Source organism: Pyxidicoccus caerfyrddinensis (genome assembly GCF_010894405.1).
GTDB lineage: Bacteria > Myxococcota > Myxococcia > Myxococcales > Myxococcaceae > Myxococcus > Myxococcus caerfyrddinensis.
Map to the genome: position 1 here is coordinate 193,899 of NZ_JAAIYA010000018.1, position 57,671 is coordinate 251,569.

Consider the following 57,671-nt stretch of genomic DNA (forward strand, 5'->3'; position numbering starts at 1 on the left):
AGCCTCCCACCCGGGCCGTGCCCGCCGACGGCGGCAGGAAGCCGGTGAGAATCTTCATGGTGGTGGACTTGCCGGCGCCATTGGGGCCGAGGAAGCCGAGAATCTCACCCTCTTCGACACTGAAGGTGAGGTCCTCCACGGCCACCCTGTCGCGGTAGCGCTTGGTGAGGTGCTGCACCTCGATCATCGGCATGGGAAGGCTCACGTGAAGAGGCGAGCCACCCAGGGCCGCCGGCCGTTGAGCGTGCTCGCCTGACGGTCTCGGAAAAAGGCGCGCGGATATAAAAGCGACTTTCGCCCGTCAAGGCGAGTTCCCGTACTCCGGGAGCGGGCTTGCCTGCTGGCCGGACTCCTGCAACAGGGGTCTCCGGTGCGGTTCTCCGGACACGCCGAACAGGGGTAGTGAGGCGTCTATGCCAATCGTGGTGCAGAAGTACGGCGGCTCCTCGGTCGCCGACGTGGAGAAGATTCGCAAGGTGGCCGGGCGCGTGAAGGACAAGCGCGACTCGGGCTACCAGGTGGTGGTGGTGGTGAGCGCCATGGGCGACACCACGGACGAGCTGCTGGCCCTGGCCAAGGGCGTGTCCGTGGACCCGCCCCGGCGCGAATTGGACATGCTGCTGACGTGTGGCGAGCGCATCTCCATGGCGCTGTTGTCCATGGCCCTCCAGGAGATGGGGGTGCCGGCCATCAGCTTCACCGGCAGTCAGAGCGGCATCATCACCAACGACGCGCACGCGCAGGCCCGCATCGTCGAGGTGCGGCCGTACCGCATCCACGACGAGCTGGCGCGCGGCAAGGTGGTCATCGTCGCGGGCTACCAGGGCGTGTCCTTCAAGAAGGAAGTGACGACGCTGGGGCGCGGCGGCTCGGACACGACGGCGGTAGCACTGGCGGCCGCGCTGGACGCGGAGGCGTGTGAAATCCTCTCCGACGTGGACGGCGTCTTCAGCGCGGACCCTCGCGTGGTTCCGGACGCGCGCAAGCTGGAGTCGCTGAGCTACGACGAGATGCAGGAGCTGGCGAGCGCGGGCGCCAAGGTGCTCAACGCGCAGGCGGTGGAGTGGGCCAAGGCCAGCGGCATCGCCATCCTCGCGCGCACCGCGCACGGGCAGGGGACGGGCACGGTGGTGCAGGAGCTGTCCGTCCCCACCGACAACCGGGTGAAGGGCGTCACCGCCGAGCCGGAGATGGCGGTGCTGTCCGCCAGCGAACAGGTGCGGCTGGAGGCGCTGCTGGAGTTCCTGGATGCCAGAGGGGTGCGCGGCCGGACGCTCGGCTTCGACGGGCCCGCGGACGGTGCGAGGCACACCGCCATCGCCGTGCCGCTGGCGGACATCCACGGGACGGACGCGCTGCGAAAGGACCTGGCCACGCGCTTCGGCGAGGCGGTGTCGTGGCGCGAGGACCTGGGCACCGTCACCTGTGTCGGGGTGGGGCTGAACGCGGACTGGGTGCCGCTGCGGCGCGCGCTGGCGGCGGCGGAGGAATTGGGAGCGCGGGTGTACGCCGTCCACACCTCGCCGCTGCAGCTGACGTTGCTGGTGGACAAGACGCACCTGAAGGAGCTGACGGCCCGGGTGCACCGGGAGCTCCTCGGCGGGTAGGCCTCTTCCCACATGCGGACACGCCGGGGGTGGATTGTTGATCCATGCGGCTCCGGCGTGGCACCCCGCTTCCCTCCGGTGGGTTCGTGCCTACCCTCGCGTCCTGAACACCGTGAGGTGGAGGACGGGATGGCACGGGGAAGCCGGTGGTGGATGGTGGCGGGCGGACTGACCCTCCTGTTCGCGTGGGGCGGCTGCCAGGAGCAGCCCACGCCCGAGCGGCCGGACCTGGGGGACCGCCATGACGAGCCCCCCCTGGAGGACGGCCACGACGGGGGCGACGGCGGCTTCCACCCCGGCATCATCGACGCAGGCAGCGACGGCGGCGAGGCCGGGCCCGACGGCGGCGTGGAGGAGCCGGACGCCGGCCCCCTCCCGGAGCCTCCGCCGCGCGACGCGGACGCGGTGCGCAAGGAGAACCAGCGCCCCGGGACGACGGCGTGGCGCATCAACCGCGACGCGGGCGACCGGGTGGCCAACTCCCGCGAGATTGAGGGCTACGCGCTCGAGACCACGCTGAAGCAGGGCGACACGCTGCGCGTGGCGGTGTCCCTCTCCTCGGCGAAGAGCTACCGCTGGGTGGTGTACCGGCTGGGCCACTACGGCGGGGCGGGAGGCCGCGAGGTGGCGCGCGGCGGCCCGCTGCAGGGCGTGAAGCAGGCCGAGTGCCCGACCGACCTGGACACCGGGATGACTGCGTGCACCTGGGCGCCGTCCCTGGAGATTCCCATTGGCGGTGACTGGGTGCGCGGCGCGTACGTGGTGAAGCTGATTCGCGACGACCGCTACCAGCGCTACGTGCCCTTCTTCGTGCGCGACGCGAACCCGCGCGCGGAGGTGGCGGTGCTGATTCCCACCGCGACGTGGGCCGCCTACAACACGTGGGGCGGCACCAGCCTCTACGACGACAAGTTCCAGGTGATGAAGCCGCACGGCGTCAGCCGCGCCTTCCGCTCGTCCTACGACAGGCCCTACCACCGGGGGCAGGGCACCGGGCACCTGCTGACGGACGACATCAGCCTCGTGCAGTGGCTGGAGGCGCAGGGGCTGGACGTGGGCTACTTCACCGACGAGGACCTGGACGCCAGCTACGACTTCGTGGCGGGAGCGAAGGCGCTCATCCTCTCCGGGCACGACGAGTACTGGTCCTCGCGGGACAGGGACCATGCGGACCGGGCGCTGGCGGAAGGGCGCTCGCTGCTCAACCTGGGCGCTAACAACGCGTACTGGCAGGTGCGGCTGGAGCCGGCGGCGGACGGGCGGTCGCGCCGCATCGTCACCTGCTACAAGGGCCACGAGGATGACCCGTTCAAGGACTCGCGCCGCACGGCGAAGTTCAGGGATTTGCCGCAGAAGCGTCCGGAGAACGCGCTGCTCGGCGTGCAGTTCGCCGCCCGCTGGCACCAGTTCGGCTTCCCCGCCGTCATCACCGCGCCTGGCCACTGGGCGCTGGCGGGCACGGGGCTGAAGGCCGGTGACACGCTGTGGATGGCCAACGGCTACGAGCTGGACCAGCTCGTGGACAACGGCGTCACGCCGCACGGCGTGGAAGTGCTGGCGGAGTCCCCGGCGCTGTCGCTCCAGGGGGCCTTCGGGTTCGGCCACATGGTGGTGCGCAAGCAGGGGAGCGCGTACGTCTTCTCCGCGGGTGGCATCGACTTCGTGCGCACGCTGGCCACGGAGGACATGGCGGACCCGCGCGCCGCGCGCATCGTCGCCAACGTCCTCTACAAGGCGCTGGGCCGGCCGGTGCCGGACGCGCTGGTGGAGTTCCAGCGCAAGAATGACACCTCGGCCGAGGGGCCCTTCTCTCCGTCCGTCCAGACGGTGGCGGGGCAGCCCGGGAAGCGTCCCCGCGCGGGGGCGTCGGTGGCCTCGGACGCGCTCGGCGCGCCGGTGGCGGTGACGGTGCTGCCGGACGGCGGGTGGGCGGTGGCCGACGCGGTGGCCAACGCGGTGAAGCGCGTGTCGGCGGACGGCACGGTGCGCACGGTGCTCACGGGATTGAACGGGCCCATGGGCATCGCCGCGGACGCCACGGGCAACATCTACGTCGCGGACTCGGATGCGCACGTCATCCGCCGCATCCCCGCGGACGGAGGGAAGGCGGAGGTGTTCGCCGGGACGACGCCGGGCATGCAGGACGGGCCCGCGAGGGGCGCGGCCTTCAACCAGCCCGCGGGGCTGGCGCTCACGCCGGACGGCACCGCGCTGCTGGTGGCGGACCTGAACAACGGCGTGATTCGCCGCATCGACCTGGTGGCGCTCGGCAACCCGGTGACGACGCTGCAGGGCGAGTGGATGTACCGGCCGTCCGCGGTGGCGGTGTCGGCGGACGGCAACACCCTGTACGTGGTGGAGACGGGCATGGCGCGCGTGCTGCGCATCCGCGGAGGCGTCACGTCCGTGGTGGCGGGCACCACGCCGGGCTTCAAGGACGGGAAGCCGGAGACGGCGCAGTTCCTGCCGTACCTGGGCGTGGCGGTGCTGCCGGACGGCTCGCTGGCGGTGTCGGACCCGGGCAACTACCGCGTGCGGCGCATCCTCTTCGCCGAGGACGGCTCGCCGCGCGAGGTGACGACGATGGCGGGCAGCGGACGCTACGGGAATGCCGACGGCCCAGGGGAGCACGCGAGCTTCGTGCTCCCGGCGGGCCTGGCGGTGGGGCCGGATGGGCGCCTCTACGTGGCGGACTCCGGCAACGGGCTGGTGCGCGCCATTGCGCAGTGCGCGCGGTAGCCCACGGACGCGGCGGTGAAGGCCCGGGGGCTCCAGCCTCCGGGTCCGTTTTGACTGCGGGCGGTCTGGATTCCAGGCCTCTCCGGGCCCTTCAGGGTGCCTGTATTGTTTTAAAGTCATCATTGGTGGTCTGCTGAGAGGGCGTACGACGGCCCTCGGCGCGGCGCTGACCCCGTGAGGGGTTGGCGGAGACTGCCCATGATGATGCGAGCAAAGTTCCTGCTGTTTGCTACAGCCGCGGTCGGGCTCGTGGTGTTGATGGGAGGCGCGCTCGTCCTGGGCTCGTTCCAGGGGCGGCGCTCGCAGGAACGGGCCCTCGCCGCCGATGAGCAGGGGATGATGCTCGGCGACCTGCGCCTGGAGTCCATCCGCTACGTGCAAGCGGTGCGAGACGCCATCGAGACCCGGCAGGCCATGGACGGCGCCCGGGACGAGGCCTTGCGGCGAGTGGACGCCTCCTTCGAACGCATGCGGCGGCTGGCGGACCAGGAGGAGGCGGCGGGAGGCGTGTCTTCCGACGCCGAGAACGCGCGGCTGGAGCGCCTGCATGAGGTCCTGCGCCGCTGGCTGGTGGACACGATGGAGCGTGCGCGCGAGGTGCAGCCCGAGGCGGAGGTGCGATTCCTCAACGAGGCCCGCGGTGCGTACCTTCGCGACGTGGAGCCGCTGCTGTCGCAGGCGCTGCAGGGCGAAGCGGCCGAGAGGGCCGACATCCTGCGCGAGACGGGACAGACGTTCCGGGCCGCGGAGGTGCTGGGCGTGGGACTTCCCCTCGTCGCGCTGCTCGTCATGGGCGGGTTGGCGTGGACGATGCTCGTGCCGCTCCAGCGCACCCTGCGGGACTTCCTCGCGAGCGCGGAGCGCGTGGGCCGGGGCGACTTCGAGCAGCTGCTGCCCGAGGAACGGAAGGATGAGTATGGCCTGCTCGCGCGGGCCTTCAACCGCATGGCGCGTCAGCTGCGCGAGCTCATCGAGGAGCGGCAGCGCCGGGCGCGCGAGGACGCGGAGGCCTCCGAGCGGGAGACGCGCCGCAACAACACGCTGCTGGAGGCGACGGTCCGTGAGCGGACGGCGGAGCTGGAGCATGCGAACACGCGGCTGACGGAGAGCCTGCGGCAGCTCCAGGCCACGCAGGCGCAGCTGTTGTTGGCGGACCGGCTGGCCTCGGTGGGGCAGCTCGCGGCCGGCATCGGGCACGAAATCAACAACCCCCTGGCCTTCATCATCAGCAACCTGGAGTACGTGCAGGAGGAGCTGCGCCTGCAGGACGGAGGCGTGGAGCGCTCGCGCACGGAGGTGCGGCTGGCCTTGTCGGAGGCGAGGGAAGGGGCGGAGCGGGTGCGCCTCATCGTCCGCGAGCTGAGGAACCTGGCGCGTCCGGACAGCCTGGAGTCCGGGCCGGTGGACCTGAAGGCGGTGGTGCGCAGCGCGGAGAAGATGGCCATCCACCTCATCCGCCCGCGCGCGAGGCTCGTGCTGGACGTGGACGACGCGCCGCTCGTGCATGGAAACGGGGCGCGGCTGTGCCAGGTGGTGCTCAACCTGCTGCTCAACGCGGCGCATGCCATCGAGCCGGGCGGAGGGCAGCGCCACACCATTCGCGTGAGCGCGCGGGCGCAGGAAGCGCAGACGGTGCTGGTGGAGGTGGAGGACACCGGCTGCGGGATTCCGCCGGAGGACCTCGGCCGCATCTTCGACCCGTTCTTCTCCACGCGGCCGGTGGGGACGGGGACGGGGCTCGGGCTGGCGGTGTGCCACGGCATCGTCGCGTCCCATGGCGGCGAAATCTCCGTGGTGAGCGAGGTGGGGAAGGGCACCACGGTCCGCGTGAAGCTGCCGGTGTCCGCCGAGGGCGCGCGCGCGGCGCCTCTGGAACGGGAGTCGCAGGCCCCCGCGCTGCTCGAGCGGCAGGCGTCCTAGGGCATCGCGAGGCGCCCCCGTCAGTCGCCGTCCGGTCCGCCGAGCGTCGTCAGGATGCGTCGCCGCACGTCCACGGCCCGCTTCGAGCCCGGTGCCGCGCGCGCCAGCAGGCCGACGAGGTTGAAGAGGTCGAACACCTCTGCCTGTCGCCTCCAGTCCTCGGGCAGGTGTCCCCCGTGCGCCCGGTAGCTGGTGGCGAAGGCCTCCACGAAGGGCTCGGGCGGCGCCCAGCGCAGCAGTTGGCCCACGTCCAGGAGCGCGGGCCCGGCGTAGGCGAACTCCCAGTCGAGGATCAGGGGAAGGCCCGCCTCCGTGTCATGGAGGTTGCAGGCCTTGAAGTCGCCATGCAGCAACACGGCGCCACCGGCCCACGCACGCAGCGACTCCGCATGCCGCTCGATGAAGCCGGAGAGCGGCGTGTACAGCTCCGAGCGGAGCGTGGGCTCCAGCGCGTCGAGCTGCGAGCGCAGGTGGTCATGGAACGCGGCGAACACGTCATGGAACGGCGTCACCACGTCCAGCGTGGGCCCCAGGAGTCCGGCCTCGGAGAACCTGCGTGCATGCACTTCCGCGAGCGCGAACCCCAGCGCCTCGCCATGCGCGGTAGAGCCCTGCAAGGGGGCATGGGGGACATACTCCAGCAGGAGGAAGTCCTCGCCCGAGGCGAGCACCGCCGGTACGCGGAAGGACTTCCACCCCAGGCCCAGCAGCGCCTGCTCCTTGCGGAGCGTCCCCGTGTCCCGCCGGTAGACGCGCAGCACGCGCCCGGTGCCGATGCGCATGTTGACGTTGGCGTGGCCGCCGCTCAGCAGCTCGCACGGCTCGTCGGTGGGACCGATGCGCTGGAGAATCTCCTCGTGGCCGAGCGCGCGAAGCTCCGCCTTCCGCTCCCAGTCACGCTCGGGATTGGGCAACGGCTCCGGCGCACTCACGGAGAGAAGCGGGCGTTGTCACGCACCCACGCCAGGTAGGGGCCGTGGCCGTCGGTGATGTCGAGGCGGAGCACCTCGGGTACTTCATAGGGATGCAGTGCGACGACGCGGGCGCGGAGCGCCTCGAAGAGGACGTCCTTCGTCTTGAGGATGAGCAGCACCTCCTGCTCGTCGTGGACCTTGCCCTCCCACCGGTAGATGGAGCGCAGGCCGGGGACGATGTTGCCGCACGCGGCGAGCTGCTCCTCCACCAGCGTGCGCGCCAGCTCGGCGGCCTTGTCGGTGGAGGGCGCGGTGACGAGGACGAGGATGACGTCGGTCATGAGCGCCCGGGCCTCAACGCCCCGCGCTGCGCATCCCGCCCGGCGTGTGGTGCAGGGGCGAGTCCATCTCCTGGCGCGTGCGGCGCCGGTCCGGCGTGTCGCGGGGCAGCTCCACGAAGGTGCACATCTCGCAGAGGCGGCTGTAGATGCGCTCACCCACGCGCTCGCGCAAGAGCTCCGCCTCACGTGCGGCGTTGCGCGAGTCCTCCGTCGTCCGGTAGCCCGTGGGCGCCGGGGCGCGCACGGCCTTCTTCTCCGGCTCCAGCGAGTAGTTCGTCGCGAACAGCGTGGTGCGGCCCGCGTTGTAGCGGCGGGCAATCAGCTCATCGAGCGTCTCCATCTCGAACGGGCTGCCGCGTCCCTTGCCCAGCTCGTCGATGGCCAGCACCTCCACGTCCGACAGCGGGCCGATGATTTCGCCGCCGCTCTTGCCGTCCTGGAAGCCCCGCCGGATGGTGGCGTACAGCAGGGAAATCTCCACGTAGCGGGCCCGGACGCCGACCTCCAGCACCAGGTGCGCGAGCGTGGCCGCCATCAGGTGCGTCTTCCCCGTGCCCACCGGGCCGCTGAGGATGAAGCCCTTCGCCGGGCCGCCCTTCGCATCCGTGCCGCCCTTCACGTAGTTGTGGCCGAAGTGCATGGCCACGCCGCGGCCCCGGTCCTGTGCCTCGTTGAAGGCCCGGTAGTTGTCGAAGCTCGCATGCGACACGACGCCGGGCAGCCCCACGTCGTTGAAGAGGGACACGCGCCGCCGCCGCCGCGTGCACACGCACGGCTCCATCACCTCGTAGAGCCGGGGGCCCATCTTCTGGCTGAACACGCCCTCGCGCTCCACCAGCACATGCCCGCGCCCGCCGCACACGGAGCAGCTCTCCGAGCACGCGCACACCCGCGCCATGGCCACATCCCCACGCCGCTCGAGCACGTAGGTCCGCCCACCGCACACCCCACACGCCTCGCCCGTCGCCTTCGCACCCATGTCGCGCATTGCCATAACAGAGCCTCCCCGCGCCCGTCAGCCAACTGAACAGGCGTCCAGTCGGGCATTCCCCTCACACTTCCTTCACGCCCAACCGCCGCCGCACCGCCACCAGCACCCGGAAGCGCCGTGACACCCGCCGCGCCCGCGCCGACATCACCTGCTGCTCCGCTCCCGCCTCCGTGACTTCGCGCCACAGCGCGCGCCGCTCGGAGAAGGGCAGGGCCCTGAGCAGCACGAGGAAGGCCAGCGTCTCCTGCGCATCCATGGCCGCGGGCTCCGTGGGCACGTGCGACAGCACCGTCACCATCACCCGCCGCACGCGGGGCGCCAGCGCCTCTTCCCGCCCCGCCAGGTCGTCCAGCGCCGCGCACAGGCGCGCGTGTCGGGTCTCCTCCCACGTGCGGGCCTTCTTGCGCCGCGCCTGGGGCTCCTCCGCGCCCGCGCCCGCCGCCAGCGCGCGGTACTTTTTGATCTCCGCGTCCACCTGCCGCCGGCATGAGCGCAGCGAGCGCAGCACCGGCTCTCCGGGCCGCGCGTCCCACAGCGCCTTCTCCGCCGAGCGGGCAATGCCTCGCGCCACCACTTCGAAGGGAACGCCTTCCCGGGCCCAGGTCGTCAAAAGCTCCGTGTCCAGCGCGGACAGCATCAACCCCGCGCCGCGCACCGCGAGGAAGTAGTCCTGCACCAGCTCCTCGAAGCTGGCGCTCTCGGGGAGCAGACTCATGATCCGACACGTACTCCAGGACAGGGCAGCCGAGCAGCCGGCCGACTGCTCCCCCATACCCGCTGGGTCCGACAAGGCAACTCCCGCGTCGCCTTTTTCACAGCGCTTCTGGAAGATTTCCGGCGTGCTTTCCACACGGCAAGCAGCCGGCCAGTCAGGGTTGACCCGCTGCGGCCAAACCGCGCATAGTGAGCCTCCCCGAATGGAAATTCCCGAAGATTCCCGGATACTTGCCGAGCAGGCAAGCTACCGGGGACGCCGGTCCCCCTCCCCTAGGAAGACCATGCGCCGTTCGCTACTCGTCTGCCTCGTGCTCCTGGCCACGGCATCCGCCGCCCAGGAAAAGAAAGCCACGCGCGATGCCGATCTCGGCCGGAAGTCCGCCACCGCGGTGGACAAGTCCCTGGCCGGTGACATCACCCGTGAAAAGAAGAAGGAAGAGGTCGCACCCGCGCTCCAGTACGACCAGTTCCGGCTGGGCGTGGAGCTGCAGGTGGCCTCCAAGCGCCGCGAGCAGATCCAGTCGCTGAAGAAGATCATCTCCCTGTCGCCCGACCAGAAGGAGGTCCCCAGCCTCCTGTTCCGCCTGGGCGAGTTCTACTGGGAGGAGTCGAAGTTCTACTTCTTCGAGGCCAACCGGAAGGACGACGAGCTCATCAAGGCGATGAACCGCAACGACGCCATGGGCCAGCAGCGCGCCAAGGCGGAGAAGGCGGAGCTCACCGCGAAGCAGAAGGAGTACGGCAAGCTCGCCGTCGAGCAGTACACGAAGATCGTCCAGGAGCACCCGAAGTTCGAGCGCACCGACGAGGTGCTCTTCTTCCTCGGCCAGTACCTCATGGAGGAAGGGCAGGAGCGCAAGGCGCTCGTGGCCTTCAAGCGGCTGGTGGAGAAGTACCCCCAGTCCAAGTACATCCCCGACGCGTACCTGGCGTTCGGCGAGTACTACTTCAACAACTCCAAGGGAAAGCGCCCGGAGCTGGAGAAGGCGCTCGTGGCCTACAAGAAGGCCGCCGAGTTCCCCGAGAGCCAGGTGTACGCCTTCGCCCTCTACAAGCAGGGCTGGTGTCACTACAACATGGGCGACTACGAGGGCGCCAAGGACAAGTTCAAGACGGTGGTGCTCTACGGCGAGCTGGCCGGCGCCAGCGCGGTGGAGAAGGACGGCGGCAAGAGCGGCAAGAGCTCGCTGGTGCGGGAGGCGCGCACCGACTACGTGCGCGCGTACGCGAACCAGGGTGACGTGGCCCAGGCCCGCGCGGAATTCGGCAAGGTGGCCACCAATCCGGAAGACCGCTTCACGATGCTGAAGCAGCTCGCCAACCTCTATTACGGCGACGGCAAGGACCGCGAGGCGGCGATCACCTTCAACGGCCTCATCAAGGAGAAGCCGCTGTCGCCCGAGGCGCCCGGCTTCCAGGGGAAGATCGTCGACTGCGTCCTTCGCATGGGCAACAAGGAGCGCACCGTGGCCCAGGTGCGCCGGCTCGTGAAGATCATGAAGGAGGTCGAGTCCTCCGGCGTCATCAAGGACGACAAGGACAAGAAGCTGCTGGCGGAGGCGAAGGAGCTGTCCGAGCGCACGCTGTCCAACCTCGCCGTCACCTGGCACAACGAGGGCAAGAAGACGCGCAACGAGGAGACGTTCAAGTACGCGGACGCCGTGTACAGCGACTACCTCACGCTCTTCCCGGAGAACCCCAAGGCGTATGACCTGCGCTTCTTCTGGGCGGAGCTCCTCAACGACAACCTGCAGAACTACGACAAGGCCGCCGCCAACTACACGCTCGTCGTCCTCCAGGACGCGAAGGTGCTGGAGGCCAAGGACGACAAGGGCAAGGCGAAGCCGGGCAAGCCGGGCAAGTGGCTGCAGAACGCCGCCTACAACGCGGTGCTCGCCTACGACGAGGTCGTGAAGGCCGGCGAGGCGCGCGGCGAGGACAAGAGCGTGGCGGGCTCGGACATCACCAAGAAGGCCACCATCCCCCCGCTGAAGAAGGCGCTGCTCGACGCGTGCGAGCGCTACCTCAAGTACGTGCCCAAGGGCGACAAGCGGGTGGAGATCGCCTTCAAGGCGGCCAACCTCTACTACCGCCACAACCACTTCGACGAGGCGGTGCTGCGCTTCAGCGAGATTGCCCTCGGCTACCCCGAGTACAAGTTCGAGAACGGCGAGCGCGCGGCGGAGATTGCCGCCAACCTCATCCTGGACTCGTACAACCTGCTGCAGGACTTCTCGAAGGTGAACGAGTGGGCGCGGCGCTTCTACGCCAACGACAAGCTGGCGGTGGGCAAGTTCCGCGACGACCTGGCCAAGCTCATCGAGCAGTCGTCCTTCAAGCTCGTCAGCCAGCTGGAGGAGAAGAAGGAGTTCCAGAAGGCGGCCGAGGCGTACCTCGCCTTCGTGAAGGACTTCCCGCAGACGGAGATCGCCGACCTGGCGCTCTACAACGCGTCTGTCGACTACTACAAGGCCAAGCAGCTGGATAAGACCATCGAGGTCCGCAAGGCCCTGTTCTCGAAGTACCCGCGGTCCAAGTACGTGCCGGACTCCATCTACGCCAACGCGGAGGCGATGGAGGCCATCGGCGACTTCGAGGACGCGGCGGCCACCTACGAGGCCTACGTGCGCGGCTACGAGCGCAGCGTGGCGGAGAAGGGCGCCGGCAAGTCCCGTGGCAAGAAGGGCGGGGACGACAAGCCCGCCGTCCCGCAGAAGTGGGAGGAGTCCAAGGCGCAGGTGGCGCTCTACAACGCGTCCACCTACCGCGCCGGGCTGGGCCAGACGAAGGCGGCGCTGAAGAACCGCGAGCACTACCTGGAGCTGTGGCCCAAGGCGAAGGACGCGGATGAAATCCGCCTGTCCATCATCGAGCTGACGGGCAAGGCCGGCGGTGGCATGCGCGCCATCAAGATGTTGGAGGAGTACGAGCGCGACAACATGCGCTCGGCCAGCAAGTTCCTCACGGCCGAGGGGCGCATCATCGACCTCTACAGGAAGATGGGGAAGTCGCGGGACGTGTCGCGCATGTACAAGCGCGTCTTCGACCACTTCGACCAGCTGCCCCGCCGCGTGCAGACGACGCTGGAGAAGCCGGCGCTGGCCACCTCCGCGCAGGCGCAGTTCCTCTCGGTGGACCTGGACTGGCAGGAGTACAAGCGGCTGAAGCTGTACTGGGGCGCGCCGCCGTCGCCGGACCGCTTCCGGGCCAGCATCCAGGACAAGAGCAAGGCGCTGCAGGTGGTGGAGAAGAAGTACGTGCAGACGGTGGCCCTGGGCGCGCCCGAGTCCGCCATCTGCGCGCTCAACCGCATCGGCCTCGCGTATGACCACTTCGCCGACCGCGTCATCAACGCGCCCATGCCGCGCGGGCTGGACGAGGAGGCGCAGCAGGCCTTGCGCGACGAGTTCGCCAACCAGGCCCAGCCGCTGAAGGACAAGGCCACCGAGGCCTTCGCCGCCACGGTGAGCAAGAGCCGCGAGCTGGACGTGTACAACGACTGCGCCGCGGAGAGCCTGAAGATGCTGCGCACCACCTACGCGCCGGACCGCTTCCCGGACATGCCGGAGGAGAAGGTTGCGCTCAAGGGCCGCGAGCAGATCATCGGCGGCGACCTCTTGGCCGCCATCCAGGACGTGCCCCCGCCGGCCCCCAAGGCCACCGCGGAGGCTCAGAAGGCGAAGGCGGCGGAGCTGAACGAGGACCTCACGGACCTCACCCAGCAGCTGCGTTCGCAGACCGAGACCCAGGTGGACTCCAAGCCCGCCGCCTCCAAGGACGGGGCCGCGCCCACGAAGCAGGGCACGGCTGACGAGGAGCCGGAGGACTTCCTCTAATGAACCGGACGATGACTCACACCATGCGCCTGTTCCCCCTTCTGGTCGCCACGTCGCTCGTGGCCGCCGGCTGCACGGCCTCCAAGGCCACCGGCCCCACCACGCCGGTGAAGTCCCCCACCACGGCGCAGACGCCCGGCAAGGAGCCGGCGCCCCCGCCCATCTCCAACACGGCCAAGGCCCGCTTCGAGGACGCGGTGAAGGCGTTCGACGCGCAGAAGAAGGCGAAGGCCTTCGACTACCCGACGCTGGAGCGCAAGTTCAAGCTGGCGCTGGAGTCCGACGCGAACTTCGCCGAGGCCCACTACAACCTCGGCGTCATCGCCGAGCGTCAGGGCAAGAATGACGAGGCCCGCGCGCAGTACAAGCAGGCCCTCGCCAAGAAGCCCTCGCTGCGCCAGGCCGCGGAGAACCTGGCCATCATGGAGCAGAACGGCGGCAACGTGGCCGGCGCGGTGGCCCTCTACCAGGAGGTGCTGCAGCGCTACCCGGATGACGCCCAGTCCCGCGCCCGCCTGGCGGAGATCTACCGGCAGCAGGGAGACCACGACAAGGCGATGGAGCTGTCCCGCGGCGCACTGATGCGTGATCCGCAGTCCACCACCGCGCTGAAGGTGATGATCCGCAGCTACCTGGACCGCAAGCAGCTGGCCATGGCGAAGCTGGTGGCGCTGCGCGGCGTGAAGCTGGACGCGGCGGACCCGGAGCTGCACCACGCCGTGGGCCTCATCCTCCTCAAGGAGGGGGACAAGGACGAGGCGCGGCTGTCCTTCAAGAAGGCGCTGGAGGTGCGTGACGACTACGTGCCCTCGCACGTGGCCATGGCGCAGCTGTCCCTGGAGTCGGAGGACTACACCGGCGCCGAGGAGCACCTGCGCCGCATCCTCCAGGCGGACGGGAAGAACGCCACCGCGCACCTCAACCTGGGCGTCGCCTACAAGGGCCAGGGCCAGTTCGACAAGGCCATGCAGGAGTACGACGAGGCGGAGAAGCTGGACCCCGAGCTCGCCGCCGTGAGCCTCAACCGCGCCGTCATCCTCCACAAGGTGAAGGATGCGCCCGAGCGCGCCGTGGAGCTGTACAAGAAGTACATCGCCATGGCCGGCGGCGACGTGGCCCTGTCCGCCGAGTCGCCCGTCTTCGGGCTGCTGCGCGAGGCGGAGGCCATCGTCAACGCCAAGCGCGAGGCGAAGCACGCCGAGGACCAGGCGAAGCAGATGGAGGAGCTGCAGAAGAAGCAGCAGGCCCAGATGCAGGCCGCGGACAAGCAGGCCGCCCCGGTCCCGCAGCCCGCGGGCACCGTGACGCCCGCCTCCGCCACCGGCACCGCCCCCCAGGCCACGCCCGCCGGCGGCGCCGTCACCCCGGCCCCCGCGCCCGCTCCCGAGGCGGCCCCGGCGGGTGGGGCGACTGAAAAGAAGAATGCAGGCACGGCGGATCCTTCGGAGCCCGAAGACGACCTGCTGTGAAACGTGCGACGTCCCCGGGTGCCTTCGCTGTGGCGGGGCCTCGGGGGAAGATGCGAACCTTGGGCGTCCCCTTTAAAGGGGGACGCGCGGTAGGACGGGCCCGGCAACGGCCCTCGTGGGAGGCAGTGATGCGGAAGGCTCTGATGCTGTGCGCGGTCCTCGCTGTGGCTCCGGCCTTTGCCCAGGACGAGGGCAACAAGTCCCAGGGCGGTGGGAGCGGAGAGGGCAATGTGCGCTACTCCAAGACCACCAACATCGACTTCGAGGACGACACCATCGAAGGCGACCTCACGAAGCCCGATGGCGAGTACATCGAGGCGCGCGACAAGGTGAAGCACTCGAACCTCATCCGCATCCGCGAGGACTTCGAGGACAAGGTGATGCAGTCCGTGGGGGAGCTGTAGGCGGCGTCAGCGCTCCGGCGGGAACCCGGCGGAGCGAGCGTTGTCTGTAGCCATTACCCACCCTACGTAGGAGCCCTCATGGCCGTTCCTCTGACACTCAAGGTCTTCAAGGGCGACTCGCTGGTCGCCTCCAAGGACTACGAGCGCGACATCATCAAGATTGGCCGTCTCTCTTCCGCGCACCTGTGCCTGGAGGACGAGAAGGTCAGCCGAATCCACTCCGTCATCGAGGTCGCCACCGACGGCGCCATGTCCATCATCGACATGGGCAGCGTCGAGGGCACGTACGTCAACGGGAAGCGCGTCAACAAGGGGCAGCTGACCTTCGGCGACGAGATCCGCGTGGGTGGCACCACCATCCGCCTGGAGAACCCGGCCGCGGTGGCCGCCGTCAACCTGGCCGTGGCCGTCGCCGGCACGGACGAGACGACCGAGAAGAACCCCGTGCTGGGCGCCCAGACGCCGGCCGCGGGCCTGGCGCAGGCCGCGGGGGCCGTGGCTCCCGCCGCTGCCGCCACGGGCGCGCTGGACGCGTCGTTCGCCGCCACGCAGCAGAACGCGGTGGTGGCCGCCGCCGCTGAGCCGGCGCCCGTCGCCGCTCCTGCTGCTCCGGCAGTCGAGGCGGCGCCGCGCGTGCGCACCGTGCGCAAGTCGAAGTCCAACGGCCCCATGGGCGTGGGACTGCGCTTCGCGTGGGGTGACCAGCGCGTGGGCGAGTTCTTCATCCCTCCGGGGGCGAAGCGCGCGTTCACCGTGGGCAGCGCCGCGGACGTGGACTTCATCATGGGCGACGCGAAGCTGGGCGCCCCCAAGTTCGAGGTGCTGCGCGCCGACGGGCAGTCCTTCTCCGTGCGCTTCACGGGCAAGATGAAGGGCGAGCTGACCCGCAAGGGCGACACGAAGGACCTCAAGGAGGTCATCGAGTCCGGCAAGGCCTCGCACGAGGGTGACGCGTACACGGTGACGCTGGACGCGGAGGACTTCCTCTGGGTGGACCTGGGCGGTGTCACGCTCGAGGCCGCCTTCCAGCCGGTGCCCCGGCGCGTGGTGGCGCCGATCGGCGAGTCGCTGGACTACACGGCGCTCAACATCTTCCTGGTGATGTTCTTCGCGGCGACCGCGTTCGTCATCACCGCCATGAACCGCCCCGGCGACGACGACATGTACGCGGACGAGCTGTCCGCGGACAACGCCCGCATCGCCAAGCTCATCATCAAGCCCCCCGAGGCCCAGAAGAACAAGTTCCTCGAGCGCCTCAACCAGCAGAAGGAGGCGAAGAAGAGCGGCGAGATGGCCGCCAAGAGCCGCGGCGACGAAGGACAGATGGGCAAGAAGGACGCGGCCAAGACGAACAACCGCACCGCGCCCAAGGGCGACCCGAGCAAGAAGGACGAGGCGCGCGCGCTGACGGCCAAGATCTTCGGCTCCGGCAAGGGCGGCATCTCCACCGTGTTCGGGAAGAACGGCCTGGGCGGCGACCTGAAGAGCGCCATGGGCAACATGTTCGGCAACAAGACGGGTGACTCGGGCGGCTTCGGCGGCCTGGGCCTGCGCGGCTCCGGCGGTGGCGGCGGCGGCACGGGTGACTCCATCGGCATCGGTGGTATCGGCACCAAGGGCCGCGGCGGCGGCACCGGCACCTACGGCAACGGCGTGGGCGTGCTGGGCGGCAAGCAGAGCGTGGACGTGGGCATCACCTCGTCCGAGCCGGAGGTCATGGGCTCGCTGGACAAGGAGCTCATCCGCAAGGTCATCCAGATGAACCGCGGGCAGATCCGCTACTGCTACGAGAGCCTGCTCAACCGCTTCCCGAAGCTGGGCGGCAAGGTGTCCGTGAAGTTCGTCATCACCGCCACGGGCTCGGTGGCGTCGTCCTCGGTGGCTCAGTCCACAGCGGGCAACGCGGAGCTGGAGACGTGCGTGGCGGGCCGCGTGCGCACCTGGAAGTTCCCCGAGCCGAAGGGTGGCGGCGTGGTGGTCGTCACCTATCCGTTCATCTTCAAGCAGGCCGGCGAGTAACGCCGGGCTGTTTCCCTGCTGCGCGGGCGGACCTGGAGTCGGGCCGCCCGCGCTGTTTCCAAAGACTCCCGTCCCCCACGGGAGCCGCGCTAACGTCAGGACCGCATGAAAGCCCTCGCCCCCCTTGCCCTGTGCGCCTCGTTCGTCCTTCCCCTGGCCGCGAGCGCCCAGCAACCCACCCCCGCCAACGGGGACCGTCCCGCCGTCACCTTCGATGAAATCGAGCGGGGCCTGTACTTCGCGGTGATGGGGGGCCCGCTGTTCCTCACCAACCCGCCGGCCCCCGAGGGCACGCCGCGGCCGTTCTCCGCCGGCCCCATGGCGCAGGTGGAAGTCGGCGTGGACCTGGGCGAGCGGCTGTCCCTGGGTGTGTTCATCATGGGCTCCAGCATCCGGACGAGCGCCGAGTACGTCGGCAACTCGGGCGGCGCGGTGTCCGGCGACTTCTCGTCGATGGTTCCCGGCGTGGCCCTGCGCGCGCGCCTGGTAGGCCTGGCGGACAGCCAGGAAACGAAGCGCACGTGGTTCTACCTCCGCGCCGGCGGAGGCCTCGCGATGTTCTCGCCCAAGCGTCTCCTCCCTGATTCCGACATTCTTGTGTTTGCCGGGCCCGGAGTGGAGTACTACACAAGGCTGCGCCACTTTTCCGTGGGGCTCGAGGTAACGGGGAACTATCTCGTTAACGGAGGCTCCTTCGGGTTCGCGGTGGCGCCGAACATTCGCTACGCGTTCTAGCGGGAGAAAGACGTGCCTCAGGAGAATGGAAGCGGTGGGCCGCGCCCCGGTGGGCGTGGTCGTGACGGGGGTGCGCCGGGCCAGGGTCCGCGCCGTGATGGCCCGGGAGGCGGTGGTTTTGGCGGCGGCGGCTTTGGCGGCGGCCGTGGTGGCCCCGGCGGTCCTGGCGGTAGGGACGGAGGCCGCGGGCGCGGTGATGGCCGTGGTCGCAGAGACCGCGACGAGGGCCCTGTCGGTCCCGGCCAGCGCGTCATCGCCGAGCTGAGCACCCTGGAGAAGGCGCTCTCGAAGACGGACTTCACGGCGGAGAAGGGGCCGCTGCAGGCCATCGTCCGCTCGCTGCGGCCCATGCGCCTGAAGTCCCTGGATGACCTGGACCTCAACACGCGTGGCCGGCTCATCACCACGCTGCTGCGCGTGCAGCGCCAGCCGAAGCCGCCCGCGCCCGAGGCGGCGGCTGCTCCGGCGGAAGGTGCCGCACCGGCGGAGGCTCCGGCCGAAGCCGCGGCGCCCGTCGAGGCTGCTGCTCCCGCCGAGGGAGAGGCCGCTGCTCCGGCCGAGGGTGAAGGTGCCGCTCCCGTCGAGGGCGCGGCTCCCGCCGAGGCCGCCGCACCCGCGGCGCCCGCGGTGGACCCGGCGAAGGAGAAGTTCGACGCCTGGACGGACGTCATGTTCCTGGTGGGCCAGGCCTGGCGCGCTGCGGGTGACCGCGAGCGCGCCGAGACGGCCTTCACCGCCAGCGGCCGCCAGCCGGGCCCGGAGACCGAGGAGCCCGCTGCGGCGCCCCGGTCCGAGGAGCGTCCTCCCCGCGGCGACCGTCCCGAGCGGGGCGAGCGTCGTGATCGCGGCGAGCGCGGGGCCCGTCCCGAGCGGGGCGAGCGTCCCGAGCGCGGTGCGCGTCCGGAGCGTCCGCCCCGTGGCGAGCGTCCCGAGCGCGGCCCCCGTCCGGAGCGCCCGGAGCGTCCCGAGCGCGGCGAGCGTCCGCTGCCCGAGCTGACGGGCGACTGGCAGGAGCAGGTGAAGCAGCTGGAGGCCATGGGTCGCACGCGCGACGCGGGCCGCCTGCACGAGCGCAACAACTCGTTCGCCGAGGCCGCGCGCCTGTTCGAGCAGGGCGGGGACCTCAAGAGCGCCCTGCGCAACGCCCTCGCCGGTGGCAACAACGACATCGCGCGCAGGCTGGTGGGCACGCTGCCCCCGGACCAGCTCGCTCCCACGCTGGAGAAGGCCGGTGCCTACGAGCTCCTCATGGAGCACTACGTGGGCAAGGGCGACTTCGAGAACGTGGCCCGGCTGTACGAGCGCGCGCGCCAGTTCGACCAGGCGGCGCTCGCCTACGAGCGTGCCGGCAAGCTCACCCTGGCGCGCAAGTCGTACGAGCGCTCCCGGGACATGGCCAGCGCCAACCGCATCCGCGGGCTCGAGGTGAAGAGCCTGGTGGAGCGCGGTGACAGGCTCGGTGCCGCCACGCTGCTCGCGGCCGTCGGTCAGCGCCGCGAGGCCGTGGAGGTGCTCAGCCCGCTGCCTCCGCCCAAGGCCTTCCACTTCATGCAGCGCCTGAAGCTGGACGACGAGGCGAAGGAGCTGGCCCAGAAGGAGCTGGCCCGCGCCGAAGCAGAGCAGAAGCCCGCCGGCCGCGCCCGGTGGCTGGAGCTGCTCGGCGACACCGCCGCCGCCGCCGAGGCCTGGGAGGGCGCCGGCCGCAAGGACAAGGCGCTTCCGCTGCACGAGAAGCTCGGCAACCTCACGCGCGCCGCCGCGCTCGCGGAGGAGCTGCAGCAGCGCGACAAGGCCATCGCCCTCTACACGCAGATGGGCGACACCGCCGGTGTGGAGCGGGCCAAGGCCCTTCCGGAAGCGCCGGCCGTGGCTCCGACTCCCGCCTCTGACGCGGCGGACGGCGGAGAGGGCGGCGAGGGGGGCGAGACTCCTCCGGACGCTCCCTCGGCTGAGTAGCAAGAAAGCCAATAAATCCCGCCGTTTGGCGGGTTTTGCATGATTGCTCGGGGGCGCTTGTGACCGGTAGAGTTCCGGTCGCTGGCGCCCCCGCTGCGTTCCATTTCCATTCCCAAGGCCCGCCTCCCCATGCAACAGCCCACGCCCTCGCGTCCCACGCTGCGTGTGTCCGATGACCGGACCTTCGTCGAAGCCGAAGCCTCTCTCGAGAAGGCCGGCCGTGTGGAAGAGCTGATCCGCCTCTACGAGGGGCGCTCGCGGGACGTCCCCGCCGACGAGGCCGTGCGCCTGCTGTGCCGCGCGGCGGAGCTGGCACACGAGCGGCAGCGCAACGCGCCTCGCGCGGAGGAGCTGCTCAAGCGCGCGCTGCTGGTCGCGAAGGACCCACTGCCGGCGCTGCGCGGGCTGAAGCGGCTGCACGAGTCGCGGCAGGACGCGGCGGCGCTGGCGGACGTGCTGGAGCGGCTGGGCGCCGCCACGCAGGGCGAGGAGGGCGCGGGCCACTACCTCAAGGCGGCGGACCTCTACGAGCAGAAGCTCTTCCGCCGCGACCGGGCGGTGCTGTGCCTGCAGCGGGCGGCGCGGGCGAAGCCGGACCGGGCCGTCTTCCGGCGCGTGCGCCAGCTGCTGCTGTCCGAGCAGCTCTTCCAGCCGGCCTTCGAGGCGCTCGAGCGCGAGCGCGAGGCGCTGGGCGACGCGGGCATGGCCGAGGAGTACGCGGCGCTCGCGGAGCGGCTGGTGGATGACCCCACCGAGCACGCGCTGGCGCAGCGGGTGGTGGACGTGGCGCGGGCGCTGGAGCCGCAGAACGCGCGCGTGGAGAAGGCGACTCGCTCGCTGCAGCGCTTCGAGCAGACGTGGCGCGACCGCGTGCGGATGCTGCGCAGCATGTCGCTGGAGGAGCGCGACAGGAAGAGCGCGGCCCGGCTGTCGCTGCTCGTGGCGAAGCTGTTCGCCTGGTACGACCCGGGCGCAGCCGGCAAGGTGAAGGAGGCGCTGGACCGCTGCTTCCTGCTGTGGCCGGGCATGCCGGAAGGGCTCGCGCTGATCGAGAAGCTGGCCGAGCGCGCCGGCGGCGATTTCGCTTCGGCGATTGCGCAGATTGAAGCGATGGCGGGCGAGGTGAAGGACCGCGCCGCGCAGGTGGACCTGTGGCTGCGCGTGGGCACGCTGCGCCTGGGCAAGCTGAACGACGGGGACGGAGCGCTCGGCGCCTTCGAGAAGGCCGTGGCGGCGGACCCGTCCCGCGCGGACGCGGCGAGCCTCACCGCCGAGCTGCTGCTGGAGAAGGGGCGCGCCACGGACGCGGTGGCGGTGATGGAGCGCTACCTCGTCACGGTGAAGGACAAGACGGCGCAGGCCGCCATGCGGCTGCGCCTGGCGGAGCTGTGCCTGACGCAGCTGAAGGACGCGACGGCGGCGCGCGCACACCTGGAGGCGGCGCTGAAGCTGGACGCCACGCAGGCGCTGGCGGCCTTCCAGCTGGCGCGACTGCTGGCCGAGGACGAGGAGCTGGAGGCGGTGGTGCCGCTGCTGGACCTGGCGCTGCTGGCGCCGCGTCCGCGCTCGGAGCGGGTGGCCTTCTGCGAGGCGCTCGCGCTGATGTTCGAGGAGAAGGACGACGCGCGCGGTGCCTTCGAGGTGCTTGCGCGTGCGCTGGAGCTGGACCCGGGGCGGCCGCTGCTGCTCGGCTCGGTGGTGGAGCACGCGGAGAAGGCCCAGGCGCAGCCCGCGCTGGCCCTGGCACTGCAGCGCGCGGCGCAGGCGGCCCCGGTGGCCGAGGTGGCGGCGCAGCTGTGGCGCCAGCTGGCGCAGCTGCTCCAAGGCCCGCTGGCGGACCCGTCGCGCGCGGAGGCCGCGTGGCGCGAGGTGCTGGCGCGCGTGCCCGGTGACTCGGCGGCGGCGGAGGCGGTGAAGTCGCTGCAGTCTGCGGCGGCGCTCGCGGACGACCCGACGGCCCGCCTGGAGGCGGAGGTGTCGCGCCGCGAGGCGGCCGGCGCCGCGCCCGAGGAGATGGAGCCGCTGGTGCGGCAGTTGGTGCAGCTCGCCCCGGAGGACCCGGCGGCGGCGCAGCGGCTGCAGGCCCTGTGCGTGGCGCTGTCCAAGTTCGACGAGGCGGCGGCGCTGGCCGGCCGGCTGGCGGGGCTCGCGGAGACGCAGCTCGAGCGCAACGAGTGGATGGCCCGGCAGGCCAAGCTGTACGCGGAGCGGCTGGGCCGGCAGGAGGACGCGTCGGACCTCTTCCTGGGCCTGCTGGCGGAGAACGTCTCCACCGGCGTGGTGGTGGGCGGCCTGGAGCGGCTGGCGGCGGCGGGCGTGCGCACGGTGGAAATCGCCGAGGCGCTGGCGGCGCACTATGGCCGCGGTGGCGACCACCAGCGGCAGGTGGCCGCGCTCCAGCAGCAGCTGGAGGCCACGACGGAGGCAGCCTCGCGCAAGCGCCTCTTCGCGCTGCTGGCCAGCATCCACGAGAAGCAGCTCGCCGACAGCCGCGCCGCCTTCGACGTGCGGGTGCGCGCGCTGCGCGAGGACCCGAAGGACGAGAGCGGCCGCGCGGAAGGACTGCGCCTGGCGCGCGACTTGTCGGCCCACGCAGAGCTGGGCCGGGTGCTGCGCACGCTGGCCTCCGAGTCGGATGACCTGACGCTGGCGGTGTCGCTGCTCACCGAGGCCGCGACGCTGACGGAGGAGGGTGGGCTGGCGGCGGAGGCGATTGCCGCGCTGGAGGCGGCGGTGGGCCGCGCGCCGGAGTCGAACGCGGTGCTGCAGCGGCTCGTGAAGCTGTACGGGCGCGCGGGCAGGTCCGCGGACGCGGAAGGCCTGCTGCGCAAGCGCATCCAGGGCGCGCGCGGGGCGGAAAATCTGCAACTGCTGCTGCAGCTCGTGGACCTCAACGTGGAGCTGGGCCGTCCGGCGCAGGCCGCCGAGGCGCTCCAGGGCGCGCTGTCCCATGGCGCGGAAGAAGGGCGGCACCTGCCGCGCCTCGCCGAGCTGTACGAGAAGGCCGGCCGCACGCGCGAGCTGGGCGACACGCTGGCGCGGATGATTGCCCTGGCGGAGTCGGCTGGTGAGGCGGACAAGGTGGCGCGGCTGAAGCTGCGCCGCGCGCAGCTGCTGCAGGGCTCGCAGGACGGCAGCGCGGAGGCGGTGCACAGCTACGCGGACATCCTCACACAGCGCCCCACGGACCCGGATGCGCTGGCCGCGCTGGAGGCCATGCTCGCCTCCGGCCCGGCGCGCGAGGCGGCGGCGCGCGTGCTGGTGCCCGCCTTCGAGCGCACCAAGGAGCACCGCAAGTTGGTGGCCACGCTCGACGTGCTGGCCGAGGTGGCGAAGGACGACTCCGCGCGGGTGCAGGCGCTGCGGCACGCGGCCCAGGTGCACCTGGCGCACCTGCGGCAGCCGGAATTGGCCTTCGCGGCCCTGGCGCGCGCGCTGCGTCTGGCCCCCGGTGACGCGGGCCTGCGCTCCACGGCGCGGCAGGCGGCTGAGGACGCGGACTCGCTGGACAGCTACGCGGAGATTCTCGGCGAGCTGGCGGAGGAGGGCGACGTTGGCCCGGCACGGCTGGCGCTGCTGCGCGAGCTGGCCGAGGTGCAGGAGAAGAAGCTGGACGACAAGGCCGGCGCGGTGAAGGCGCTGCGCGCGCTGCTGGCCCTGGAGCCCGGCAACCTGGACAGCCTCCGCGCCCTGCAGCGGCTGCACCGCGCGGGCGAGGAGTGGGCGGCGCTGGCCGAGGTGCTGGAGAAGCTGGCCGCCGTCACGGTGGAGCCGGCCGAGCAGATGGTGTTTCTGCGCGAGGCCGCGCTGCTGCACGAGACGAAGCTCACCGACAAGGAGAGCGCCGCCGCCGCGTGGCGTGCCATCGCCGAGAGAGACCCCGCGAACCGCGAGGCCGCGGCCACGCTGGACCGGCTCTATACCGAGGGCGAGAGGAGCGAGGACCTGGCCTGGGTGCTGGAGCTGCGCCGCAACCAGGAGGGCCAGAGCCCGCAGGGGCGCGAGGTGTCCTTCCGCCTGGCCGAGCTGAAGCGCACGGTGCTGGACGACGCCAACGCGGCGCTGGGCCTCTACAAGCGCATCCTCGCGGAAGACCCGGGCCACCCGGGCGCGCGCGCCGCGCTCGAGGCGTGGGTGAAGGCGGCCGTGCCCGCGAGCGGCGCGGCGCTCGAAGTGCTGGACCCCGTGCTGTCGCAGGTGGGCGACCACGCCCGCCGCGTGGCGCTGCGCGAGGCGCGGATGGAGTCCGCCCTCACGGTGGAGAAGATCCTCCTCGCTGGAGAGGTGCGCCGCATCTACGAGCGCGACATGCACCAGCCCTCGCTGGCCTTCATGTCCGCGGTGAAGTCCTTCGCGCAGGGGCTGGACCGGGACGGCGTGCGGCCGGACCTGGAGCGGCTCGCCCGCGAGACGGGCTCGCACGAGGTGCTGGCGGAAATCTACGAGACGGCGGCGGTGGAGCTGACCTCCGGAGACCCGGCGGCGATTGAGATGCTGCGGCGGGCCGCGGAGCTGCGCGAGTCGCTGGACCAGCCGGAGGAGGCCGCGCGCCTGTGGAAGAACCTGCTGGCGGATGCGCCGCAAGACCGGCAGGCGCTGGAGGCCCTCTCGCGCCTGTACGAGAAGGGGCAGAACGCCAAGAGCCTCTCCGAGGTGTACGCGCGCCAGGCGCAGCTCTCCACGGTCCCCGAGGAGCGCGTGGGCCTGCTGCTCAAGGCTGGCGAGGCGTACGCCAACGCGGGCGACGACGCGAAGGCGATTGAAACGTACCGGTCGGCCCTGGCGCTGCGGAAGGTGCCCGAGGGGCTGCTCGCGCTGGAGAAGCTGTACGCGAAGGCGCGGCGCTTCGCGGAGCAGGCGGACGTGCTGGACCAGCTCGCGGACGGCGCGGCGGACGACAACGCGCGCCGGGGCTGGCTGCTGAAGCGCGCGCAGCTGCTCGAGAAGGAAGTGGGCCCCGCCGAGTCGCTGCCGGTGTACCGCCGGCTGCTGGAGCTGGCGCCCGGGGACGGCCAGGTGGTGGCTGGCCTGGAGCGGCTGATGGCGCACGACGGCCCGCGCGTGGAAGCGGCGCGCCTGCTGGAGCCCGTCTACCGCAGCCTCAACGACACGCGGAAGCTGGTGGAGGTGCTGGAGGTGCTGCTGCCCGGCGTGGCGCCGGAGCGGCGGCTGGAGCACCTCCAGGAGATTGCCACCCTGCGCGAGGCGCTGGGGCAGACGTCGCTCGCCTTCATCTCGCGCCTGCGGGCCTTCAACGAGTTCCCCCAGGAAGCTGCCGTCCGGGACGAGCTGGAGCGGCTCGCCGCCGACTCCGGCTCCTTCGAGGAAGTGGCCGGGGCGTACGAGGACCAGCTGGAGCGTGACACGCAGGAGCCGCTGGCCGGCGACTTGTGGCGGCGCCTGGCCGGCATCTACGACAACCGCCTCAAGCGCTATGACCTCGCGGTCCGCGCGCTGGAGGAGGTGAGCCGGAGGGACCCGAAGAACAAGTCCGTGCTGGAGTCCATCGCCCGCGTGCACCGCCGCACCGGCGCGCACCGCGAGCTGGCGCTGGTCATGCGCCGGCAGGTGGCGGCGGAGACCAACGCGTCCACGCAGGTGAACCTGCTCTTCGAGCTGGCCCACCTGGCGGAGGAGACCCTCGCGGACAAGTCGCTGGCGGCGCAGGCGTACCGGGAAGTCCTCGTGCTGCGGCCGGAGAACGGCAACGCGCTGAAGCTGCTGGGCCGCGTGCTGGCGGAGATGGAGCGCTGGCCGGAGCTGGCGCAGCACATCGAGCGCGAAATCCAGCTCGCGGACGCGCGCGGCGCCCTGGAAGAGGCGTCGGATTTGCGCGTGCGCCTGGGCCGCCTCAAGGTGTCGCGCCTGGACGACCCGCGCGGCGCGCTGGAGCTGTACCAGTCCGTGCTGGCACACCGTGCCGGGCACGCGGGGGCGGTGGGCGCGCTGGAGGAGATGGCGCGCTCGGACAGCCCGCTGCGTGGCGCCGCGGCCAGCGCCCTGGAGCCCATCTTCGCCTCGGTGGGCAACCACCTGAAGCAGGTGGAGATGCTGGAGTCGCGTGCCTCGGCGGAGGCCGTGCCGCAGGAGCGCGCCGCGCTGCTGCGCCGCATCGCCGAAATCTATGCGGGCCCGCTGGAGAACCCGGAGATGGGCTTCGTGTCCGCGACCCGCGCGTTGCGCGAGCTGCCGGATGACCTGCGCTCGCTCGAGCTGTGCGTGTCGCTGGTGGACAAGGCCGAGGCCCCCGAGGAGCTGTGCGCGGTCCTCTCCGAGGTGGCGACGAAGGCGGGAGACGCGTCCCGCGCCGAGCTGCACCGCGCGCTGGCCCGCCTCCAGACGGACCTGGGCGAGCAGGCCGAGGCGCTGACGGCCTGGAAGCGCGTGCTGGAGCTGCGCCCCACGGACACCGAGGCGCTGGATGCGACGGTGCGCCTGGTGGCCTCGCAGGGCAAGCCGACGGAGTTGCTGGAGGTGCTGCGCCGGCAGCTCGCCGTGGCGGAGGAGCCGGCGCGCCGCGCCGCGGTGCTCTTCCAGATTGGCACGCTGCAGGAGGAGCAGCTCAAGGACTCGCTGGGCGCGCTGGCCACGTTCCGCCGCCTGCTGGAGCTCAAGCCGGACGACGTGCCGACGCTGGAGCGCATGGAAGCGCTCTGCCAGAAGCAGGAGCGCTGGCCCGAGCTGGCCGACGCGCTGGCGAAGCGGATTGCCCTGCTTCCGCCCGAGTCCGGACTGGAGCTGAAGTTCCGCCTGGCCACCGTGCGCGAGACGCGGCTGATGGACAAGACGGGCGCGCTGGCGCTGTACGGCGAGGTGCTCGCGGTGCAGGCCAACCACCCGGGCGCCGTGGGGCGCATGGAGGCCATCGTCACCCGCGAGCCGCAGAACCTGCTCGCGGTGGAGACGCTGCTGCGCGCGCTCCGCGCCAGCGGCGACGTGCCGCGCCTGGCGCAGGTGATTGAGTCGCGCGTGGGCGTGTCCACCGACGCCTCCGAGCGCAAGACGCTGCTGGGCGAGCTGGCCACGCTGCGCGAAACGCAGGGCGAGTCCGAGCTGGCCTTCCTGGCCCTCTTCCGCGCGTTCAAGGAGGACCCCAACGACGGTCAGGTGCGCCTCCGGCTGGAGAACGCCACGGACGCCTCCGACAGCTACGACGAGCTGGTGGCGGCCTACGAGGAAGCCCTGCCGCGCGTGGCCGAGGCCGCGGACGCCGCGCAGGTGTGCCTCAAGCTGGGGCAGTTGCTGGAGACGAAGCTGCGCGACTCGGACCGCGCCGTTTCCTACTACGAGCGCGCGCGCACGCTGCACCCCGCGGTGCAGGAGAAGGCGCTGGTGGCGTTGGACCGGCTCTACCTCCACCTGGAGGCCTGGCCGGAGCTGGCCGGCATCCTGGAGGCGCTGGTGACGGGGGCCACCGAGCCCGCGGACCGCGTGGGCTACCTCTTCCGCCTGGGGCAGCTCTACCAGGAGCGGCTGGACAGCCCGGACCGCGCGGCCGGCGCGTACGAGGCCATCCTCATGCTGGAGCCGGCACACCTGGCGACGGCGCGGCTCCTGGAGGGCATCTACGAGGGCGCCGGTGCGTCCGAGAAGCTCTACGCCATCCTCAAGCTGCAGGCCGACAAGGTGACGGGCGCCGAGCGCGACCGCGTGCTGGGCAAGATGGCGCAGGTGTCCGCCGAAGGGCTGTCGGACCTGGGCCGCTCCATCGACCTGTACCGCGAGCTGCTGGCGAAGAACTCGCGCAACGAGCAGGCCTTCGCCGCGCTCGAGTCCCTGTACGAGCGCGCGGACCGGCCGCAGGACCTGCGCGAGTTGTTGGAGGGCCGGCTCGCCGTGACGTTGGATCCGCGCGAGGTGGTGCGCCTCAACGAGCGACTGGGCCGGGTGGTGTACCGCCTGCTGAAGAAGCCGGAAGAGGCGGTGCCGTACTTCAAGGCCGCGCTCGACAGGGACGCGCGCCACCGCGGAGTGCTGGACACGCTGCGCGAGCTGTATGACGAGACGGGCCAGAGCGAGGAGCTGGTGGGCGTGCTGCGCCGGCTCGTGCCCCTGCAGGAGAACAGCGAGGGCGTGAAGGCGCTGCGCTTGCGGCTGGCGGAAGTGCTGGCAGGCATGGGCCGCCGCGAGGAGGCGCTGGACGCCGCCCGCCGCGCGCTGGAGGTGGAGCCGCACCACGTGTCGGACCTGGAGCGCGTGTACACGCTCTTCGTGTCCCTGCGCGCGTGGAACGACGCCGTGCGCGCGCTGGAGCTGAAGGTGCAGGTGCACCTGGCGGCCGAGGAGCGCGAGCAGGCCGTGGCCGCGTACGTCGCGGTGGCGGACCTGTGGGAAGGGCAGGGCGGCAAGCCGGAGCAGGCCGCGGGCGCGCTGGAGAAGGTGCTCGAGCTGGACCCGGCCAACCGCACCTCCTACGAGCGCGTGCGCGGGCTGTACCGGACGTACAACGACTGGCGCGCGTACGCCACGGTGATGGACCGCTACATGCCCCACCTCGTCACCGACGAGGAGAAGCTGGCCGCGCTGCGCGAGCTGGCGAAGGTGCAGGAGGAGCGGCTGGGGCAGAAGGACGTGGCCTTCCTCGCGCTGTGCCGCGCGCTACAGCTGGACGCGTCGGACGACACGCTGCGCGAGGAAGTCGAGCGCCTGGCGGACGAGACGGGCAGCCACGAGGAGCTGGCGGCCGTCTACGAGGAGGTGGCCGACGAGCTGCCCCGTGGTGCGCTGGCCGAGCGCCTCTACGCCACGCTCGCGCGCGTCCACGACACGCGGCTGGATGACCCGCAGGCCGCGGAGGGCGCGTTCCGGAAGATTCTCGAGTTCGACCCGACCAACGCCACCGCGCTGGACGGGCTGGCCGCCGTGTTCCAGCGGCGCGGGCGCGACAAGGAGTACGTCGTCGCGCTGGAGCAGAAGCTGGAGGCCGCGGGCTCGATTGAGCAGCGCAAGGGCATCCTCAAAGAGATTGCCCGCGTCTGGGACGAGAAGCTGGAGGACCCGACCGAGTCCGCGAGCGCGCTCCTGCGCGCGCTGGAGCTGGAGCCGGACTCGGAGACGCTGGGCGTGCTCACCGCGCTGTACCGGCGGGGCCGCGCGTGGCCGGACGTGGCGTCCTCGCTGCTGCGTGCGAGGGACCTGGCCGACACCGCCGAGGAGCGCGCGCGCATCCAGGTGGAGGTGGCCGGCGTCTACGAGCGCGACATCGGCGACGACGAGTCCGCGGTGTCCGCCTACCGGCAGGCGCTGGAGCTGGACCCCGTCAACCGCACGGCGCTGGAGGCGCTGGAGCGGCTGCACACGAAGCTGGACCAGCCGGCGGACCTGCTCGCCATCTACGAGCGGATGCTGGAGCTGAGCGAGGACTGGCGCGAGAAGGTCCGCGTCCTCTTCCGCAGCGCCACCATCTGGGAGGACAAGTACCAGAACCCGGCCAACGCGGACGTGTGCGTGGAGGGCGTGCTCTCCATCGACCCGCAGAACGTCCAGGCCATCAAGTCGCTCATCCGCCTGCGCCGCACGCAGGGCCGCTGGGAGGACCTCATCTCCGCGTACGAGCGGCAGCTCTCGCTGGCCACCAGCGTGCAGGAGCAGGCCGAGCTCTACGTGGACATCGGCAACGTCCAGTACCAGCAGCTCAAGGCGCTGGACCGCGCGGTGAACAACTATCACTCGGCGCTCGCTGCGGACCCCGAGTGCCGCCCGGCGCTGCACGCCCTGGGCAACCTGTACGAGCGCAGCGGCAACTGGCCCTTCGCGCTGGAGATGCTGTCGAAGGAAGCGGAGCTCGCCGGTCAGACGTCGAACGCGGTGGAGCTGTACTACCGCCTCGGGAAGATCAACGAGGACATGCTGATGGACTCCGGCAGCGCGCGGAACGCCTACCAGCACGCCCTCGCGATTGACGCGGGCCACCTGCCCAGCATCCGCGCCCTCAAGGGCATCCAGGAGCAGGAGAAGGACTGGAGCGGCTACGAGCAGACGCTGCGCCAGGAGGCGGAGCAGACCGAGGACCCGGCCGCCAAGGGCCGCGCGCTGCTGGACGTGGCGCGCTACCACGCGGAGACGCGCGAGGACCGCGAGACGGCCACCGGCTACTGGCAGGAGACCCTCAAGCACATCCCCGACAGCCTGGAGGCCGCGCGCCCCCTGTCGGACGTCTACATCGCCCGCGAGGACTGGGCGTCCGCCGAGCGGATGCTGGACATCGTCACGCGGAAGATGGCGGAGAAGGCGATGGTGGAGAAGGACTCCGTCAGCGCCGCGGACCTCTGCCGCCAGCTCTACCGCCTGGGCTACGTGGCGGAGAAGCTGGGCCGTCGCGACAAGGCCCTGAGCTGCTACGAGAAGGCCTACGAGCTGGACGCCACCTACCTGCCCGCGCTGGAGGGCTACGGCAACCTGCTCGTCCAGACGCGCCGCTACGAGGGAGCGCTCAAGGTCTTCCAGACCATCCTCATCCACCACCGCGAGGAGCTGACGGACCTGGAGGTGGTGGAGGTCTACTGGCAGATTGGCGACATCCACGCCGCGCTCGGCCAGGCGGACCGCGCGCAGAACCACTTCGAGAAGGCGCTGGCCATCGACCCGGGCCACGAGCCGACGCTGCGCGCGCTCGTGACGCTGATGGACAAGGCGGGCCAGTACGAGAAGTCCGCCGAGCTGCGCCAGCAATTGGTGGGCGTGCTGGAGGGCGAGGCCAAGGCGAAGGTGGCGCTGGAGCTGGGCCGCATCGCCCGGGACGAGCTGCACGACCCGTACATGGCCATCGACGCCTTCACCACGTCGCTCAAGGCGGAGCCGGACGTGCCGGAGGTGATGGACCAGCTCTACGTGCTGCTGCGCGAGACGCGTCAGGGCCAGAAGGCCGCGGACGTGCTGGCGCGGATGCTGTCGCTGAGCTCGCTGGCCATGGAGCCGCACAAGGCCAAGCGCGTCTGGTTCGCGCTGGGCGAGCTGCGCCGCGATGACCTGAAGGACGTGGAAGGCGCCACCCAGGCCTTCAACGCGGCCCTCGACCTGGACCCGCGCTTCGTGGAGGCCTTCAGCGCGCTGGAGGCGATGCTCGGCGCGGCGCGCCAGTGGAAGCCGCTGGAGGAGAACTACACGAAGATGCTGGGCCGGCTGCCCAAGACGCCGGAGACGCACGTGGCGCGCATGGCGCTGTGGCGCGCGCTCGGTGACTTGTACCTCCAGGTGCTCAAGCACCCGGAGGGCGCGGTGGCCGCCTACGGCGTGGCCGCCAAGGGCCTGCCGGACGACGCGACGGTGCAGGAGACCTTCGCGGACATCGCCGGGCAGCTGCCGGGCCGCGAGGACGAGGCCATTGCCGCGCTCCGCCGCGCGCTGCCGAACACGACGGACCCGCGCAAGGTGTGCGGCCAACTGGTGCGCCTGTGCGCGATGCGCAAGGACTACGACGGCGCGTGGTTGGCGGCCCAGGCCGTCGCGGGCCTCCTGGGCGAGGCGGGGGAGGACGAGCAGGAAATCCTCACCAAGCTGGGGCCCTACGCGAAGAAGAAGGAGTCGCAGGAGCCCAGGCCGCTGAACGACCAGCTCTGGCACAACCACCTCTTCCACCCGAAGGCGCGCGGTCCGCTGGCCGAGCTGATGGGCCTGCTCTTCGCGAAGACGGGCCACCTGTACGCGGTGCCCTTCCCGCAGTACCAACTGGTGCCCAAGAAGCACCGCATCGACGTGGCCAGCGCGCAGGAGTACCACGTGCACCACTACCGGTACGTGGCGCGCATGCTGGGCATGGACGCGGTGGAGCTGTACTCGCCCTTCCTCGTGGCCACGCGCGAGCGCATGGCCAAGCGCTCCAACGAGCCGGCCCCCGAGCCGCTCATCAACACGGAGCTGTTGCAGACGCACCCGGCCAGCGTGCGCGTGGGCGGCAAGTACTTCGCGGAGCAGGGCCAGAAGGAGGTGTACTACCTCCTGGGCCGCACCCTGGCGCTGGCGCGTCCGGAGCTGGCCTTCAGCCAGCGCGTGGCGGTGGAGCGACTGGAGGCCATCCTCCAGGCGGCCCTGAGCCTCGTGGTGGGCAACGTGCGCATCGCCGAGGCCCAGCACCTGGTGGACCCGGAGCGGCGGTTCCTGGAGAAGAGCCTCAGCGAGCCGGACCGCGCGGCGCTGGCCAAGGCGGCGCGCGCCTGGCTGCCCACGGCCACCCCGCAGGCGGTGCGCCAGTACCTGGAGGGCGCGGAGCTGACGGCCGCGCGCGCTGGTCTCTTCGCCGCTGGGGAGATGGAGCCGGTCCGCCGCATGGTCCAGGGCGAGACGGGGTCCGCCTTCCGCGTCCCCGTGCGCACCAAGCTGCGGGAGTTGCTCGTGTTCGCGACCTCGGAGGACCTGCACGAGCTGCGCGTCGCCGTGGGCACCCACGTGGAGGTGCAGGTGCGCAAGTAGCGACAGAACCCGGAGAAGGGTTCACGCGTTGATTAGCAGCCGGGCGGGCTTGGTACCCTTCCTTGACCCCTCCGGTGTGCACTTCTACGATTCATGCGGGATTTCTCCCGTCATTTCCGAGGCTTACGGAAAAGATGCGTTTCGTCTGCGACAGCTGCCGCGCGCAGTACATGATTAGCGACGACAAGGTTGGCCCCAAGGGGGTCAAGGTTCGTTGCAAGAAGTGCGGCCACAACATCACCGTGCGCCCCGCGGGCGCACCGGCCGCGAAGGACTCCGCGCCGGAGTCCGCGACTTCTTCACCTCCCGCCACGAGTGGCGCTGGCAAGGAGGCGGAGTCGTCCGCCGCCAACATGCCCGCGTCGCTCGGCACACCGCCCGAGGGCGGCCTCTTCACGGACTGGGAAGAGGACGAGATTGGCGCCGTCTTCGACCAGGTGCTCAGCTCCGGCACGCACAAGATTCCGGCGGGCGAGTCGGCCGGCGAGGCCGCGGCGCGTGACGCCACCACGGAGAGCGTGCGCAAGCTGGCCGAGGCCGAGGCCGAGCCCGCGAAGGAGGACGCGAAGTCCAACGCCGCCTCGCACGAGTGGTACGTGGCCATCGACGAGAAGCAGGTCGGCCCGTTCACCGTCGAGAAGGTGAAGGACCTCTGGGACCGCGGCGAGGTGGGCCCGGACAGCCTCTGCTGGCGCTCGGGCTTCAGCGACTGGATTCCCCTGTCGGAGACGGCGGAGCTGGCCTCGGTGCTGGCGCCGCGCCCGTCCAAGCCCGTCATCGTCGCGCCCGAGCCGGTGTCCGGCACGTCGCCCACGGTGTCCTCGGGCCCGGTGCAGTCCGCCTTCAGCGCGGGCAAGGCGTCGCGCGCCGACGGTGTGCTGGCCGCCAATTCGGAAGAGCCGGTGGGCTGGAAGCCGTCGGCGGCCAGCGTGCTGGCCTCGCTGGTGAAGGAGGAGAACGACGCGCTCGGCAAGCCGCCGCCGACGCCCGCGCCGGCGCTGGGCCGGGAGCCCGTGTCGCAGTCGCGGCTGCTCGACGTGCCCATGCCTCCGCCGGAGCCGGTGTCCTCGCCGTCCCTGCGTGGCGCCGATGCCCACATGGGCCAGCAGATGGCGCCCATGGCCGCGCCCATGCCCTATGGGCAGCCGCAGCCCGCGCCGTACCCGCAGCAGCCCATGCAGCCGCACTACGCGCAGCCCGCGCCGTACGCGCAGCAGCCCATGGCCGCCCCGTACCCGCAGCAGCCGGGCTATGCGCCCGCGTACCCGCCTCATGGCGGTGCGCAGGGCGGGGGCAAGAGCAAGATGGGCATCCTGGTGGGTGCCGCCGCGGGCCTGCTCATCGTCGCCGGTGGCGGGGTGGTCATGCTCATGAACAACGGCAACCGCGGCGAGACGCCCGCGGCCGGGCAGCCCCCGGTGGCACAGGCGGCCCCTGCCGCGCAGCCGAACACCGGCCTGCCGCCCATGCCTCCGCCTCCGGCCGGCATGGCGCAGCAGCCCGCGACGGCGGCTCCGGCTGTCCCCACGCCGACTCCGGCGCCCGGTGGCGCGGTGGCGGCGGCGCCCGCGACGGCGACTCCGGCTCCCACGGGGGGCGCGCCCGCGACGGCCGCTCCCGCGGTGGCCGCGGCGCCTCCGGCGGCGACTCCCGCGCCCACGCCGGCTCCGGTGGCGGAGGCTCCGAAGCCACCGACGGAGACGGTGGTGGCGAAGGTGGAGCGCGGCACGACGCCTCGCAAGCCGTCCACCTCGTCGGCGTCCGCGCGCCGCGAGGAGCCCGAGGAGCGGCAGCCCGCGCGCGTCGAGCGTGCGTCCTCGTCCTCGAGCGAGGGTGACAGCGACGACTTCGACGAGCTGTTCGGCACGAAGAAGACGAAGCCGGAGCCGAAGCAGCCCGAGGCGCGGCCCACCGCGTACGTGCCGCCCGAGCCCGGCGGCGCCACCCCCGAGCGCCTGCAGCAGTCGGACATCATGGCGGTGGTGCTGGCCAACAAGCCGGCCATCATCAAGTGCGTGAACGAGCAGAAGAAGAAGGACCCGGCGCTGAGCGGCAAGCTGGTGATGCGGTGGACCATCCAGACGAGCGGGAAGACCACGGCCGTCTCGTGCCGCACGGATGAGTTCCGCTCGACCTACATGGCGAGCTGCATCTCCGGCCTCATCAAGAGCTGGGCCTTCCCGCGCCACAAGAAGCAGGGCGAGCCCATCGACTTCCCGTTCACCTTCTGAGGCGACGGGAATCGATGTGTGTGACGGGCGTGACGTGTGCGTCACGCCCGTCTTCGTTTGGATTGTCCGCTTTTGTGAGCGCTGAATTTCCCCTGAGGGTGCTCGTCGAGACGCCCGTCGACACTCGTTGACACGTCCGGACAGGCAGGACTAAAGCCCTGCCCGCTTCCAATGGACGTTGGGGTCTGATGTCAGTGGCCGGAGACCCCGAGCGACGTTCCCACTCAGGAGGAAGGCTCAACATGCAGCTTCGCAAGATGATGCTGGTGCTCACGGCGCTCGGCGCGATGAGCGGTTTCATGGTTGGTTGCGGTGACGAGGAAGGTACCTCCAACACCTGCTCCACCAACGACGATTGCGCTGGCACCGAGATCTGCCATCCGACCGCGGGCGTCTGTGTGACGACGTGCGAGAGCGGCTCGGACTGTCCGGATACCGCGAAGACCTGCGCCCCCCTGGGTGGCACGGGCACGGACGCCGCCACCAAGATCTGCCAGTGCTCCACGGACGTGCTCTGCAACGGCGGCACGGACTCCGACAGCACCGACCTGGTGTGCTCCACCCTGGACAACGTGTGCGTGACGAAGTGCACCGCTGACTCCGACTGCTCCGGCGACCGTACGTGCAACACGGGCTCCGGCCAGTGCGAGGAGGGCGACACCACGGGCGACACCTGCTCGGGTGAGGGCCTCTCCACCTGCACCTACGGCGAGATCTGCACCGCCAGCGTCTGCGCCGCGCCGCCCACCCCGACGTGCCAGAACTACACGTCCTTCCCGAACAAGGCCGACCTGGGCACCACGGGCCCCATCATCTTCAAGACCGAGCTCGTGTCCGCCCAGACCGACAGCTTCTGCGCCTCCAGCGCTCCCAAGCGCCTGCGCATCCGGGTCTCCGCGTACTCCAACACGGCGTTCCCCCAGACCTCCGCGGAGCTGAGCAAGTTCTTCTACGTCCAGACGGACGGTGGCCGTCAGAACGCGCCCATCAGCAGCTCGTCGGGCAACTACACCGTGACGGGCACCAACCGTGACCGCGCGGACATCATCGTCAGCCTGTGCGTCGGCGCGACCAGCACCACCAACTCCGCCGGCTTCTACTTCTCGGGCGGCAACTTCGCCTGCCACACCTCCAACTACCAGTAGGCGACCAGGGTAGCTGAGGAACCGAGCCCCGCCCTGACAGTAGGGGCGGGGCTCACGTGTTTGTGGAGTACCCGCGCGGGCCCGTGAATTTCATCAACGCCCCAGCGTCTTCAGGGTGCGCGCGGGGAACCCGGCGTCTGGAAAAGGAGAGTCCATGCTGTCTACCAAGCTGATTCGAGTGCTGACCCTGGGGCTGGCCTTTGCTGCTCCCGCGGCGATGGCCGGCGACACCGCCGCGAAGCTGAACTGCCCCGCAGGCACGGCCCAGGCGGGCACCAAGGCCGAGGGCTTCACCTGCGTCAAGGCGAACGCCAAGGCGGGAACCCAGCTCGCGCACGGCGCGTACGTCGAGTACCACCCCAACGGCAAGGTCGCGGCCCAGGGCCAGTTCGTGGACGGCCTGAAGGTCGGTACCTGGACGTTCTTCGATGAGTCCGGCAACAAGCGCAGCACCGCGGAGTTCAAGGACGGCGGCTGGGACGGCCAGCGGGTGATGTACTTCCCCAACGGCAAGCCCCGCCTCGTCGAGCAGTACCAGAACGGCAAGAAGAACGGCGTGGCGAAGGAGATGGCCGAGGACGGCCGCGTCATCAGCCAGGTCCGGTACGAGAACAACCGCGCGGTTGCCAACGAGTAACCGACCGGTCGCTCGGTGGTCTTGAGGGCCCTTTCCCCATGGGAAAGGGCCTTCGTGCTTTCCAGGGGCTTTTCCCGTCGGGGCGGCTCGGATAGGAAGCCCGATGTGAAGCCCCCCTCGCTCGCCCCCGTCCTCCCCGACATCCCCATCCGCACGGTGAAGGAGATGGGCCTGCGCGAGCTGGAGCGTATCCGCCTCATCCTCCGCGGTGGCTCGGTCATCGACTGGAGGCGGATGCACTTCCAGACGCGGAACGAGGTGGACGGCTTCCTGCGCCTCTGCCAGCTCGACGTCTCCCGGCCCTACGACGAGGCCTGGGCCCGGAGCGTGCTCGCGGAGGCGGTGGAGTACCTGCGCAAGACGTTCAACTACCGCGTCGCGGACGGCGTGGCGCAGCCGGCGGAGATTCACGACCTGTTCCTCTTCGCGTCCGGCGCGAAGGGCTCCCCCCGCCACCGCCGCATCGCCTGCGTGGTGCTGAAGGTGATGCACGTCATCCAGCACATCGAGGGGCGGGACCTGCTCTTCCGCCTGGCGGTGTCCGAGGCGGAGCTGGCGGAGCTGGTGACGGAGAAGGTGCTGAGCGTCGCCCGGGAGATGAACGACAAGGGCCTGCCGGTGGTGGAGTTCGCGCACTCCATCAAGACGCGGGACTCGCTCGTCACCAAGCTGCTGGCGAAGAAGGAGACGGTGGCCGCGCAGGTCTACGACAGGACGCGCTTCCGCGTGGTGACGCGCAAGCGGGAGGACCTGCTGCCGGTGCTCTACCACCTCACGCAGCGGCTCTTTCCCTTCCACCTCGTGGTGCCGGGCCAGACGGAGAACACGCTGCTGCCGTTCAAGTCGGTGCTCGCGGAGAACCCCCACTTCGAGGCGCACATCCCGCAGCTCCACCTGGACCGCAACTACGAGGACCGGGAGGACCGCAACGGCAACACCTTCTCGGGCAACACGTACCGGGCGCTCAACTTCGTGGTCGACATCCCGGTGCGCATGGACGCGTACCTGCCGCCGCCGGAAGAGGACGCGCGCCAGCGCAAGGGCCGCATCGTCATCTCCCTGGTGGAGTTCCAGATTGTCGACGAGGAGACCGCGCGCCTCAACGAGCTGGGGGAGAACGCCCACGAGGCCTACAAGCGCCGCCAGAAGCAGCGTGTGCTCAAGCGGCTCAGCCAGGGCCTCGTGGTGCCCAAGAAGCAGGGCTGAGGCAAAGCAGAACGCCCGCGGCCCCGGGAGTCACACCGGGACGGCGGGCGTCGGAGCCGCAACGGCCGTGAGGCCGGCTACCGCTTCTTGCGGTTCTTCTTCTTGTTGTCCTTCTCGCGCTTGCGGCGCTCCTTGATGGCGTCGCGGTCCTCGGGCTTCCCGCTGGCGGAGGGCGGGGCGTAGCCCATGAGGCGGGCCTTGGCCATGGCGGCCTGGCCCATGGGGGGCGTGTAGCCGGGGGCCACCTGCGGCATCTGCATGGGCATGCCCATGCCGGGCATCCCGCCGCCCATCATCTTCTCCATCATCTTCGCGTCGCCGCCGAACATGCTGGAGAGGTCCATGTTCTTCATCTGCGACAGCTGCCCCAGCTGCTTGAAGCCGGGGATGCGGCCCAGCAGGCCCGGGTTCTGGCCGATGGTGCCCATCACCTGCTGCATCATCCCGAACTTCTGGAGCAGCTCGCGGACCTCTTCCACCTTGCGACCGCTGCCCTTGGCGATGCGGCCGATGCGGCTGGTGTTGATGATGTCCGGCCGCAGGCGCTCCTTCGCCGTCATCGAGTCGTACATCGCCTCGATTTTGGTGAGCTCCTTCTCGTCCGGGTTGAGGTGCTCGGTGAGGTCGCCGAAGAGGGGGAACTTCTCCAGCAGGTCCTTGAGCGGGCCCATCTTCCGGACCATGCGGATCTGCTCGACGAAGTCCTTCATCGAGAACTGGCCGGACAGGAGCTTCTTCGCATCCTCCTCGGCCTTCTTCTCGTCGACGACCTTCTCGAAGTCCTTCATCAGGCCGACGATGTCGCCGAACCCGAGGATGCGGCCCGCGAGGCCGTCCGGGCGGAACTCCTCCAGCTTGTCCATCGACTCGCCCATGCCGAGGAACTTGATGGGCTTGCCGGTGACTTCCTTGATGGAGAGCGCCGCGCCGCCACGGGCGTCACCGTCCAGCTTGGTGAGGATGAAGCCGTCCAGCGTCAGCCGCCGGTCGAACTCGGCCGCGGTGCGCACGGCGTCCTGGCCAATCATCGCGTCGCACACCAGGAGGATGGTGTCCGGGTGGACGTTGGACTTGATGGACTCCAGCTCCGTCATCAGCGCTTCGTCGATGGCGAGGCGGCCGGCGGTGTCGATGAGCACCACGTCGCACTTCTGCTCGCGGGCGGCGGCGTAGCCGCGCTTCGCCAGCTCGGGCGGCTGGAGGCCGGGCTCGTGGTAGACGGGGACCTTGAGGCGCTCGCCGAGCACCTTGAGCTGGTCCACGGCGGCGGGGCGGTAGATGTCCGCGGCGACGAGCAGGGGCTTGCGTCCCTCGGCGAGGAGCCGGTGGGCGAGCTTGCCGGTGGTCGTGGTCTTACCGGAGCCCTGGAGGCCCACCATCATGATGCCGGACAGCTGGCCCTTGGGCTTGAGCTGGAGGCTGGTGTCCACCGGCCCCATGAGGGCCTCCAGCTCGTCGTGGCAGATCTTGATGAAGTGGTCCATCGGGCTGACCTTGCGCTTCTGGCCAGCCTTGTCGGTGATGGTCGTCTGCACCAGCTCACCCACGGCCTTCTCGCGGACGCGGGCGACGAACTTCTTCACCACGTCGAAGGCCACGTCGGCCTCGAGGAGGGACACGCGGATGTCGCGGAGCGACTCGTCGACCAGCTCCGGAGTCAGCTCGCTCTTGCCGGCGAGGCGGTTCTTGGCGGCGCGGAAGCCCTTGGTGACGGTCTCGAGCATGGGGGGCGCTTTATAACAGGGGCGGACGGGATGCGACGGTGGAGCGCATCCGGGCCGTCGAACAGTGGAGAGAAGGGCCCCGGAACCCCGCCGCGAGGGGCGGAACGGGCCTGGGGGCCTGAAATCTTCAACGCCTTTCGGGGGTTGGCGCATCCCTCCGGAGAGAGGGGCCAGGCCTTCCCGTACGGCGTGCGTCCCGCTCCAGGCCCCTCGGGGGCCACCGGGCCCGGCCGCCCGCCCTCCGGGCACGGGGGAGGGCGGGCCCATGCTGGGGCCCCCTTCCAGGCGCGGAGTCAGCCTGGCAGGAGCTCCCGGGCTGGGGCTGGGGGAAGGCTCAGGCGGCGTCAACGAGTGCGGCGAGCTGGCTGTAGAAGTCCTCGGCCAACGCGCGGATGGTCTCCTCGCGGTGGATGGCACCGCTGTACACCCAGGTGACCTGCAGCGCCGGGCCGGCGCCGTCGCACTCGATCATCAAGTCGTAGGAGACGGTGTACTCGCGGCCCTCGAGGTTGGGGAAGGCGAGGGACTCGACGCCACCGGGCATGGCGGACTTCGGTGGCTGGGAGCTCAACGTCGCTCCGCGGTTGTTGAAGAAGACTTGCGGCGCTCCCAGTGCGGCCAGCCGCTGCCGCACGGTTTCGTCAGGGCCGTAGCGGAGCAGGCCGTAGTCCAGCGCATGCGCCACGGTGTCGCGCACGGTGCGCTTGAGCGAGGCGAAGGAGGACCGGGCCTCCTCCGAGGCCTTCGCCTCCAGGAGCATCGGGAACTTGAGCGTGGTGGCCCCGAGGGTGCGCGCCAGGTCCACCCCCGGCACCACCCCCGCCCGGCCGTTGTGCTCCACGTCCAGCCGCAGCGCACCGTCTCCCGTCCAGCGGGCCCAGGCCCGCGCCAGGCCGAAGAGCAGCAGGTCATTGAGGGACACGTCCTTGTGTCCATGGACGGTGTCGGCCAGGCGGCTCACGAGCTCCGGCGGGCAGGTCATGGAGAGGCGCCGCGAGTTGCGGTCCGTGTGCCTGCCGCCCGCCAGGTCCACCGGCAGCCTCGCGCCCGGCTGCAGGCGGTGCGCGTCGAGCCAGAAGGCGCGGGCCTCCTTCATCAGGTCCTCGGAGCGGCCATGGGCCGCTACGGTCCGCATGTAGTGACGGTAGGAGCTGCCCGCAGCCAGGGGCGACGGCGGCTGCCCGGTGGCGAGTCGCAGGTATGTGGACTGCAGGTCCTCCATCAACAGGGGCAGCGAATACCCGTCGTAGAGGGTGTGGTGGATGCTGAGGATGAGCTTGTCGGGCCCGGCACCGCCGAAGCGGCACAGCGCCAGCGCCAGCGCCGGCCCGCGGGAGATGCTCAAGCGGTCCTGGAGCTGGCGGCCCGTTGTCAGCAGGGCCTCGCGCTGGGCCTCGGGAGGGCGCCCGGTGAAGTCATGCTCATCGACGAGGGGCTCGCCCGCCGAGGCCAGCATCCACGCCGTCCATCCCTCGGGCGTGCGCCGCAGGCGCATGCGGATGACGTCATGCTGTTCGGCGAGCATCGCCAGGCTGGCCCGGAGAAGCTCCACGCGGGTCTCCCCGGGCACATCCCAGACCATGGTGCTGGCCCAGGGCTCGGTCTCCAGGTCGAACGTCTCCACGAGCCACTGATGGTGCGGCAGCAGTGGGAGCGTCTCGTCGATGCGGGGCGCATCTGTCGAGTTGTCCGGAGCCAGCACCGGAGCGGCGGTGCTCACCACGGGAGCCAGGTCCGCCACCGTCTGGTGCTGGAACATCTGCTGCACCTGGAACGTGAGGCCCGCGCGGGCGGCCATGGCCACCAGTCGCACGCACATCAGCGAGTCACCGCCCAGCTCGAAGAAGTTGTCGTGGATGCCCACCTGCTCCAGGCCCAGGACCTGCGCCCAGAGCTGGGTGAGCAGCGTTTCGGTAGGCGTGCTCGGCGGGGTGTAGCGCTTCTTCCCGCGGCGCTCTTCGAGCGTGGGTGCCGGCAGGGCCACCCGGTCCACCTTGCCACTGGAGGTGAGGGGGAGCGCCGGGAGGACGACGAAGGCCGAGGGCACCATGTACTCGGGAAGCTTTTCTCCGGCGAACGTCCGCAGGGCGCCCGTGTCGGCCGTGTCTCCCTCGGAGGGAACCACGTAGGCCACCAGCTTGCCGCCACTTCCATCATCACGGAGCACCACCACGGCCTCGCGCATGGAGGGGTGGGAGGCGAGCACGGACTCGATTTCACCCAGCTCGATGCGGAAGCCGCGCAGCTTCACCTGGAAGTCGATGCGGCCGAGGTACTCGAGGGCGCCGTCGGGCAGCCAGCGGACCTTGTCGCCGGTGCGGTAGAGGCGCTCGCCGGGAGTGGAGGAGAAGGGGTGGGGGATGAAGCGCTCTGCGGTGAGCTCCGGGCGGCCGAGGTAGCCGCGAGCCAGGCCCGCACCGCCGATGAAGAGCTCTCCCGGCACGCCCACGGGCACCGGCCGCAATGAAGCGTCCAGCACGTACGCGCGCACGTTGTCGAAAGGCCGGCCGATGGTGATGCGCCCTGCGTCCACCTCGGCGTCGAGGGTGGCGCAGATGGTGGTCTCGGTGGGGCCGTAGGCGTTGATGAAGCGCCGACCGGGCTGCCAGCGGGCGACGAGCTCCGGAGTGCACGCCTCACCGGCGGAGGTGAGCGTCTGAAGGGCTTCGAGGCCCAGGGGCTCGAGCTGGGCGAGAACGGAGGGGGTGAGAGTGGCGGCGGTGATGGCGCGCTGGCGGAGGAGTTGGTGCAGCGGAGCGCCGGGCATCAGCTCGTCACGAGAGGCCAGGTGCAGCTCTGCGCCGGCCATCAGGGTGGGGAGCGTTTCCCAGACGGAGGCGTCGAAGCCGATGGAGGCGAACTGGAGGACGCGGCCGCCGGGCCGCAAGTGCATGGAGTGGATGGTGCTGCGAGCGGTGTTGCACAGGCCGCGGTGGCGCAGGAGGGTGCCCTTGGGGCGGCCGGTGGAGCCGGAGGTGTAGATGACGTAGGCGAGGTTGTCGGGCAGCACGCGCACATCGGGGGCATGCGTGGGCTGGCGGGAGATGAGCGAATCCCACTCGGAGTCGAGCTGGACGAGCAACTCGCTCTGCACGGGCAGCTCGTCGGCGAGCTTCTCCTGGGTGAGGAGGACGGGAGGACGGGCATCGCGCAACATGAAGGCGAGCCGCTCGGTGGGGTAGGAAGGGTCGAGCGGGAGCCAGGCACCGCCGGCCTTGAGGACGGCGAGAATGGAGACGACGAGCTCCAGCGAGCGCTCCAGGCACAGGCCGACGAGGACTTCGGGGCCAACACCCAGCGAGCGCAGGTGCCAGGCCAGTTGGTTGGCGCGCTCATCGAGCTGACGGTACGTCAGGGACTGCTCCCCCATGCGCACGGCCGGGGCGTCCGGCGTGCTGCGCGCCTGCGCCTCGATGAGGGCGTGAGCGCTCGTGTCCTGGACCTCCGCGTCCGTGTCGTTCCAGTCCAACAACACACGGCGCCGCTCAGCCTCGGTAAGCAGGGGCAGGGAGGACAGGTGCGTGTCGGGGTGGGCGACAGCCGCCTCCAGCAGCACCTGCAGGTGCTCCAGCATCCGGGCCATGGTGTCGGCCTGGAAGAGGTCGGTGCTGTAGTTGGCCATGCAGGCCAGGCCCTCAGGGCCTTCCTGGATGGAGAGGGTGAGGTCGAACTTGGAGGAGCCGGTGTCGTTCTCCGCGCCGCGGAAGGTGAGCCCGGGCACGCGCAGCTCCGCGGCGGGTGCATTCTGCAGGACGAGCTTCACCTGGAAGATGGGCGCGTGGGCGAGGTTTCGCTCGGGGTTGAGCACGCGCACGAGCTCCTCGAAGGGCACGTCCTGGTGGGCGTAGGCGCCCAGCGTCGCCTGGCGCGTGCGGCCCAGCAGCTCGCGGAAGGAGGGGTCTCCAGAGAGGTCGCCGCGCATGACGAGCTGGTTGACGAAGAAGCCGATGAGGCCCTCGGTGTCCGCATGCGTACGGCCAGCGATGTCGGTGCCGACGACGACGTCCGTCTGGCCGGAGTAGCGCGAGAGCAGGGACTGGAAGCCTGCCAGCAGGGCCATGAAGGAGGTGACGCCTTCACGCTGGCAGAGCGCACCGAGTGCCTGGGCCAGAGAAGCGGGCATGAGATACGCGGCATTGGCGCCACGATAGGACTGCGTGGCGGGACGGGGCCTGTCGGTGGGCAGCTCCAATACCTGGGGCGCACCGGCGAGGTGTTGGCGCCAGTACGAGAGCTGGGCCTCCAGTGCCTCGCCCTGGAGCCACTGGCGCTGCCAGGCGGCGAAGTCGGCGTACTGCACGGGCAGCTCGGGCAGGGGCGAGGGCTGGCCCTGCGAGAAGGCCTCGTAGAGCACCGCCACTTCACGCGCGAGCACGCTCATGGACCAGCCATCCGAGGCGATGTGGTGCATGTTGAGCAGCAGCACATGCTGCTGCCCATCGAGCTTCAGCAGCAGGGCACGCAGCATGGGGCCGCGGGCGAGCGAGAAGGGCTTGCGGCACTCGGCTTCGATGAGCCGGCGTGCCTCGGCCTCGCGCGCGTCGGTGGGCAGGGCGCTCAGGTCCACGCGCTCCAGCGGCAGCGGCGCGGGCGGGGCGATGACCTGAAGCGGCTGGCCGGCTTCGGCGGGGAAGGAGGTGCGCAGCACTTCGTGGCGACGCACCAACTCCGACAGGCTGCGCTCCAGGGCAGCGGTGTCCAGCGTGCCTTCCAGGCGCAGCGGCGCGGGCATGTTGTACAGCGCGCTGTCGGGCACGAGCTGATCGAGGAACCACAGGCGCTGCTGCGCGAAGGACAGCGGCAGCGCGCCTGCCCTTTCAACGGTCCGCAGCGGCGGCAGTGCAAGCCCATGTGCCGAGCGGGCGGCGGTCTCCACGGCCCTGGCGAGGGCTTCGAGGGTGGGGGCCTCGAAGAGCGTGCGCAGGGGCAGCTCCACGCCGAAGACAGCGCGGAGGCGAGAGACGATTCGCGTGGCCAGCAGCGAGTGGCCGCCCAGCTCGAAGAAGCTGTCGTGGAGGCCCACGCGCTCGACGCGCAGCACCTCGCACCAGAGGGCGGCGAGTCGCTGCTCCGTCTCGTTCCGAGGCGCGATGTACTCGAAGGAGGACGCGAGCGCCCCATCGGGCACGGGCAGGGCCTTCCGGTCCACCTTCCCGTTGCCGGTGAGGGGCAGGGCCTCCAGGGCGACGAAGGCCGAGGGCAGCATGAACTCGGGCAGACGCTGCTGGAGGAAGTCGCGCAGGGCGGCGGCGGAGAGCGGCTGATCCGGCGAAGGTGACACCACGTAGGCCACCAGTCGCTTGTCGCCGGGCACGTCCTCGCGCACGACGGCAATGGCCTCGCGCACGGCGGGGTGCGCCAGGAGCGCGGCCTCCACCTCGGCGAGCTCGATGCGGTAGCCACGCACCTTCACCTGGCTGTCGAGACGGCCGAGGAACTCCAGCACGCCATCGGGGCGCCAGCGCGCGACGTCGCCGGTGCGGTAGAGGCGGGCGCCGGGAGACGACGAGAAGGCGTCGGGGAGGAAGCGCTCGGCGGTGAGCTCCGGACGGGCGAGGTAGCCGCGAGCCAGGCCCTCGCCGCCGATGAAGAGCTCACCCGGAACGCCTGGAGGAACGGGCTGGAACGATGCGTCCAGCAGGTAGACCCGGGTGTTGGCGATGGGCGTGCCGATGGGAACGGCGGAGCCGACCTGCTCGGGCCGCGTCATGCGGAAGCAGGAGGTGAAGAGGGTGCTCTCGGTGGGGCCGTAGCAGGCGGTGACTGCGATGCCGAGCGTCTCCAGCACGCGGCGGACCTGCGGCGCGGAGACGACGTCGCCACCGGTGAGGAGCTGGTGCAGACCTCGCAGGCAGTCGGGCTTGTGCTCGACGACCTGGGCGAAGAGCCCCGCGGTGAGGTGCAGCGTGGTGACGCGGTGGCGTGTCACGACCTGGGAGAGCAGCTCCAGGTCGCTGGGGGACTGGGGCGGGAAGACGACGAGGCGACCGCCGAAGAGGAGCGGGCCCCAGAGCTCCAGCGTGGAGGCGTCGAAGGAGACGGGAGCGATGAGAAGGAAGGTCTCCTCGGGGCCGAGGTGGGCGTAGTCGATGCCGTGGAAGAGCCGCTGCACGGAGCGGTGCTCGATGGCAACGCCCTTGGGCCGGCCGGTGGTGCCCGAGGTGAAGTCGACGTAGGCGAGATTGCGCGAGGAGACGCCGGAGGCCGGAACGGACGTGGGCAGCCCTTCGAGGCTCAACTCCTCGATGAAGAGGGACGTGAGGTGCTCGGGAACGGAGAGCTGCGAGCGCAGGGCCCGCGAGGTGACGAGGAGGCGGGGCGGCGCATCCTCGAGCATGAAGGCCAGGCGCTGGGCGGGATAGGACGCGTCCAGCGGGAGGTAGCCACCACCCGCCTTGAGGATGGCCAGCAGCGAGACGATGAGCTCCAGCGAGCGCTCCAGGCACAGGGCGACGAGCGTGTCGGGGCCGACGCCGTGAGAGCGCAGCAGGTGCGCGAGCTGGTTGGCGCGCGCGTCCAGCTCCCGGTAGGTGAGCCTCGCGTCGCCGAACTCGACGGCGATGGCGTCGGGACGCAGGGCCACCTGCTGCTCGAAGAGGTGGTGGATGCAGGCGTCGGCCGGGAAGTCCTTCCGCGTGTCGTTCCACTCCACGAGCACCTGGTGGCGCTCACCCTCGGACAGCAGGGAGACGTCACCCAGGCGGGACGCGGAGGCCAGCGAGAGCAGGGCCGTGCGCCAATGCTCGAGGAGCCGCTGCATGGACGCGGCTTCGAAGCGGGGCGAGTCGTAGACGGCCCGCAGGCGCAGCGACGGTCCGGGGAGCACGGAGAGGGTGAGCGGGTAGTTGGTGTGCTCGAAGCCCAGGACATCCTTCACCTGGAGCGAGGACGTCGAACCCGACAGGGACGCGTCGAGCGGGTAGTTCTCGAAGACGAGCAGCGAGTCGAAGAGCGCAGCGCCGCGAGGCACCTGGCTGAAGGATTGGACCTGGACGAGCGGGGAGTACTCGTACTGGCGCAGCTCGAGCTGCTGGGCCTGGAGCGACTGGAGCCACGGCACCAGGGACGCGGAGGGCGAGGGCAGGCGGACGCGCGTGGGCAGGGTGTTGATGAACAGGCCCACGAGGGTGTCGGAGCCCGGAAGCTCCGGAGGCCGGCCCGCGACGGTGTTGCCGAAGACGACGTCCTGCTCACCCGAGTACTGCGACAGGACGAGGCCCCACGAGGCCATGGCCAGCGTGTTCAGCGTGAGCTGGTGCTGGCGGGCGAAGGCTTGCAGCGCCGCCGTGGCCTCGGCGCAGAGGACCACTCCGAGCGTCGGATGCGTGGACGGCTGGCCCCGCGGCGGTGCGGCGTGGGTGTCCACCGGGAGCGGCGTGGGAGAGGAGAAGCCCTCCAGGTAGGTCCGCCAGAAGGCCGCGTTGGCGGAGGCGTCGCGGCGCTGCAACCAGGCGATGTAGTCGCGGAAGGGCGCCCTGGGCGCGGGCTGGGGCGTGGCGCCGGAGCGGAAGGCCTCGTAGAGCGAGAAGACCTCGCTGATGAGCAGGCCGAGGCTCCAGCCATCCACGAGCAGGTGATGGTGGCTCCAGAGGAAGCGCACGGAGTCATCCGCCAGGCGGATGGCCGTCAGGCGCACCAGGGGCGCGTGGCGCAGCTCGATGCCTCGCTTCTTGTCCTCGAGGAGGAACTGCTCGAAGCGGCCCTTCTCCTCGTGGAGGGACAGCTCACTCCAGTCGAGCTGCTCGAAGGGCAACTCCACGTGGGAGTGGACCACCTGGAGCGGTGTGTCGAGCCCCTCCCAGTGGAAGGAGGAGCGCAGGATGGTGTGGCGCTGGAGGCACGCCTTCCAGGCGCGCAGGAAGGCCGGCAGGTCCAGTGTGGAGGTGACCGTCCAGGAGATCTGCTCGAAGTAGGTGGAGGACTCGGGAGACAGCAGGGAGTGGAAGAGAATGCCCTGCTGCGTGGGAGAGAGCGGGTAGATGTCCTCGACGTCGGGGCCGGCCTGCCGCAGCACGGTGTCGAGCGACGGCCGCGAGAGCGTTGCGAGCGGGAAGTCACCCGGAGAGAAGCGGCGGGCGTCCTCGGACGTGCGCAGGGCGATGAGCGCGCGCAGGTGGTGCAGGAAGCGCCCCGCCAGCGATTCGATGGTGGCCGCGTGGTGCAGGTTCGCGCTGTAGCCGAAGGAGAACCGCAGGCGGCCCTGGAAGACCGAGCCGTTGAGCTCCAGTGCATGCAGGCGCGTGCCCGAGGGAGACACCGTGGGACCGGGGGACTCGGAGGCGAGTGAGAAGAGGCGGCTGGAGGAAGCCGCGGCATCGAACTGGCCGAGGTAGTTGAAGGCGAGCTGCGCCACGGGCAGGGCCTGGAGCCGCCGCGTCACCTCGGTGGGGCCGAGCCACTTCAGCAGGCCGAAGCCGATGCCGTGGTGGGGCAGGCGGCGCAGCGAGTCGCGCACGGAGCGCAGGCACTCACCGGTGGTACCGCCCGAGGGCACGGGGAGCAGGACGGGGGTCAACGAGGTGAACCAGCCCACGGTGCGCGAGACATCCACGTCGTCGAAGAGCTCCTCGCGGCCGTGGCCCTCCAGGTCGACGAGCACACCTGACTGGCCCGTCCATTCGGAGACGGTCTGGGCCAGGGCGGTGAGCAGCACGTCGTTGATTTGGGCGCGCCAGGCGGAGGGCACCTCCTGGAGCAGCAGCTTCGTCTCCTCGGCCTCGAGGGCGACGGCGACGGAGCGCTCGGAGGCGTAGGTGTTGGAGCCGGAGGCATCGGTGGGCAGCGGGGCCACCTGCGCGCGGGCTTCCTCCAACCAGAGCGGCGCTTCGGCCAGCAGCGCCTCGGAGTGGGCATGCGTCTCCAGGCGCCGTGCCCAGGATTGGAACGAGGTCGTCTTCGCCGGCAGCGAGGCGTGCGGGCCCTGCTGGAGCTGCTGGTAGGCGGACTCGATGTCTTCCACCAGCACGCGCCAGGAGACCGTGTCGACGACGAGGTGGTGGACGGCGAGCAGCAGGCGCTGCTGGCCGTTGCCGAGGTGGAAGAGGGCGGCGCGCAGCAGCGGAGGCTGGGAGAGGACGTGGCTGGCCTGCAGGCGTGAGGCCTCGGCTTCGAGCGCGGTGGGCTGGTCGGCGGCGGGCGTGGCGGAGAGGTCCACCTGGAGCAACGGGAAGGCCGCCTCGTCGGGGCTCGCGTTCTCCTGCTGCCACGCGTCGCCGTCCTGTCGGAAGCACAGGCGAAGGGCATCGTGGTGAGCCAACAGGTGAGCGAGTGCCCTGCGCAGGGGGGCGGGCTCCAGCGTCACGCGCGAGGCCAGGAGCACGGTCTGGTTGTAGTGGTGGGCATGCGCCGCGTCGTGCACCAGCAGGTGGTGCTGGATGGGCGTGAGCGGTACCGGCCCGGTGACGAGGCCCTGCTCTCCAATCGGTTCGGAGGCGGACTTCGCCACGAGGGCGAGCTGCGCCACCGTCTGGTGCTGGAAGAGCTGCCGCGTGGCGAGCACGAGGCCAGCCCGGCGCGCACGCGCGACAATCTGGAGGCTGATGATGGAGTCGCCACCCAGCTCAAAGAAGTTGTCGTGGATGCTCACCTGCTTCACGCCGAGGACGAGGGCCCAGATGTCACACAGGCGCTGCTCCACGTCGTCGCGAGGCGCGACGTAGGCGGGCTTCAGGTCGGAGCGGGCGGCCTCCGGAGCGGGCAGGGCCTTCCTGTCGAGCTTGCCGCTGGAGTTGAGGGGGAGGGCCTCCAGTGCGACAAAAGCGGAGGGCACCATGAACTCGGGCAGCTTCTGGTTGAGGGCCTCGCGCAGGGCGCTGGAGTCGGGAGGGTGCGCTTCCGCGGCCGGCACGAGGTAGGCCACCAGACGCTTGAGGCCCGGAGTGTCCTCGCGCAGGGTGACGACGGCCTCGCGGACGGAAGGGAGGGAGGAGAGCACGGCTTCGATTTCACCCAGCTCGATGCGGAAGCCGCGCAGCTTCACTTGCAAGTCGATGCGGCCGAGGTAGTCGAGCTGGCCATTGTCGAGCCAGCGGACCTTGTCGCCAGTGCGGTAGAGGCGCTCGCCGGGAGCGGAGGCAAAGGGATGGGGAATGAAGCGCTCGGCGGTGAGCTCCGGGCGGCCGAGGTAGCCGCGAGCCAGACCGATGCCGCCGATGAAGAGCTCGCCGGGCACGCCGATGGGCACCGGCTGCAGCGAGGCGTCCAGTACGTACGCGCGCACGTTGTGGAACGGCCGACCGATGGAAACGCGCTGGGCGTCCACGTCGGTGTTGACGGTGGCGCAGACGGTGGCCTCGGTGGGGCCGTAGGCATTGACGAAGCGGCGGCCCGGCTGGAAGCGCGCTACCAGCTCAGGGGTGCACGCCTCACCGGCGGTGATGAGCGTGCGCACGCCCTGCAGCCGCTGCGGCTCCAGCTGCGCGAGCACGGAGGGCGTCAGCTTGAGGGTGGTGATGGACTGACGGGCGATGAGCTCGAGCAGGGGCTCGCCGGGCATGAGCTCGTCACGGGACGCGAGCACGAGGCATGCACCGGAGAGCAGGGCGGGGAAGACCTCGGAGACGGAGGCGTCGAAAGCGAACGAGAAGAACTGGAGCAGGCGGCGGCCGGGCCCCAGGTCCATGAAGGCAACGGTCTCCCGGGCGGTGTTGCACAGGCCGCGGTGGCGCAGGAGGGTGCCCTTGGGACGGCCGGTGGAGCCGGAGGTGTAGATGACGTAGGCGAGGTTATCGGGCAGCACGCGCACGTCGGGGGCATGCGTGGGCTGGCGTGCAATGGAGTCCCGGTCCGAGTCGATGAGGACGAGCAGCTCGTTCTGCACGGGCAGCTCGTCAGCGAGCTTCTCCTGGGTGAGCAGGACGGGCGGACGCGCATCGCGGAGCATGAAGGCGAGCCGCTCGGTGGGGTAGGAGGGGTCGAGGGGGAGCCAGGCGCCACCGGCCTTGAGGATGGCGAGCATGGAGATGACCAGCTCCGGTGAGCGTTCCAGGCACAGGCCGACGAGCACCTCGGGGCCGACGCCGAAGGAGCGCAGGTGCCAGGCGAGCTGGTTGGCGCGCTCCTCGAGCTGGCGGTAGGTGAAGGAGGTGTCGCCCATCTGCAGGGCCAGGGCATCCGGCGTGCGTTGGACCTGGGCCTCGAAGAGGTGGTGGGCGCACGTGTCCGGGAGCTCCGCGTCCGTGATGTTCCAGTCCACCAACACGCGGCGCTGCTCGGCCCTGGTGAGCAGGGGCAGGGCGGACAGGTGCGTGTCGGGATGGGCGACGGCCGCCTCCAGCAGCACCTGGAGGTGCTCCAGCATCCGGGCCATGGACTGCGCTTCGTACAGGTCGGTGCTGTAGTCGCAGAGAACAGCCAGGCCCTCGGGCGTCTCGTTGATGGCGAGCGTGAGGTCGAACTTGGCGGCGCCCGTGCCACTCTCCGCGCCGCGGAAGGTGAGCCCCGGCACGCGCAGCTCGATGGTCGGGGTGTTCTGCAGGACGAGCTTCACCTGGAAGATGGGAGCGTGGGCAAGGCTGCGCTCGGGGTTGAGGACGCGCACCAGCTCTTCGAAGGGGACGTCCTGGTGGGCGTAGGCGCCCAGCGTCGCTTTGCGCGTGCGGCCCAGTAGCTCGCGGAAGGTGGGGTCTCCGGAGAGGTCGCCGCGCATGACGAGCTGGTTGATGAAGAAGCCGATGAGGCCCTCGGTGTCGGCGTGGGTGCGGCCGGCGATGTCGGTGCCCACGACGACGTCCGTCTGTCCGGAGTAGCGGGACAGCAGGGACTGGAAGCCAGCCAGCAGGGCCATGAAGGAGGTGACGCCCTCACGCTGGCACAGCGCACTGAGCGCCTGTGAGAGCGCCACGGGCATGAGTCGTGAGAGGGTGGCACCGCGATAGGACTGCGTGGCCGGACGGGGCTTGTCGGTGGGCAGCTCCAGCACCTGGGGCGCACCAGCGAGGTGCTGGCGCCAGTAGGAGAACTGCGCTTCGAGCGTCTCACCCTGGAGCCACTGGCGCTGCCATGCAGCGAAGTCGGCGTACTGCACGGGCAGCTCGGGCAGGGGCGAGGGCCGGCCTTGCGAGAAGGCTTCGTAGAGGGCGACTACCTCGCGAGCCAGCACGCCCATGGACCAACCGTCGGAGACGATGTGGTGCAGGTCGAGCAGCAGGACGTGCTCGGTATCCGCCAACTTCAATAGCAAGGCGCGCAGCAGGGGGCCTTGCGCGAGCGAGAAGGGCTTGCGGCACTCGGCTTCGATGAGCCGGCGTGCCTCGGCCTCGCGCACGTTGGCGGGCAGGGCACTGAGGTCCACGCGCTCCAGCGGAAGCGGCGCGGGCGGGGCGATGACCTGGATGGGTTGGCCGGCTTCCTCGGGGAAGGAGGTGCGCAGCACTTCGTGACGGCGCACGAGCTCGGTGAGGCTGCGCTCCAGGGCGGCGGTGTCCAGCGTGCCTTCGAGGCGCAGCGGCGTCGGCATGTTGTACAGCGCGCTGTCGGGCACGAGCTGGTCGAGGAACCACAGGCGCTGCTGCGCGAAGGACAGCGGTAGCGCTCCTGTCCTCGCGATGGGCTGGAGGGGCGGCAGCTTCGGCCCGTGCTCCTCACGCGCGAGGGCGTCGATGGAGGCGGAGAGTGCTTCGAGGGTGGGTGTCTCGAAGAGCGCTCTGATGGGCAGGTCCACGCCGAAGGTGACGCGAATGCGCGAAATGACCTGGGTGGCGAGCAGGGAGTGCCCGCCCAGCTCGAAGAAGCTGTCGTGGAGGCCCACGCGTTGGACGCGCAGCACCTCGCTCCAGAGGATGGCGAGGCGCTGCTCCGTCTCGCTGCGAGGAGCGACCCACTCGGCGCGGGCCGCGAGCGTCCCATCCGGAGCAGGCAGGGCCTTCCTGTCGAGCTTGCCGCTGGAGTTGAGGGGGAGGGCCGCCAGGACGACGAAGGCGGAGGGCACCATGAACTCGGGCAGCTTCTGGTTGAGGGCCTCACGCAGGGCGTTGGCGTCGGGAGGGTGCGCTTCCGCGGCCGGCACGAGGTAGGCCACCAGACGGTTGAGGCCCGGAGTGTCCTCGCGCAGGGTGACTACTGCCTCGCGCACGGAAGGGAGGGAGGAGAGCACGGACTCGATTTCGCCCAGCTCGATGCGGAAGCCGCGCAGCTTCACCTGGAAGTCGATGCGGCCGAGGTAGTCGAGCTGGCCGTTGTCGAGCCAGCGGACCTTGTCGCCAGTGCGGTAGAGGCGCTCACCGGGAGCGGAGGCGAAGGGGTGGGGAATGAAGCGCTCGGCGGTGAGCTCCGGGCGGCTGAGGTAGCCGCGAGCCAGGCCGATGCCGCCGATGAAGAGCTCGCCGGGCACGCCGATGGGCACCGGCTGCAGGTGCGAGTCGAGGACGTAGGCGTGGACGTTGGAGAGCGGCCCGCCAATGGTGGGGTGGGTGCCAGGACGCACCTGGCAGGTGGTGGCATCGACGGTGGCCTCGGTGGGGCCGTAGACGTTGAAGGTGCGGCTTCGCTCGGAAGCCGCGAGCTGCTCCCAGGTGGCCTCGTCGATGGCCTCGCCGCCGGGCACCAGCAGCTGCGGCACATGGGCTCCCTCCAGCAAGCCTTCCTCCAGGAGCAGCCGGAGCAACGAAGGCGTGCAGTCGAGCGCCTGGACCCGGTGCAGGGCCAGCCAGCCAACCAGGGCACGCGGGTCCCTGCGGAGGTCCTCCGGGACGATGACGAGGCAGTGGCCATCCAACAGCTGGACGAGCTGTTGGACGGACGCATCGAAGGCCAGCGGCGCATTCAGGGTGACGCGCGAACCCGGCGGCAGGTGGGCGTAGACGGTCTGCCGCAAGGCGCGGTGGAGGTTGAGCACCGAGCGGTGTTCGACCATGACGCCCTTGGGGCGGCCGGTGGAGCCCGAGGTGAAGATGACGTAGGCGAGCGTGTCCGGAGTGGCCAGCGAGACGGGTGCGTGCGTGGGGAGACCCCGCAGCGCTTCGTCACCCAGCGACACCACGGCGGCCCCCTGAGTCTCCGGGAGGCGGGACAGCAGCGAAGGCTGCGCGAGGAGCACGGCAGGGCGTGCGTCCTCCAACATCCACGCCAGACGCTCGCGGGGGTACGAAGGGTCGAGGGGCACGTAGGCACCGCCGGCCTTGAGGATGGCGAAGAGGCCGACGACCAATTCGAGAGAGCGCTCCGCGCACAGGCCGACGCGCACCTCGGGACCGACGCCCAGGGAGCGCAGGTGGTGCGCCAGTTGATTGGCGCGTGTGTCCAGCTCCTGGAAGGTGAGCCAGGAGCCCTCGAAGCCAAGGGCGGGCGCGTCCGGCGTGCGCTGCACCTGGGTCGCGAAGAGGTGGTGGATGCACGTGTCCACGGCCAGCGGCGCGCGGGTGTCGTTCCACTCCACGAGCACTTGCTGCCGCTCGGCCTCGGTGAGCAGCGAGACATCCCCCGGCCGGGAGGCCGAGGTCAGGGAGCGCAGGACATTTCGCCAGTGCTCGAGGAGCCGCCGCATGGAAGCAGGCTCGAAGCGGGGCGCGTCATGCGAGGCCCTCAGCCGCAGCGCTTGTCCGGGAAGGACGGAGAGGGTGAGCGGATAGTTGGTGCGCTCATAGCCATGGACGTCCTTCACCTGGAGCGAGGACGCCGAACCCGACATCGAGGCATCGACGGGGTAGTTCTCGAAGACCAGCAGGGACTCGAAGAGCGCCGCGCCACGCGGCACCTGGCTGAAGGACTGAATCTGGACGAGTGGAGAGTGCTCGTGCTGGCGTAGCTCGAGCTGCTGGGCCTGGAGTGACTGGAGCCAGGGCCGCAGGGGCGCAGTGCCCGAAGGGAGCCGGACCCGCGTGGGCAGCGAGTTGATGAAGATGCCCACGAGGGTGTCGGAGCCCGGAAGCTCGGGAGGACGGCCGGCGACGGTGTTGCCGAAGATGACGTCCTGCTCGCCGGCGTAGTGGGAGAGCACGAGGCCCCAGGAGGCCAGGGCCAGCGTGTGCAGCGTGAGCTGGTGCTGGCGGGCGAAGGCCTGCAGCGCCGCCGTGGTCTCGGCGGAGAGGCCCAGTTCGTGCGTGAGGTGCTCGGACTCCTGGCCCCGTGGCGGTGCGGCCTGGGTGTCCGCGGGCAGGGGCGTGGGCGCGGAGAACGCGTCCAGATAGGCCCGCCAGAAGGCCTCATCGGCGGACGCATCGCGGCGCTGCAGCCAGGCGATGTAGTCACGGAAGGGTGCCTTCGGCGCGGGCTGGGGCGTGACGCCGGAGCGGAAGGCCTCGTAGAGCGAGAAGACCTCGCTGATGAGCAGGCCGAGGCTCCAGCCATCCACCAGCAGGTGATGGTGACTCCAGACGAAGCGCACGGAGCTCTCCGTCAGGCGCACGGCCGTGAGTCGAACCAGGGGCGCACGGCGCAGGTCGAACCCACGCTGCCGGTCCTGGAGGAGGTGCTGCTCCATGCGCTCCCGCTGCGCTTCCGCGGCCAGGTCGCTCCAGTCGAGTAGCTCGAAGGGCAACTCCACCTGCGCGTGCACCACTTGAAGCGGCCTGTCGAGTCCCTCCCAGTGGAAGGAGGAGCGCAGGATGGTGTGCCGCTGGAGACAGGCCTTCCAGGCACGCAGGAAGGAGGGCACATCCAGCGCGGAGGTGACCGTCCAGGAGAGCTGCTGAAAGTAGGTGGAGGACTCGGGGGACAGCAGGGAGTGGAAGAGCATGCCCTGCTGCGTGGGGGAGAGCGGGTAGACGTCCTCGACGTCGGAGCCGGCCTGCCGCAGCACGGTGTCGAGCGACGGCCGCGAGAGCGTTGCGAGCGGGAAGTCGCCCGGGGAGAAGCGGCGGGCGTCCTCGGACGTGCGTAGGGTGATGAGCGCGCGCAGGTGGTGCAGGAAGCGTCCCGCCAGCGACTCGATGGTGGCCGCATGGTGCAGGCGGGTGCTGTAGCTGAAGGAGAGCTGGAGCTGCCCACCGAGCACGGAGCCGGTGACATCCAGCACGTGCGGCCGCGCGCCTTCGGGCGACTGGGCGAAGCCGGAGGACTCGGAGGCCAGGGAGAAGAGGCGGCTGGCGGCGGCCGTGGCGTCGAGCTGGCCGAGGTAGTTGAAGGCCACCTGCGGCGCCGGCAAGGCCTGGAGCCGCTGGGCGATGTCCGTCGGTCCGAGCCACTGGAGCACGCCGAAGCCGATGCCTCGGTGCGGCAGACGGCGCAGCGAGTCGCGCACCGAGCGCAGGCACTCGCCCTCCGAGCCACTAGCGGGCACGGGCAGCAGCACGGGGGGGAAGGACGTGAACCATCCCACGGTGCGCGACAGGTCCACGTTGTCGAAGAGCTCCTCGCGGCCGTGGCCTTCCAGGTTGACGAGCACCCCGGACTGGCCCGTCCACTCGGAGACAGCCCTGGCCAGGGCGGTGAGCAGCACGTCGTTGATGTGAGCGCGCCAGGAGGAGGGCACCTCCTGGAGCAGCAGCTTCGTCTCCTCGGCGTCGAGGGCGACGGCGACGGAGCGCACGGAGGCGTAGGTGTTGGAGCCGGAGGCGTCGGTGGGCAGCGGAGCCACCTGCGCACGGGCTGTGTCCAACCAGAGGGGCGCCTCTGCGAGTAGGGCCTCGGAGTGGGCATGGGCCTGCAGACGCCGCGCCCAAGCCTGGAACGAAGTGCTCTTGGGCGGGAGCGCCGCCTGGAGATAGGCGGACTCGAGGTCCTCCATCAACACCCGCCAGGAGACGCCGTCGATGACGAGGTGATGGGCGATGAGCAGCAGGCGCTGCTGGCCGTTGCCGAGGTGGAACAGCGCGGCGCGCAGCAACGGCGGTTGGGAGAGGACGAAGCTGGCCTGCAGGCGCGAGGCCTCGGCTTCGAGCGCCTTCGGCTGGTCCGCGGCGGGCGAGGCGGAGAGGTCCACCTGGAGCAGGAGGACGGGTGCCTCGTCGGGGTTGGCGTTCTCCTGCAGCCAGGCGCCCTCGTGCTGGCGCAAGCGCAGGCGAAGGGCATCGTGGTGGGCGACCACCTGTGCGAGGGCCCTCTCCAGGCGAGAGGCGTCCAACGGCTCGCGCGAGGCCAGGAGCACGGCCTGGTTGAAGTGATGGGCGTGCGCGGCGTCGTGCGCCAACAGTTGCTGCTGGGCGGGTGTGAGCGGGACGGGGCCCATGATGGGGCCCTGCTCGCTCGGAGCCGTGGAGGCGGACTTCACCACGAGGGCCAGCTGCGCCACCGTCTGGTGTTGGAAGAGCTGGCGCGTAGCGAGCGTCAGGCCAGCCCGGCGCGCACGCGCGACGACCTGGAGGCTGATGATGGAGTCGCCGCCCAACTCGAAGAAGTTGTCGTGGATGCCGACCTGCTTCAGGCCCAGGACGAGCGCCCAGATGTCAGCCAGGCGCTGCTCCACGTCGTTGCGAGGCGCGACGTAGGCGGGCTTCAGCTCGGAGCGGGAGAGGTCCGGCGCGGGCAGGGCCTTCCTGTCGAGCTTTCCACTGGAGTTGAGGGGCAGGGCCTCCAGGACGACGAAGGCCGAGGGGACCATGTACTCGGGCAGCTTCTGCTTGAGGAAGTCGCGCACGTCCGCGGTGGAAGGCGCCTGCTCACCCCTGGGCGGCACCACGTAGGCCACGAGGCGTGAACCGTCACGCACCACCACCACGGCCTGTCGCACCTGGGGGTGCTTCTCCAAGGTGGCTTCGATTTCACCCAGCTCGATGCGAAGGCCGCGCACCTTCACCTGGAAGTCGAGGCGGCCGAGGTACTCGATATTGCCGTCGGCCAGCCAGCGGGCTTTGTCACCGGTGCGGTAGAGGCGCGCGCCGGGCGTGTCGCTGAAGGGGTCGGGGATGAAGCGCTCCGCGGTGAGCTCGGGACGGGCAAGGTAGCCACGGCCCACCTGGATGCCGCCGATGAAGAGCTCGCCGGGCACGCCCGTGGGAACGGGCCGCAGGTGCGAGTCGAGAATGCGAATGGAGGTGTTGGCGATGGGCCGGCCGATGGGAATGGAGCGGCGGCCCTGCTGGGGCAGGCAGTGGAAGGCGGTGACGTCGACGGCGGCCTCGGTGGGGCCGTAGAGGTTGTGCAGATGGGCGGACGGCAGTCGCTGCAGGCAGCGCTGTGTCAGCTCCAGGGAGAGTGCTTCACCACTGCACATCACGCGACGCAGGCTCGTGCATTGCTCCAGGTCCGGCTGCTCCAGGAAGTGCTGGAGCATGGAAGGGACGAAGTGCGTGGTGGTGACACGCTCCTCAGCGATGAGGCGAGCGAGGTAGTCGGGCTCCTGGTGGCCCCCAGGGCGGGCGATGACGAGGCGCGCGCCGACCATGAGGGGCCAGAAGAACTCCCAGACGGAAACGTCGAAGCTGTAGGGCGTCTTTTGCAGCACCGAGTCCGCGGACGTCAGGCCATAGGCCTGCTGCATCCAGAGGAGGCGGTTGACGACGGCGCGGTGGGCATTCATGGCGCCCTTGGGGCGGCCGGTGGAGCCCGAGGTGAAGATGACGTAGGCGAGGCTGTCCGGGGTGGCCAGCGGTGAGGGCGCGTGCGTGGGGAAGCCGAGCAGCGCTTCGTCACCCAGAGACACCACGGCGGTCCCTTGCGTCTCCGGGAGGCGAGACAGCAGCGAAGGCTGCGCGAGGAGCACGGCAGGACGTGCGTCCTCCAGCATCCACGCCAGACGCTCGCGGGGGTACGAAGGGTCGAGGGGCACGTAGGCGCCCCCGGCCTTGAGGATGGCGA

The 57,671-nt window shown here is 70.6% G+C and carries 21 protein-coding genes (2 of these 21 cut by a window edge); 14 read left to right on the forward strand and 7 right to left on the reverse strand.

The features are described from left to right. Nucleotides 1-187: the start of an ABC transporter ATP-binding protein gene (locus G4D86_RS35410; RefSeq protein ID WP_163998569.1), read on the reverse strand. 536 nt of this gene lie to the left of the window's left edge; the window shows 187 of its 723 coding nt (coding positions 1-187); it begins with the start codon at nucleotides 185-187; the stop codon falls past the left edge of the window. Between the two features lie 226 nt (nucleotides 188-413). Between G4D86_RS35410 and G4D86_RS35415 the strand changes: the two genes are divergently transcribed. From G4D86_RS35415 to G4D86_RS35425, 3 genes are all read left to right on the forward strand, one after another. Continuing rightward, on the forward strand, nucleotides 414-1,607 hold the full coding sequence (locus G4D86_RS35415; RefSeq protein WP_163998533.1) for an aspartate kinase: 1,194 nt from the start codon (nucleotides 414-416) through the stop codon (nucleotides 1,605-1,607). Between the two features lie 129 nt (nucleotides 1,608-1,736). Then, on the forward strand, nucleotides 1,737-4,346 hold the full coding sequence (locus tag G4D86_RS35420; RefSeq protein WP_163998534.1) for a N,N-dimethylformamidase beta subunit family domain-containing protein: 2,610 nt from the start codon (nucleotides 1,737-1,739) through the stop codon (nucleotides 4,344-4,346). A gap of 198 nt (nucleotides 4,347-4,544) precedes the next feature. After that, the gene (locus tag G4D86_RS35425; RefSeq protein WP_163998535.1) at nucleotides 4,545-6,266 is read left to right on the forward strand and encodes a sensor histidine kinase; all 1,722 of its coding nucleotides are present in this window, start codon (nucleotides 4,545-4,547) and stop codon (nucleotides 6,264-6,266) included. Between the two features lie 20 nt (nucleotides 6,267-6,286). On the opposite strand, the gene G4D86_RS35430 is transcribed toward G4D86_RS35425, so the two are convergent. The 4 genes from G4D86_RS35430 to G4D86_RS35445 are packed head-to-tail and all read right to left on the reverse strand — an operon-like array spanning nucleotide 6,287 to nucleotide 9,227. Next, entirely contained in the window at nucleotides 6,287-7,180 is an 894-nt protein-coding gene (locus G4D86_RS35430) for a phosphotransferase family protein (protein ID WP_163998536.1), read from the reverse strand. 14 nt (nucleotides 7,181-7,194) lie between these two features. Further along, entirely contained in the window at nucleotides 7,195-7,521 is a 327-nt protein-coding gene (gene cutA, locus G4D86_RS35435; protein ID WP_163998537.1) for a divalent-cation tolerance protein CutA, read from the reverse strand. Between the two features lie 13 nt (nucleotides 7,522-7,534). Further along, the gene (locus tag G4D86_RS35440) at nucleotides 7,535-8,515 is read right to left on the reverse strand and encodes an ATP-binding protein (RefSeq protein ID WP_163998538.1); all 981 of its coding nucleotides are present in this window, start codon (nucleotides 8,513-8,515) and stop codon (nucleotides 7,535-7,537) included. Nucleotides 8,516-8,573: 58 nt separating this feature from the next. Then, nucleotides 8,574-9,227, reverse strand: a complete 654-nt coding sequence (locus G4D86_RS35445) for a hypothetical protein (RefSeq protein ID WP_205519983.1) — start codon at nucleotides 9,225-9,227, stop codon at nucleotides 8,574-8,576. A 283-nt stretch (nucleotides 9,228-9,510) separates the two neighbouring features. On the opposite strand from G4D86_RS35445, the gene G4D86_RS35450 reads away from it, so the two are divergent. The 11 genes from G4D86_RS35450 (at nucleotide 9,511) to G4D86_RS35500 (ending at nucleotide 37,275) form a co-directional block, all read left to right on the forward strand. Continuing rightward, complete coding sequence (locus G4D86_RS35450; protein ID WP_240360638.1) at nucleotides 9,511-13,065, forward strand: tetratricopeptide repeat protein; 3,555 nt, start codon at nucleotides 9,511-9,513, stop codon at nucleotides 13,063-13,065. Further along, on the forward strand, nucleotides 13,065-14,534 hold the full coding sequence (gene gltE / locus G4D86_RS35455) for an adventurous gliding motility TPR repeat lipoprotein GltE (RefSeq protein WP_163998541.1): 1,470 nt from the start codon (nucleotides 13,065-13,067) through the stop codon (nucleotides 14,532-14,534). Before G4D86_RS35450 ends, gltE begins: the two co-directional genes overlap by 1 nt. Before the next feature lie 128 nt (nucleotides 14,535-14,662). Continuing rightward, on the forward strand, nucleotides 14,663-14,938 hold the full coding sequence (gene cglF / locus G4D86_RS35460; protein ID WP_163998542.1) for an adventurous gliding motility protein CglF: 276 nt from the start codon (nucleotides 14,663-14,665) through the stop codon (nucleotides 14,936-14,938). Nucleotides 14,939-15,016: 78 nt separating this feature from the next. Continuing rightward, nucleotides 15,017-16,957: an adventurous gliding motility protein GltG gene (gltG, locus tag G4D86_RS35465; protein WP_163998543.1), complete on the forward strand. Its 1,941-nt coding sequence runs from the start codon at nucleotides 15,017-15,019 to the stop codon at nucleotides 16,955-16,957. A gap of 105 nt (nucleotides 16,958-17,062) precedes the next feature. Continuing rightward, the gene (cglE, locus tag G4D86_RS35470) at nucleotides 17,063-17,692 is read left to right on the forward strand and encodes an adventurous gliding motility protein CglE (protein ID WP_163998544.1); all 630 of its coding nucleotides are present in this window, start codon (nucleotides 17,063-17,065) and stop codon (nucleotides 17,690-17,692) included. 12 nt (nucleotides 17,693-17,704) lie between these two features. Continuing rightward, complete coding sequence (locus G4D86_RS35475) at nucleotides 17,705-19,648, forward strand: DEAD/DEAH box helicase (protein ID WP_163998545.1); 1,944 nt, start codon at nucleotides 17,705-17,707, stop codon at nucleotides 19,646-19,648. Nucleotides 19,649-19,777: 129 nt separating this feature from the next. Further along, on the forward strand, nucleotides 19,778-32,056 hold the full coding sequence (locus G4D86_RS35480) for a tetratricopeptide repeat protein (RefSeq protein ID WP_163998546.1): 12,279 nt from the start codon (nucleotides 19,778-19,780) through the stop codon (nucleotides 32,054-32,056). A 134-nt stretch (nucleotides 32,057-32,190) separates the two neighbouring features. Continuing rightward, nucleotides 32,191-34,287 (forward strand): adventurous gliding motility protein GltJ, encoded by a 2,097-nt coding sequence (gltJ, locus tag G4D86_RS35485; protein WP_163998547.1) that lies wholly within the window; start codon nucleotides 32,191-32,193, stop codon nucleotides 34,285-34,287. Nucleotides 34,288-34,529: 242 nt separating this feature from the next. Continuing rightward, on the forward strand, nucleotides 34,530-35,432 hold the full coding sequence (locus G4D86_RS35490) for a hypothetical protein (protein WP_240360639.1): 903 nt from the start codon (nucleotides 34,530-34,532) through the stop codon (nucleotides 35,430-35,432). A 154-nt stretch (nucleotides 35,433-35,586) separates the two neighbouring features. Further along, the gene (locus G4D86_RS35495; protein ID WP_163998548.1) at nucleotides 35,587-36,069 is read left to right on the forward strand and encodes a toxin-antitoxin system YwqK family antitoxin; all 483 of its coding nucleotides are present in this window, start codon (nucleotides 35,587-35,589) and stop codon (nucleotides 36,067-36,069) included. A gap of 105 nt (nucleotides 36,070-36,174) precedes the next feature. Further along, the gene (locus G4D86_RS35500) at nucleotides 36,175-37,275 is read left to right on the forward strand and encodes a TIGR04552 family protein (protein ID WP_163998549.1); all 1,101 of its coding nucleotides are present in this window, start codon (nucleotides 36,175-36,177) and stop codon (nucleotides 37,273-37,275) included. A 77-nt stretch (nucleotides 37,276-37,352) separates the two neighbouring features. Here G4D86_RS35500 and ffh read toward each other — a convergent pair whose 3' ends face one another. Then, complete coding sequence (gene ffh / locus G4D86_RS35505) at nucleotides 37,353-38,999, reverse strand: signal recognition particle protein (protein WP_163998550.1); 1,647 nt, start codon at nucleotides 38,997-38,999, stop codon at nucleotides 37,353-37,355. A gap of 334 nt (nucleotides 39,000-39,333) precedes the next feature. Beyond that, nucleotides 39,334-57,671 carry the 3' portion of a non-ribosomal peptide synthase/polyketide synthase gene (locus tag G4D86_RS35510; protein ID WP_163998551.1) on the reverse strand. The gene runs 1,723 nt beyond the window's last position, so the window shows 18,338 of its 20,061 coding nt (coding positions 1,724-20,061); its start codon lies off the right edge, out of view; it ends in the stop codon at nucleotides 39,334-39,336.

Bases quoted from the DNA above. Each gene is read 5' to 3' on its own strand.
- G4D86_RS35440 (WP_163998538.1), bottom strand. From the start codon at position 8,515: ATGGCAATGCGCGACATGGGTGCGAAGGCGACGGGCGAGGCGTGTGGG.
- G4D86_RS35420 (WP_163998534.1), top strand. From the start codon at position 1,737: ATGGCACGGGGAAGCCGGTGGTGGATGGTGGCGGGCGGACTGACCCTC.
- ffh (WP_163998550.1), bottom strand. From the start codon at position 38,999: ATGCTCGAGACCGTCACCAAGGGCTTCCGCGCCGCCAAGAACCGCCTC.
- cglE (WP_163998544.1), top strand. From the start codon at position 17,063: ATGAAAGCCCTCGCCCCCCTTGCCCTGTGCGCCTCGTTCGTCCTTCCC.
- gltJ (WP_163998547.1), top strand. From the start codon at position 32,191: ATGCGTTTCGTCTGCGACAGCTGCCGCGCGCAGTACATGATTAGCGAC.
- G4D86_RS35445 (WP_205519983.1), bottom strand. From the start codon at position 9,227: ATGAGTCTGCTCCCCGAGAGCGCCAGCTTCGAGGAGCTGGTGCAGGAC.
- G4D86_RS35415 (WP_163998533.1), top strand. From the start codon at position 414: ATGCCAATCGTGGTGCAGAAGTACGGCGGCTCCTCGGTCGCCGACGTG.
- cutA (WP_163998537.1), bottom strand. From the start codon at position 7,521: ATGACCGACGTCATCCTCGTCCTCGTCACCGCGCCCTCCACCGACAAG.
- G4D86_RS35480 (WP_163998546.1), top strand. From the start codon at position 19,778: ATGCAACAGCCCACGCCCTCGCGTCCCACGCTGCGTGTGTCCGATGAC.
- G4D86_RS35495 (WP_163998548.1), top strand. From the start codon at position 35,587: ATGCTGTCTACCAAGCTGATTCGAGTGCTGACCCTGGGGCTGGCCTTT.
- gltE (WP_163998541.1), top strand. From the start codon at position 13,065: ATGAACCGGACGATGACTCACACCATGCGCCTGTTCCCCCTTCTGGTC.
- gltG (WP_163998543.1), top strand. From the start codon at position 15,017: ATGGCCGTTCCTCTGACACTCAAGGTCTTCAAGGGCGACTCGCTGGTC.
- cglF (WP_163998542.1), top strand. From the start codon at position 14,663: ATGCGGAAGGCTCTGATGCTGTGCGCGGTCCTCGCTGTGGCTCCGGCC.
- G4D86_RS35450 (WP_240360638.1), top strand. From the start codon at position 9,511: ATGCGCCGTTCGCTACTCGTCTGCCTCGTGCTCCTGGCCACGGCATCC.
- G4D86_RS35490 (WP_240360639.1), top strand. From the start codon at position 34,530: ATGCAGCTTCGCAAGATGATGCTGGTGCTCACGGCGCTCGGCGCGATG.
- G4D86_RS35425 (WP_163998535.1), top strand. From the start codon at position 4,545: ATGATGATGCGAGCAAAGTTCCTGCTGTTTGCTACAGCCGCGGTCGGG.